We start from the raw sequence: 56,660 nt of genomic DNA on the forward strand, positions 1-56,660 counted from the left end.
CATAGCGGTGTCAACGCACGGGAGCCGGGTTTCCGGGAGGGGCCGGGCCCGTGTCCGGGCCCGGCCGTTCAGACGAGTGCGGGCACCTGGGTGGTGAGGGTGCACCGGCCGCCGTCCGCCGGGGCGTCGAGCACCGCCGGCACGCCGAGCGGCAGGGTCAGCGCCGACGGGCAGTGCCCGAAGCCCAGTTCCTCGACGACCGGGACCCCGAGCCCGCCGAGCCGGTCCGCCAGGACCGCCCGGACCTGCTCGTACGGTCCGCAGCCGTCCCAGGAGCCGCACACCACACCGGATATCCCGTCCAGGGCACCGATCCGCGCCAGCCGCGTGAGGATCGCGTCGAGCCGGTACGGCTCTTCGCCGATGTCCTCGACGACCAGCAGGCCGCCCCTGCCCGAGGTCCTGGCCCCGGGAGTGCCGGCGTCGGCGGCGAGGAGACTCACGCAGCCGCCGAAGGTGACGCCCCGGGCGGTGCCGGGAACGAGCGCGGTGGCAGTCTCCAGGCCGAGGCACTGGACCGACTCGGGCTCGAACAGGGTGGAGCGCAGGGACTGCCGGGTGGCCTCGTCCTCCAGGAAGACCTGCGCGGCGATCATCGGGCCGTGGACGGTCGAGAAGCCGGCCCGCAGGGCGAAGGCCTCGTGCAGCACCGTGATGTCGCTGTATCCGACGAACACCTTGGGACCCGCCGCCCGCAGGGCGGGCCAGTCCAGCAGATCGACCATCCGGTGGGCGCCGTACCCTCCCCTGGCGCAGATGACCGCCTCCACGGAGGGGTCGCACCAGGCATCCTGGAGGTCCCGGGCCCGGTCGGCGTCCGTACCGGCGAGGTAGTCCAGCTCGGGGTGGGTGTCCAGGACATGGGGAGCGACCACGGGGTCGAGGCCCCACTGGCGCAGGAAGTCGACTCCGCGCGCGAGCCGTTCGGGAGGGACGGGTCCGCTGGGAGCGACGACCGCCACCCGGGACCCGGGCCGCAGCCGGGCCGCGCGGGCGAGAGGTTCCAGGGTCACGGCTTCAGCTCCAGCCGGGGGACGTCCGGACGGTCGAATCCGAACGTCTGCGCGTAGAGGGAGAGTTCGGCCTCCAGCGCGCGGCGGACGGTGCCGGCGCGGCGGAAGCCGTGGCCCTCCCCCTCGAAGGCGAGATAGGCGTGCGGCACGCCCCTCCCCTCGATCGCGGCGAGGAAGCGCTCGCACTGGACCGGCGGGCAGATCGGGTCGTCGAGCCCCTGGAGCAGCACGAACGGGGCGGTGAGCCCGTCGGTGTGATGGACCGGCGAGCGCTCCCGGTAGCGCTCGGGCACCTCGGCGTACGGGCCCACGAGCGACTCCAGGTACTGCGACTCGAAGTCGTGGGTCTCGCCGGTCGCCCAGCCCTCCAGGTCCAGGATCGGGTAGCTGATCGCCCCGCAGGCGTACACGTCGGTCCGGGTGAGGGAGGCCGCGGCGGTCCACCCCCCGGCGCTCCCGCCCCGGACGGCCAGCCGGGCGCGGTCGGCCGAACCCTCGTCGGCCAGTGCGAGCGCGACGGCCGCGCAGTCCTCGACGTCCACCACGCCCCACTGCCCGCGCAGCCGCTCACGGTAGGCGCGGCCGTAGCCGGTGGACCCGCCGTAGTTGACCTCCGCGACCCCGATGCCGCGCGAGGTGAAGTAGGCGACCTCCAGGTCGAGTACGAGCGGGGAGCGGCCGGTGGGGCCGCCGTGCGCCCAGATCACGTACGGGGGTGCCTCCCCCTCGGGCCCGGTACGCTCGGGGTGGCGCGGCGGGTACACGTGGGCGTGGATCTCCCGGCCGCCGGGCCCGCTGAAGGTGCGGACGAGCGGCTCGGGGTAGTACGCGGGGTCGACCGCGTCCTGGTGCGGTACACCGATGACCCGGGTGTGGCCCGTGGCCGTGTCCAGCTCCACCACCTCGGCGGCGGACGCGGGGCTCGCCGCGATGCCGATGACCCGGGTGTCCTGGACGGCGAGGGTCTCGGCCCAGGAGGTCCAGGGGCCCACCACGTCGACGAGTTCACCGGTCTCCGGGTCGAGCACACCGAGCGTGGTGGTGCCCCGGCCGTGGATGACCGCGATCAGCCCGTTGTCCAGGAGCTGGAACCAGCGCAGGCCGATCTTCCACAGCGGTCCGCCGAACTCCTCGCCGCGCCCGGAGCAGAGGCGGCTGCTCGGCACGACCGCCCCCGCGACCGCGTCGGGCCTGAGCCGCTGGAGTTCCCACCAGCCGCCAACGTCCGACACGAAGAGCAGCGTGCCGTCCCGGTCCCACTCCACCTGGACGACGGACTCGTCGATGTCGCCGACCACCGGCCGGGCCCCCGTGAAGGCTCCGTCCCCGGTGACCTCGGCCATCATCACGACGGTGCCGTCCCAGGGCATGGCGGGATGGTCCCATGCGATCCAGGCGGCCCTCGATCCGTCGTACGACACCTTGGGACCGGTCACGAACCGGTGCCGGTCGTCGCTGAGTTCGCGTACGGCTCCCCGGTCGGCACGGGCCGATCCGTCCAGCGGGACGGCGGCGATCACCCGCCGGACCTCGGTCGGGGACTCGCCGGTGAACTCCTCCAGCACGCACCACACTTCGCCGCGTTCGAGCCGCAGCTGCGGATCCACCCAGCGCAGTCCGCCGCCGACGCCCGACACGGGGGTGAGCGGCCACGGCTCGTCCGGGCCGTCCGGCGCGTACGCGTACAGCCGCTGGTCGGGGAAGTGGACGAAGACGACGAGCGGCCCGCCCTCCTCACGGGCCGCGCCGGCCCACGGCACTCCGCCGTACTCGATGACCCTGCTGCGCGGGTTCCACGGTTCGGGGAGCACGGACCCGGTCGTGCCGTCCGCCAGCCGGCGTACGAGGGCGCGCCGGCCGCCCTCGGCGGGGCGCGGCTCCGTCCACCACACCTCGTCGCCGACCGTACCGACGTGTTCCGGCCGGCCGTCGTGGGAGGCGGCGAGTGCCGCGTCGATCGGTGACGGCCAGGTGCCGTACGCCGCTGTGGACGCCATGGTCTGTTCCCCCTGCTTCTCGGTCGGGCGGTGCGGGTGCGTCGGGAGGCGCGGCGCGTCAGGCGCCGCGCAGGAAGTGGTCCAGGACCCGGACGCCGAAGTGCAGCGCGTCCACCGGGACCCGTTCGTCGACGCCGTGGAAGAGCGCCTGGTAGTCGAAACCGACGGGCAGCTTCAGCGGGGAGTAGCCGTAGCCGGTGATGCCGAGACGGGAGAACTGCTTGGCGTCCGTGCCGCCCGACATGGAGTAGGGGATGACACGGGCGTCGGGGTCGAACATCTCCACGGCGGCACGCATCTTCGCGTACGTCGGCGAGTCGACCGGGGACTCGAGCGCCACCTCCCGGTGGTGGAACTCCCAGGCGACCCCCGGCCCGGTCAGCCGGTCCATCGTCTCGTGGAACTCCTCCTCGCCACCGGGCACGATGCGTCCGTCGATGTGGGCGGTGGCCCGGCCCGGGATCACGTTGACCTTGTACCCCGCGTCCAGCATCGTCGGGTTCGCGCTGTTGCGGAGGGTGGGCTCGACCAGAGCGGCGGCCGGGCCGAGCTTGTCGAGGAGTTCGTCCACGTCGAATCCGGGGGCGCCCACATCGACACGGATGTGGTGCAGTGCGGCGATCTCCTCGATCGCCGCCCGTACGGTCGGGGTCAGGCGCACCGGCCACTCGTACGCACCGATCCTGGCGACGGCTGCGGCCAGGGCGCTGACGGCGTTGGCCTTGTTGACCTTGGAGCCGTGCCCCGCCTTGCCCTCGGCGGTCAGCTTCAGCCAGCCCGTTCCGCGCTCGCCCGCGGCGATGGGGTAGAGCGGCATCCCGGGGCCGGCGTGGTAGGTGAAGGCGCCGGACTCGCTGATGCCCTCCGTGCAGCCCTCGAAGAGCTCGGGGTGCCGGTCGGCGAGGAATCCCGCGCCGTCGCGCGCGCTCGCCTCCTCGTCGGCCGTGTAGGCGATCACGATGTCGCGGCGCGGGCGGACGCCCGCGCGTGCCCAGGCGCGGACCACGGCGAGCACCATCGCGTCCATGTTCTTCATGTCGATGGCCCCGCGGCCCCACACCACGCCGTCGCGTACCTCTCCGGAGAAGGGGTGCACGGTCCAGTCGGCGGCCTCCGCGGGCACCACGTCCAGGTGCCCGTGCACGAGGAGGGCGTCGGCGGAGGGATCGGTGCCCGGGATCCGGGCGACCACGTTCGTACGCCCCGGTGTGCGCTCCAGGAGGGCGGGCTCCAGCCCGGCACCGGCGAGGCGCTCGGCGACGTACTCGGCGGCCGGGCGTTCCCGGCAACTGCCGTCGCCCCCGTTGGTCGTGTCGATCCGGATCAGCTCGGAGGTGAACGTCACCGATTCCGCGAGCGCCCGCTCGTCCACCGGTCCGGTCGGCCTGCCCGCCTCAGCCATACTGCTCCTCCACGGCGGCCGACACGATCGTCGTCACCGCCTTGAACGTGCGGATACCTTCGTACATCGTCGCGCTGGTGTAGGCGACACGCCGTTCGCCGCTCGGCGCCACGCCGGGCACCACGGTCGCCGCCGCCGCCAGGTGCGCGGCGTCGAACTCCACCTCCACGGTGAAGGAGCCTGCCGTCACGGGGGTGCTGCGGACCGCGAGCGAGGTCGCCTCCGCCGCTGCCGCCCGGATGTCGGCGGCGGTGCGTGCGGGGGTGCGGCACACGGCCGCGTACCGCGAGACGTGGTCCTTCACCGCGACCTTGCGGGCCGAGGGGGCGTAGCCGGCGGCGTCCTCGCAGGTCAGGTCGTCGCCCGTGACGAGGATGACGGGGACGCCGTACTCCGCCGCGACATGGGCGTTGAGCAGGCCCTCGCTCGCGCGGACGCCGTTGAGCCAGACCCCGGTGATGGAGTTGGCGAGGTAGGTGTGGGCGAGCACGCCCTCGGCGCCGGCGCCGGTGTGATAGCCGACGAAGGCGACCCCGTCGACGTCGTCGTGCTGGATGCCCTCGACCATGGAGAGGGACTTGTGCCGGCCGGTGAGCATCTGGACGCGCTCGTCCATCCGCTCGAGGAGCAGGTTGCGCATGGTCCAGTGGGCCTCGTTGACGAGCACCTCGTCGGCGCCCCCGTCGTAGAAGCCGAGCGCGGCGGCGTTCACGTCGGAGGTGAACAGGGCCCGGCAACGCTCCCACTGCGGGGTCCCGGGCAGCACGTCGGCCGGCCAGGTCACTCCGGTGGCGCCCTCCATGTCGGCGCTGACGAGGATCTTCACGGCGCGGTCCCGTCCCTGGTCGGTTCGCTCCCCCGCCCGCCCGGCGGGAAGAGGATCTTCGTGCCGCATCACGGTACGCGCCGGGACAGCACGGGGCCAGAGCCTTCGTGATCTGTCACTGGTCCAGTCCGGTGAAGCCGTCCGCCGCCCGGGTGCCGGGCGGCGGACGGTGCCGGGAGAGGTGCTGCGGGTCAGGGGCGGACGGTTCCCTCGACCAGCTCGTCGATCCGGGCCAGTTCGTCCTCGCCGAACTCCAGGTTCGCGGCTGCCGCGACGCTGTTCTCCAGCTGCGCGACGCTGCTTGCTCCGACGACGGCGGAGGTGACCCGGCCACCGCGCAGCACCCAGGCGAGTGCCATCTGCGCGAGGGACTGACCGCGGTCCCGCGCCAGTTCGTTCAGTGCGGTCAGCCGGCCCACGAGGTCCGGGGTGACGGCCTCGGCCGACAGGAAGGGGCTGCTGCCCGCCGCCCGCGACCCCTCCGGGACACCGTGCAGATAGCGGTCGGAGAGGATGCCCTGCTCCAGCGGCGAGTAGGCGATGGAGCCGGTGCCGAGCTCGTCCAGCGCGTCCAGCAGCCCGTCCTCCACCCAGCGGTCCAGCATGGAGTAGCGCGGCTGGTGGATGAGGAGCGGGGTGCCGAGCTCGTTGAGGATGCGCGCGGCCTCGCGGGTCTGTTCGGCGGAGTAGTTGGAGACCCCGGCGTAGAGGGCCTTGCCCTGGCGCACCGCCGTGTCGAGGGCGCCCATCGTCTCCTCGAGCGGGGTGTCGGGGTCGAAGCGGTGCGAGTAGAAGATGTCGACGTAGTCGAGGCCGAGCCGGGTCAGGCTCTGGTCGAGCGAGGAGCGCAGACTCTTGCGCGAGCCCCACTCGCCGTACGGGCCCTCCCACATGTGGTAGCCCGCCTTGGTGGAGATGACGATCTCGTCCCGGAGTCCGGCGAAGTCCGTCCGCAGGGCCCGGCCCATGGCGACCTCGGCGGACCCGGGGGGCGGGCCGTAGTTGTTCGCCAGGTCGAAGTGCGTGATGCCCAGGTCGAAGGCCCTGCGCAGGATCGCGCCCTGGCTCTCGGGGGTCCGGTCGCCCCCGAAGTTGTGCCAGAGGCCGAGCGACAGCGCGGGGAGCAGGAGACCGCTGCGCCCGGTGCGCCGGTAGGGCATGGCGGTGTAGCGGTCGGCGGACGGAAGGTACATACGGGCACTCCACGGGGCACGGTCCTGCGCGCCGGATCCGGTGCGCAGGCTCAAGACTGGCGGAGATCGATCCAGCGGTCCAACAGGAGATTCCGCTCGGATTCATCGCTTAGATTGCTCAATCATGGAATTGCGTCAGCTGGAACACTTCGTCGCCGTCGCCGAGGAGCAGCACTTCACCCGGGCGGCCGAACGTCTCGCCGTCTCCCAGTCCGGACTTTCCGCCTCCGTCCGGGCACTGGAGCACGAGCTGCGGACTCCGCTGTTCAGCCGCACGACCCGCACGGTCCGGCTCACCGAGGCCGGGCAGGCCCTGCTGGTGGAGGCGGAGCGGACGCTGGCGGGGGCCAGGGCGGCACGGGACGCCGTCGACGCCGTACGGGGGCTCCTGCGCGGCACGCTGACGCTGGGGGTGGAGCAGTGCGTGGCCGGGGTCAGCCCGGCCCGGCTGCTCGCGGCCTTCCACCGGGACCACCCGCAGATGGAGATCCGGCTCCGCCAGGAGGGTACGTCCAGCCTGCTGGAGGGGGTGGCCGGCGGCCGGCTCGACCTCGCGTTCGCCGCGACCGTCAGTCCGCCCGAGTGGCGCGGCGAGCTCGTGCCGCTGGCGAGGGAGCCGATGGTTGTGCTGTGCGCACCCGGCCACCGGCTCGCGCGGGAGGGGGCGCGGGTGGCGTGGAGCGGGCTCCGGGGTGAGTCGTTCATCGACTTCCACCCGGACTGGGGGCCCCGCCGCGCGGCGGACGAGGCCTTCGCCGCCGCCGGGACGCGCCGCACCGTGGCGCTGGAGGTGAGCGACGTGCACAGCCTGCTGGAGCTGGTGCACGAGGGACTCGGGATCGCGGTGGTACCGCATCACTTCGCCCGCAAGCCGGAGGCGCGGGGGCTGGTGGCGGTGGAGCTCGGCGGCGCGGCCCCCGCGGTGTACGAGAGTGTCGTGGTGCTGCCGCCCGCCGGGGCCATGAGCCCCGGCGCGAGGGCGCTGATGGCCCTGGTGCGGGAGGACCCCCTGCGCTGATCCCTGGGGCACCGCGGGTTCAGCCGCTCAGGACCTCCGCGAACTCCCCCGCTTCCTGGCCGACTCCGCTACAGGTGTCGGAGGCCGTCGTGGTGTCCTCGCCCGCAGGGCACTCCTGGTCGCGGAAGGACGCCCAGAGCGAGAGCGCGCCGGCCCCCTGCCGGGTGGCGAAGGCGCGCAGGGAGGCGGCGTCGTCGAGGGTGAACGTCTCCCCCTCGACGTCGTTGACCCCGATCATCACCGTGATGTGCAGCGCCTGCCAGGCCGCGTCCCGGGAGAGTCCGAGCACGTCCACGAGCTGGTCGTGCGCGGCCTGCGCCGCCTGCTCCGCGTAGTCGCCCATGTCGCCGGTGTCGGACGCGCCGTAGTTCATCGCCATGATGTTGACCGCCGAGATGTCGACGCCCCGGTCCACCGCGTCCTCCAGGACGGCGGTCGCGCTGTCCTCCAGCCCGTCGGGCATGACGGGCAGCGTGTACGTGACGTCGAGGTCGCGGTCCTCCTGGAGCAGGGCGAGGGCCTCGTTGCGGCGGGTCACCGAGGCGGTGTCGGTGAGCGCGTCGCCCTCGATGTCGAAGTCGGCCTTCGCGGCGCCGACGGCGTCGAGGACCTCGGCGTAGGCGTCCGCCAGTTCCTCCGCGCTCGCGCAGGCGAGCGCCGCTTCGGTACCGGCTGCACCACCGAAGGAGACCCGGATGTCCGCCCCGGTGCCGGTGAGCGCCTCGGCGCGGGCGGCGACCGCCTCGCTGCCGGCCGCCGCTGTGCCGCCCCAGAGCGGGGTGCAGCCCGACGGGCCGGAGGTGACGAAGGCCAGGTTGTACGTGTCGGGCGATCCGGCCCCGTCGGTACCGGACGCGGTCGTGGCGCTCACGTACGGGGTGTAGGCGGTCTGCCGCGCCGGCGGGGGCGGGGCGGAGCCGCTCGCCTGATCGGCGACGCCGCCCGTCGCGCAGGCCGAGCACGCGAGGCCGAGCGCGATCAGCCCGGCGACGGCCGAGGATATCCGTGTGCGCCTTTGCATGACGATGTGCACCTGCTTTCGAGGAGTCGCCCGGGGCGGCGGCCGGCGCGCTGCCGGGACACCTCGAACCTCTCACACGACGGGCCCGGACGAAGACACAGGCAACACACGGAAAGGGCCGGGAAGTGGCCACCCGGCGCGGTCAACTCCCTTGCGGGAGAGGGTTCCAGGGGTAGGGAGGGGCCGGTGCCCGCCCCGCGCGTTCTCAGCGTTCCCACAGCTTCGCGGCCGTTTCACAGCGCACGGCCAGGAAAGCTCCAGACGTCGCACATCGGGGTCGGTCACCATGCGCAGATGCAATCCCACCCCGTCATCGAGAAAGCCCCGGCGTCGCGCGGCCGACGCCGGGCCCACGCCGGACCGGCCCGTTCGGCGGAGCGGCGCCGTGCTGCCGCGCGGCCCCAGGAGGGGCCCGTCTTCGTGGACAGCTCCGGGCGCCGGGCCAGGCTGCTGCGCCGCGCGGGCACGCTGCTGGGCCTCGTCTGCGTCGGTTACGCGGCCGTTCTGGGACTCGCCTTCATGGGCGGCATCTCCCTGACCCCTTCCCAGCTGCTCCCCTTCGCCGGCGGTCCGGCCGCCGAAGCCGGACCGGGCGGGCGGACCCAGCCCGGCTACGGCATGCCGCCGAACGGAGCCCCGAGCGGCCTGCCGGCGCCGCCCGCGTCCGGCGGGGCGACGCCGTCCGCCCCGGCCACGGCGTCCGGCGGGGCGAGCTGATGGCCGCCTCCCGCCGCCGGCACGCCACGCCCGGCGTGATCGGACGCGTCCGGCGCCAGGCGGTCCCCGAGCCCCGCGTGGTCATGGCCCTGCTGCTGTTGCTGGCGCTCGTCTCCGTGATGCTGCTGGACGGATATCTGCGGGCCGAGGTCGGCGACGACCAGCGGGTGCGCACCGGTGCCTCCGCGGACACGGTTCCCGCCGAGGTCCTGGAGGGCGGACCGCTCCTCAGCTTCCCGGGCGGCACCGCGCGTACGCAGTCGGTACCGGACAGGACCATCGTGCTGACCTTCGACGACGGCCCCGATCCCGAGTGGAGCGCCAAGGTCCTGGACATCCTGGAGGAGAACGACGTCCCGGGCACGTTCTTCCTCGTCGGGTCGATGATCTCGCGCTACCCGGACGTCGTCCGCAGGATGGTCGACGAGGGCGACGAGGTGGGGGTCCACACCTTCACGCACGTCGACCTCTCGTACCAGAGCGAGGCCCGGGTGAAGCGGGAGATCGCGCAGACCCAGCTCGCCCTGGCAGGCGCGGCGGGCATCACGACGACGCTGTTCCGTGCTCCCTACTCCTCGAGGACCGACGCGATCGACGACTACAGCTGGCCCGTCTACGAGCGCCTCGGCGCGATGGGATACACCAGCGTGTTCATCGACACCGACAGCGAGGACTGGCAGCGGCCCGGGGTCGACAAGATCGTCGAGTGGGCGACCCCCGAGGACGGGAAGGGCGCCTCCGTCCTCTTCCACGACGCCGGCGGTGACCGCTCCCAGACACTGGCCGCCCTGCCGGCGTACATCAAGAAGATGAAGGCGAAGGGCTACACGTTCACCACGGTGAGCGGCGCGCAGCAGCAGGATGCCGCGTCCTCCGCACAGGCCGGCACCGCACCGGCCGGCGGTCCGGCGCAGTCCGGAACCGCACAGGGCGAGGCGGAGCAGGCCGCCCACCGGAAGGCCGACACCGCGTCCGTGTGGGAGGGCCGCGCCCTGCTGGCCGCGGTCGCGGTCGCGGAATGGACCGTGCCGGGACTGGCCACGGTGCTGGGTGTCGTGGGGGTGGCCGTCCTCGGCCGCTTCGGCATGATGCTCCTGCTCGCCCGGCGCCACTACCGGCAGCGCAACAGACGCCGGTTCACCTGGGGCCCCGAGGTGACGGAGCCGGTGACCGTGATCGTGCCCGCCTACAACGAGAAGGAGTGCATCGCCGGTACACTCAATTCCCTCGCCACCAGCACCCACCCGATCGAGATCCTGGTCGTCGACGACGGCTCGACCGACGGCACGGCGGAGATCGCGGAGTCCCTGGGCCTGCCGGATGTCCGGGTGATCAGGCAGGAGAACGCGGGCAAGTCGGCCGCCCTCAACAACGGTGTGCGGCAGGCGCGTCACGACATCGTCGTGATGATGGACGGCGACACCGTCTTCGAACCGGAGACGGTGGGACGGCTCGTGCAGCCCTTCGCCGACCCGGGGGTCGGCGCGGTCGCGGGCAACGCGAAGGTCGGCAACCGGTCCACGATGATCGGCGCCTGGCAGCACATCGAGTACGTGATGGGCTTCAACCTCGACCGCAGGATGTACGACCTGCTGGGCTGCATGCCCACCATCCCCGGAGCCGTCGGGGCGTTCCGCCGGGAGGCGGTCCTGGAGGTCGGCGGCATGAGCGAGGACACGCTGGCCGAGGACACCGACATCACCATCGCCCTCCATCGCGCGGGCCGACGGGTCGTGTACGCCGAGCACGCCCGCGCCTGGACCGAGGCACCCGCCTCCCTGGGGCAGTTGTGGCGTCAGCGCTACCGGTGGAGCTACGGCACCATGCAGGCGCTGTGGAAGCACCGCCGGTCGGTCACCGACAGGGGACCGTCCGGGCGCTTCGGCCGGGTCGGCATGCCGCTGGTCGTCCTCTTCCAGATCGTCACGCCGGTCTTCGCGCCGCTCATCGACGTGTTCACCCTGTACGCGATGGTCTTCGTGGACTTCCGTGCCTCGTTGCTCGCGTGGCTGGCTGTGCTGGCGGTGCAGCTGTTCTGTGCGGCGTACGCCTTCCGGCTCGACGGGGAGAAGTACAGGTATCTGCTGATGCTTCCGCTCCAGCAGCTCGCCTACCGGCAGTTGATGTATCTGGTGCTGATCCACTCCTGTGTCACCGCGGCGACCGGGGGCCGGCTGCGGTGGCAGAAGCTGAAGCGCACCGGCGAGGTGGGTACGCCTCGCTCGGGGGCGTCGTAGTGGGGGGCGCGCACCGCAGGACGGCCCTCGCGCCGTCTCCCACCGCCGGCACGGGGACCGGCCGGGACCGGTCCTTCGACGTGCTGCGTGCCGTCGCCCTCGTGCGGGTGGTGACCTACCACACCTTCGAGTGGCCCTGGCTGGGCTTCGTCTTCCCCTCCATGGGCGTGATGTTCGCGCTCGCCGGCTCCCTGATGGCCCGCTCCCTGGAGCGGCCCGCCCTCACGGTGCTCCGCGGCCGGCTGCGGAGGCTGCTGATCCCGGTGTGGCTCTTCGGGCTGCTGCTCGGAGTGGCGATGTTGCTGCACGGCTGGGTGCCGGGGCCCGACGTCCTGTACTGGGTGCTGCCGATCGGCGATCCGCCCGGCGGCGCGTGGGGCGAGCAGGCGTGGGCGGTGCTCTGGTACCTGCGCGCGTACCTGTGGTTCGTGCTGCTCTCGCCGGTGCTCCTGCGGCTGTTCCGGCTCGCCCCCCTCCCGGTGCTCGCGCTGTCGCTGGTGCCGGTCGTGGTGCTGGAGACGGTCTCGGGCCTGCCGGACGGGCGGCTGGGGAGCGCGCTCGGCGACGGGGCGGTCTTCCTGTTCTGCTGGCTGCTGGGATTCGCGCACCGCGACGGGGTGCTCGAGCGGCTGCGCGCGACGGGAACCCTGGCCGCCGCGGCGCCGCTGATGGCGGTGGGCGCCTGGTGGGCGCTGGGCCACCCGGTCGACGGCCGGGCCGACCTGGACGACATCTCCCTCGCCCAGGCGCTGTGGTCGGCGGGCTTCGTGCTGCTCCTGCTGCGCTTCCGGCCCCGCTTCGACGGGCTCGTACGCCGTCCGGTGGCCGACCGGCTCGTCACCGTCTTCAACGCCAGGGCGGTGACGGTCTACCTCTGGCACGAGGTGGCGCTGATGGCGGCCGTACCGCTGATCGACCTGATGTGGGAGGTTCCGGCGATGGAGCGCCGTCTGCCGCTGGACAGCCTGTGGTGGCAGTTCGGCGTCGCGTGGGTGCTGATCGCCGCGGCCGTGGCGTGCTTCGGCTGGGTCGAGGACGTCGCGGCGGGACGCGGACCCCGCCTGCTGCCGTGACGCCGCGCTCCTGCCTGCCGGCGCGGTGGGTGTGCGGACAGCTCGCACACCCGCCGCGCGGCACGGGCGCTCAGTCCTCGTGGCCCAGCTGGAGGTCGCGCTCGGTCCGCCCCCCACCGGGGAGCTGGAGCACGGTGGCGACCGGCGGATAGCCGGCGGCGATCACGGTGTACTCACCCGTCGACAGGTCCACGAACCGGAAGGCGCCGTCGGCGCCGGTGGTCAGGGTGTCGACCACGTTGCCCGCCGCGTCCAGGAGGGTGACCCTGGCGTCCTCGACGGCCCGTCCGCCGGGCGCCCGCACGATCCCGCGCAGCACGGCTCCGCCCGCCAGTTCGATGTCCTGCCGGGTCTCCCGGGCGGCCTGCACACTGACCGGGAGGGCGGCGGGCCGGTAGGCCGGGGCGCTGGCCGCGAGCGTGTACTCCCCGGCCACGAGCTCGGTGATCACGTAGGCCCCTTCGCGCCCGGTGCGAGTGCTCGCGACCACCTCGCCCCGTACGTCGGTGAGGGTGACCGCGGCGTCGCGCACGGGCGCGCCGTCCGGGGTGAGAACCGCTCCGGCCAGCCGGCCTGCCCCGCCGAGCACCACGTCGAGCTCCACCGGGCGTTCGCCCACAGTGACGCTGACGGCCTGCGGCTGGTGGCCGCCCGCCGCGGCGATCAGCACGTAGGCTCCCGCACCGGGCGCGCTCAGCGCGTACCGCCCGTCGTCACCGCTGGCGCTCCGTCCGACCTGCTGTCCCTGGACGTCGATGAGGGTGAGCGCGGCCCGCCCCACCGTCGTGCCGTCGGGGTGCTGGACGCCTCCACGCACCGGGATCCCGGCGGTCGCGGCCGGCCGGGGCGGACCCGGGTCGATCCGGGCGGAGGGGATCGTGGACTGCGTCACGGCCGGATCGGCCGCCGTCTGCGGGGTGTGGTGGGACACCAGCGGTTTCTCCTTGAGGAAGAAGGCGAGGAGCAGGCCGAGCAGGAGCACCGGCACGAGGTAGAGGAAGATCCGGGGCATCGCGTCGGCGTAGGCCTGGATGTACGCGTCCCGGAGCGCGGGCTCCATGGTGTGGACCAGCTGCGGAGTGATCGACTCGGCGTCGGGCAGGTCGGCGCCGGACGGGAGGCGCACCCCGAGCGCGTCCGTGAGCCGCCCCGCGAACAGGGTCCCGAAGATCGCCGCACCGACACTGCCCCCGATCTGCCGGAAGTAGTTGTGGGCGCTGGTGGCGGTGCCGAGGTCGCCGGGGCGTACGGAGTTCTGCACGGCCAGCACCAGGATCGACATCACGAGGCCGATCCCGATGCCCAGGACGGCCTGCCAGATGCCGTACTCCAGGGCCGAGGTGCCGGTGTCGAGCAGGGAGAGCAGCCACATCCCGACGGCCGAGACCGCTCCGCCGACCAGTGGATAGACGCGGTAGCGGCCGGTGCGTGACACCAGCTGCCCGGAGACCACGGAGGCGATGACGATGCCGCCCATCATCGGCAGCATCAGCAGCCCCGACTCGGTGGCGGACACCCCCTCGACCATCTGGAGGTAGGTGGGCAGATAGCTGGCTGCGCCGAACAGCGCGACTCCGACGACCGCGCCGACCAGGGAGGTGACGTTGAAGACCGAGTCGCGGAACAGCCGCAACGGGATGACGGGTTCGGCCGCGCGGTGCTCGACGACGACGAAGAGCAGCGTCGTGCCCACGGCTCCGGCGGCCAGCCCCAGAATGGTCCGCGAGCCCCAGGCGTACTCGGTCCCGCCCCAGCTGGTGAGAAGCACCAGACAGGTCGAGGCGGCGGCGAGCAGCAGCGCCCCCAGGACGTCGAGGCGGGGACGGACGGCCGGCTTGGGCAGTTTCAGGACGAGCGCGATGACGGCGAGGGTGACGATGCCGAACGGCACGTTGATGTAGAAGCACCAGCGCCAGGAGGCGTGGTCGGTGAAGAAGCCGCCGAGGAGCGGACCCGCGACGGACGCGAGGCCGAAGACCGCCCCGATGAGGCCCATGTAGCGCCCGCGCTCCCTGGGCGGGACGATGTCGGCGATGATCGCCTGGACGCCGATCATGAGCCCGCCGCCACCGATGCCCTGGACGGCGCGGAACGCGATGAGTTCGTCCATCGTGCGCGACCAGCCGGCGAGGGCGGAGCCGATGACGAAGACGACGATCGCGAACTGGAAGACGCCCTTGCGGCCGAAGAGGTCGCCGAGCTTGCCGTAGATCGGGAGGCCGATCGTGGAGGCGAGCAGATACGCGGTGACGGCCCAGGACATCTTGTCGAGGCCGTGCAGCTCGCCGACGATCTTCGGCAGGGCGGTGGCGACGATCATCTGGTCGAGCGCCGCGAGCAGCAGGGTGAGCATCAGCCCGAAGAAGACCAGCCTGACCCGGCGGGGGCTGATGTCGTCGGGCGGCGGAGCGGCGCCGACGGCAGGGGGCGGAGGCGGGGCGTGCTCGGCCGCCCGACCGGGCGGCCCGTACTCGGTGCCTCCCGGTTCGTCCTTCACCAGAGTGATCCCACCCACGTGACGCTCCCCTCGTCGCAGCTGCGCCGCCCATTTCTCGCATCAGGCGGCAAGGCGGGGCAAACGCGACCGGGCGCACGTACGGCGCACTTCGAGGGCTTATGCGCCGGTGGGAGGCGCTGCGGCGCGCAACCGGCCACCCCGGAAAACCACCCGTTCCGGTGAGGCCGGCCGCGCCGTCAACAGTGAGGAGAGCAGGCCTACTTCTCGACCTCGGCGGCGAGATTCCCCAGCAGCTCGTCGTAGATCCGGCCGAGCCCCTTGGGCGCGAAGGTCTTCTCGAAGAACCCGCCGATGCCCCCGGCGCCGTTCCAGACGGTCGAGACGACGGCCTTGGACTTCCCCTCGCCCGCCGGGGTGACGGTCCAGGTGGTGACCATCGAGGAGTTGCGGTCCTTCTCGACCAGCCGGCCGTCGCTGGGTTCGGTGACCTCGAGCAGGCAGTCACGGACCCGCTTGCTGGTGGCCTGGAGCTTCCAGTGGACGAGAGTGCCCTCGCCGTCTCCACCCTCGCGCACCTCGTACTCGCTGAAGTGCCCGGTCAGTACCTTGCCCCGGACCTCCTTGTAGTCGGCCAGCGCATCGAACACCGTCTCTGCGTCCGCCGCGATGATCCGCTCTGTCGTGGCCTCGACCTGCGCCATGCCTGCTCCTCCAGCACTCGGTTGTTCCGGGTGCTGCTGAGCCAACCACCTCGGGTACGGCCCCTCAAAATCGGGCCCCGCGCACCGCCCCGCACGATCAAGGGAACATATGTTCTATTCTCTGCGCAGTGCTACCAAGGAGGCGTCCATGCGCTGGGACAATCTGGCAGAGAACACCGCAAAGGCGGGTAACGGCGCGCTCTTCGCCGCGGACGCGGTCACCACGCGCACGTTCGACACGCCTGAGTTCCGGGGAATCACCTTCCACGAGATCCGGGCCCGCTCGATCGTCAACCGGGTGCCCGGGGCCTCCCGCATGCCGTTCGAATGGACCGTGAACCCGTACCGGGGCTGTTCCCACGCCTGCGTCTACTGCTTCGCCCGCAAGACCCACAGCTATCTGGACCTGGACACAGGCCTCGGCTTCGACTCCCAGATCGTCGTGAAGACCAACGCCGCCGAACTGCTGAGCAGGCACCTGGCCTCCCGCCAGTGGCAGGGCCAGCACATCGCGATGGGCACGAACGTCGACTGCTACCAGCGCGCGGAGGGCCGTTACCGGCTGATGCCCGGCATCCTCGCGGCCCTGCGCGACCACGCCAACCCGTTCTCCGTCCTCACGAAGGGCACACTGATCCTGCGCGACCTCGATCTGCTGCGGCAGGCCGCCGAGGTGACCGAGGTCGGCGTGTCCGTCTCCGTCGGCTTCACCGACCAGGAGCTGTGGCGCACGGTCGAGCCGGGCACCCCCTCCCCCCAGCGGCGCCTGGACGCCGTACGCGCCCTGGCCGACAACGGGATCGGCTGCGGGGTCCTGATGGCCCCGGTCATCCCCTTCCTCGGCGACCACCCCGACCAGCTGCGCGCCACGGTCCGCGCCGTCGCCGCCGCCGGAGCGACCTCGGTGACGCCCCTCGTCCTCCATCTGCGGCCCGGCGCCCGCGAGTGGTTCATGCAGTGGCTCGCCCGGCACCACCCCCACCTGGTGCCGCGGTACGAGCGGATGTACGCGGACGGGGCGTACGCCCCCACCTGGTACCAGCGCGGCATCACCCGCCGGGTGCACGAACTGGCGGCCGAGTACGGCATCGGGCCCGCCGACCGGGGCGGCGTCCGCCGCGTCCCCCGCGAGACCCCGGAACCGCTCACCGAAGGGCCCACCCAGCTGAGCCTGCTCTGACCGCGCGGGCCGGGCCCGTCAAACGGGTCAACTCTCGGCGGAACGTGTCCTCCCTTCCCCGAATCCGGGGAGCATGCCGCGGGGGCTGTGCCATCCACAGCCGTGTTCCCCCACCACGGGAGGCCGTATGACGAAACGTGCAGGAATCCTGGTCGCCGTCGGCGCCACGGTCGCGGGCCTGGTGACCGCCGCGCCGTCCACCGCGTCCGCACCCGCCACCACCCCCGCCACCGCACCACTCGCGTGGACCGGCTGCGGGACGAAGTCCTACCCGACGCTCCAGTGCGCAACGGTCACCGCACCACTGGACCATGACAACCCGTCGGGACAGCCGGTCACCCTCGCACTCTCCCGGATCCCGCACACCGCGAAGACCTCGCAGGGGCCACTGCTGGTCAACCCCGGCGGTCCCGGCGGCAGCGGGCTCTCCATGGCCGGCTTCGTGGCGTCCTCGCTGCCGAAGAAGCTCGCGGCGCAGTACGACGTGATCGGGTTCGACCCACGCGGGGTCGGGAAGAGCCGGCCCGCCCTGAACTGCCTGCCGAAGTACTTCGCGCCGGTACGCCCCGACACCGTGCCGGACTCCTACGAGGCCGAGAGGACCGGCCGGAACCGGGCCGCCTCCTTCGCCGCCGCGTGCGGCGAGAAGCACGGCGAGCTGCTGCCGTACATGGACACCGTCAGCGCCGCGAAGGACCTCGACGTCATCCGGAAGGCCCTCGGCGCCCGGCGGATCAACTACTTCGGATACTCCTACGGCACCTACCTCGGCGCGGTCTACGCCAAGCTGTTCCCCGAGCACGTACGCCGCCTGGTGCTGGACTCGGTCGTCGACCCCGACGGCGTCTGGTACGAGGACAACCTCGGCCAGGACCACGCGTTCGACGCCCGCCACAAGGCCTTCGCCGCGTGGGTGGCCAAGAACGACGCCACGTACAACCTCGGCAGTGATCCCGCCGCGGTCGAAGCCGCGTGGTACCGGATGCGCGACGCCGTGAAGAAGCGGCCCGCGGGCGGCAAGGTCGGACCCGCCGAGCTCGAGGACACCTTCATGCCGGGCGGGTACTACAACGGCTACTGGCCGCGCCTCGCGGAGACGTTCGCGGCGTACGTGAACGACGGGGACCAGGAGGCCCTCGCCACCGCGTACGAGGACTTCGCGGCCGTCGACAAGGCCGGCGAGAACGGGTACTCCGTCTACGCGGCGGTGCAGTGCCGCGACGCCGGCTGGCCCCGCACCTGGAGCACCTGGCGCAACGACACCTGGCAGGCGCACCGCAAGTCGCCGTTCATGACGTGGAACAACACCTGGTACAACGCGCCGTGCGCCACCTGGCCGGTGGAGCCGCTGGAGCCCGTGCGGGTCACCAACGACGCCATCCCGCCCTCGCTGATCCTCCAGGCCACCGACGACGCGGCCACCCCCTACGAGGGCGGCGTCACCATGAGCCGCCGTCTCAAGGGCTCCGCCCTGGTCGTCGAGCAGGGCGGCGGCAACCATGGCATCTCGCTGAGCGGCAACGGGTGCCTGGACAAGCACCTGGTGGCCTACCTCACCGACGGCACTCTCCCGAGCGGTGGCAGCGGCGCGGAGGCGGACGCGGTCTGCGGCGCCCTGCCGGAGCCGAAGCCGGCCCCGGCCGCGAAGGCGGGCACGAACACCGAGGGGCGCGTGCTGCACGGGCTGCTCGGCTTCCGCGGCTGATCGGCGGCGGGGAAGCACCGGGCCCCGCGCCGGGGGCGTACGCCAGGACGGTCCGCGTGATCACACGGACCGTCCCCGCGTACGCCCCCGCGCGCGGTCCGGACGCGGGGGACGTCCCGCGGGACGAGCACCGTGGCAGGGCCGAGCCGTACGCGGTCCGCGTCCATCCGGACCGGGCGGGCGCGGGCATCGGGCGTGCACTCCTGGCCGGGACAACCGCCCGGGCCACGGCGGACGGGTTCCGGGACAGGGCGCTCCGGGCGCTGAGGGAGAACACACCGGCCCGGCGCTTCTGCGAGCGCGCGGGCTTCCGTCCGGACCGGGCGGAGGACTCCTTCGAGGCGGGCGGCGCCCCGGTGCCCGAGGTCAGGTACGTGGGCCCCCTCGGTCCGCCGGCAGCCGGCTGAGGGCGTGGGCCGCCGCATCGCCCAGGCGTGGGTGCGGCAGAGCGGCCTCCAGGACGGGGCGGGCCCTGCCGTCCCCGAGGCTCCCCAGCCCCTCGACGCAGGCCAGCGCCACGCGCCAGTGCGCCTCGTCCGGGGCCAGCAGCCGGTGCAGGGTGCTGACCAGCGCCGGCACCGACTCGGGGGCGCGCAGGGCGGTGAGCAGCCGCACCGGGTGCAGGGCGTACGCCGTCCGCAGACTGTTGGTGGCGAGCGCCGCAGCGGCCCGGGGCGTCCTGGGGTCACCGAGGAGCCGCAGGGCGTGCGCGGCCGAGACGCAGCGCTCGGGATCACGGTGGTTGAGGAGGAGGACCAGCGCCTCGAAGGCCCGCGGGTCACCTCCGCAGCCGAGCCGGAACGCCGCCACCTCGCGGGCCCAGAGCGGGCGTTCGCGTTCGACGAGGACGGCGGCCAGCTCCTCGTCGTCCTCGGTGGTGAGCAGCCGGTGGAATTCCTCGGTATCACCCGCCTCCCCGCCGAGCCGGTCCGTCAGCGAGCGGAACTCCTCATCCATGACGTTGAGTGTAGCGACGCGCACGCTGAGTGTTCACGGAACTGTGTGCCAGCGCACAGACGGCCAGGGCTGGCGCGCTCGTTACTCGCCGGTTAATCTCAGGTGAGCGGGACACACACCCGCCGGCTCGGGTGGCCTGGTGACGCAGCCACCTGGAGTGCTTGTCGGTTCGGCAGTTCGTGAGACGCGGCTCGGGACAGAGCCCGTCACCCTCCCCCCGGTGTGCCGAGTGCCCCGGGACCGTGCACCACGACACGCAATTCCCGCACACCGTGCGCCCGTTGATCCCTGACTCGTGCGCCGCCGTGCTCCTCACAGTCGTCACTCACCCTGGAGTCCCGTGATGGACACCCCGCTCAGCACCATTGCCGTCGTCGGCCTCGGCACGATGGGAACCGGCATCGCCGAGGTCCTGACCCGTGCGGGCCGCGAGGTCATCGGCATCGACGTCAGCGAAGCCGCCGCCCGCAAGGCCGTCGCCTCCCTCGAGGCCTCCACCGCCCGTGCCGTGCTCCGTGAGCGGATCACGGAGCAGGAGCGGCACGACATCCTGGCCCGGTTCCGTACGTTCTCCGATCTCCAGGCCGCCGCGGACGCGGAGCTGGTCATCGAGGTCGTGCCGGAGAACTACGAGATCAAGCAGCAGGTCTTCCGCGAGCTGGACGCCGTCGTCTCGCCCACCACGATCCTCGCCACGGGTACCAACGCCCTGTCCGTGACCCGGCTGGCCGCCGAGTCGCAGCGCCCCGAGCGGGTCCTGGGCCTGCACTTCTTCAACCCGGCGCCGGCGATGAAGCTGGTCGAGGTGGTCTCCTCCGTCCTGACGGCCCCGCCCGCGGTGGAGAGCGTCACCCGGCTCGCACGTGAGCTGGGCAAGGAGCCGGTCGCGGTGGGTGACCGGCCCGGTTTCGTCGCGGACGGGCTGCTCTTCGGATACCTCAACCAGGCCGCAGCGATGTACGAGGCCAACTACGCCTCCCGCGAGGACATCGACGCCGCCATGAAGCTGGGCTGCGGGTTGCCGATGGGCCCCTTGGCGCTGCTCGACCTGATCGGCATCGACACGGCCCGCACGGTCCTCGAGGCCATGTACACGGCGTCTCACGACCGGCTGCACGCCCCCGCTCCGGTGCTGGGCCAGCTCAGCGAGGCGGGGCTGACCGGCCGCAAGGCGGGCCGCGGCTTCTACACGTACGACGCACCCGGCAGCCAGAACACGGTGCCGGACGCGCTGACGCCGGCGGAGAGCACGGGCGCAGTGGCCGGGCGGGACGTCTCCTCGGTCGGGGTGGCCGGGTCGGGCACCATGGCCTCGGGGATCGCCGAGGTCTTCGCGAAGGCCGGGTACGCGGTGGTGCTGGCCGCGCGCAGCCAGGAGAAGGCGGACACGGCCAAGGCGCGGATCGCCAAGTCCCTGGGGCGTTCGGTCTCCAAGGGGCGGCTGACGGAGGAGGCGCGGGACGAGACGCTCGCCCGGATCACGGCGGCGGGCTCGCTGGACTCCTTCGCCGACGTCGACCTGGCGGTCGAGGCGGTGGCCGAGGACCTGGAGATCAAGCGGGAGCTCTTCGCCACCCTGGACAAGGTCTGCAAGCCGGGCGCGGTGCTCGCCACCACCACCTCGTCGCTGCCGGTCGTGGCCGTCGCCCGGGTCACCTCGCGCCCCGAGGACGTCATCGGGATGCACTTCTTCAACCCGGCGCCTGCGATGAAGCTGGTCGAGGTGGTCCGTACGGTGCTGACCGCCGACGACGTGCACGCCACCGTCCGCGAGGTCTGCCTGAAGGTGCGCAAGCACCCGGTGGACTGCGGTGACCGGGCCGGGTTCATCGTGAACGCGTTGCTGTTCCCGTACCTCAACAACGCGATCAAGATGGTCGAGGAGCACTACGCCACGCTCGACGACATCGACGCGGCGATGAAGCTGGGCGGCGGCTACCCCATGGGCCCGTTCGAACTCCTGGACGTGGTCGGCCTGGACGTCTCGCTCGCCATCGAGAAGGTTCTGCACAGCGAGTTCCGCGACCCGGGCCTGGCCCCGGCGCCGCTGCTCGAACACCTGGTGGCCGCGGGCTGCCTCGGCCGTAAGACGGGGCGCGGCTTCCGCGAATATGCCCGCCGCTGATCCGGGGGCCGGGTGGGGCGGGTTGCTGGGACCCTCGGGCGACCCGCCCCCACAGGCGCACTCCCCTGCACCGATGGGTTACGTTCACCTCATGTCCCAACCCGCCAAGTCCCCTCGTTCCTCCGCCGCGACGGACGCCCCGGAGAGTGCCGCGGGCACCCGGGCCGCCGCCCAGCGGCTCAAGATGCGCCGCGAGCTGGCGGCCGCGGCGATGGAACTCTTCGCCACCAAGGGGTACGAGGCGACGACGGTCGACGAGATCGCGGTGGCCGCGGGGGTCGCCCGCCGCACCTTCTTCCGCCACTTCCGCTCCAAGGAAGAGGCCATCTTCCCGGACCACGACGACACCCTCGTCAGGGCCGAGGCCGTCCTGAACGCCGCCCCCGCGCACGAGCACCCGCTCGACACCGTGTGCCGCGGCATCAAGGAGGTCATGAAGATGTACGCGGCGAAGCCCGCGGTGTCCGTGGCGCGCTACAAGCTGACCCGCGAGGTGCCGACGCTCCGGGAGGCCGAGATCGCCTCGGTGGCCCGCTACGAACGGCTCTTCACCCGCTATCTGCTGGGCCATTTCGACGAGCGTGACCACCATGTGGGCAACGACGACCCGCTGCTCGCGGAGGTCGCCGCGTCCGCCGTGGTGACCGCGCACAACCATGTGCTGCGGCGCTGGCTGCGGGCGGACGGGCACGGCGACGTGGAGGCCCAGCTCGACCACGCCTTCGCGATCGTCCGGGAGACCTTCGGCACGGGGATCGGGGCGGGCCGGACCGCGGGAACGGAGCCGGCGAAGCCCCCCGCGGCGGTGTCCACCGAGGGCGAGGTGCTGGTCGCCGTGGCCCGTACGGACGCGCCGCTCGACGAGGTCATGCGCACGATCCAGCGGGCGCTGCAGGAGCACTGAGCGGCGCCCCGCCGTTCACGCCCCGGCGGCGGGCTCCACGGGAGCGGTCGCGTACCAGGGCGGCGGAGCGGCGCCCTCGCTCCACGCGCCGAGTTCGTCGAGACCGACACAGACGATGCCGCACTGCTCGGCATACTCCAGGGCCGGTTCGGTGAAGTCGCTCGTGGTCACCACGACGGCGGTGTCGGCGCCGTGGACCGCGTAACAGGTGCCGCCGAAGCGCTGGAGATCCTGCGATCCCACCTTGTTGCCATCCGTGTACCTCTTGCACTGCACGACGAGGCGCTGTCCGTCGGGCGTCGTGGCGAGCACGTCCGCGCCCAGGTCACCGGCGCCTCCGACGACCTCGGCGTCCGTGCAGCCGTCGCGGCGGCAGAGGGCCGCCACGGCCTCCTCGAAGTCGTACGGATCCATGGCCGCGTAGTCGACCGGCCGCACCGGGTCGAGGTCGTCCGCCACGTGATCGGCGCCCTCGGCGCCGGGCAGGCCGGCGCTTTCGGCGACGGCCGGCTCCTCCAGGGCGGCGTCCACCACCTCGTACGCCGCCTCGACCGCCGCGACCGCCGCGCGGGCCGCCGCCCTGCGCCCTCGCCGCACGCGCAGGAACACCACCACGCCGGCCGCCAGGGCGAGGAGGCAGATCCCGGCGAGCACCGGGTGCCGTTCGGCGGTCGCCGCCGCGCTCCGGACGGCCAGCCCGGCGCCGCAGACCAGGAGGGCGAGGAAGACGAAGCCCACGGCCGTGCGCCGCAGGTCGAACGCGCGCCCGCGGCCTCCGGAGCCGCCCCCGCGTATCCGTGCACCCATCCCGCACCCACCCCTTTTCCGTCGGACGTTCACCTCAAGATCACTTACGTGTGCCCCGCGCCGGGCCGCCGAAGCACCCGCCGCACCCCGCGTGGCCAGGAAACCCGGTGGCCGGGACGGGACCGGCGTGCTCGTATGCGCGCATGGACCCTGACGAGACACTGGCCCTCTTCGACCACGAGATGCGCGAGGGGGCACGCCCCGAAGGCCCCGGCACACGCGTCGAACGCGCCGGGGCGGTCGTTCGGCGTACGGGCGGCCCCGAGGACTGGAACGGGGTGGTCTGGACGGCCCCGGACCTCTCCCCCGACCGCGCGCGTGCGGAGATCGTGGCGCAGGTGGAGCACTACACCGCCCTGGGGATCGGCGCGTTCGAGTGGAAGCTGTACGCCCATGACGTCCCGGAGGCTCTGGGCGACCTCCTCCTCGCCGCGGGCTTCGAGCCCGAGCCACCGGAGGCGCTGATGGTCGCGGCGGTCGCGGACCTGTCCGTGTCGGTGGAGCTGCCCGAGGGCGTCCGGCTGCGGGCCGTGACGGACGAGGCCGGGGTGGAGCTGATGGTCCGGGCCCATGAGGCGGCCTTCGGCACCGACGGCTCGCGACTGCGCCATCAGACCCTGGCCGCCCTCGAAGGGGCCCCGGGCACCTTCGCCGCGGTGGTGGCGACGGTGGGGGACGAGCCGGTGAGCTCGGCACGGATGGAGATGTGCCCGGGGACGAGCTTCGCCGGGCTGTGGGGAGGCGGCACCGCGGCGCCCTGGCGGGGCAGGGGCATCTACCGGGCGCTGATCGCCCACCGGGCCCGCCTCGCGGCCGGGCTCGGCTACCGCTTCCTCCAGGTGGACGCGACGGACCTGTCGGCACCGATCCTGCGGCGGCTCGGCTTCACCACCCTGAGCACGACGACGCCGTACGTGTATCGCACCGCGCCGTAGCCCGCACAGAAGTGGGATCAACGCGGCATACCACCCATGATGTCGCTCATGCGTGCCTACGAGATGACAACTGAGAGAAATTGTTGGCACTGGGTGCCTTGCCACCTGTCACGCAGTGCCATACGTTGAAGGTGTCCGGGCGGCCGGCGTGCAGAGATCTCTCGTACGCCGGCTGTCCCCGCGAACCACGTGTCCGCGCGCCCGGGCGCCTGCGTCACAGGCAAACCCTTCTGCTCCACCGAGCAGGCCCCGCACCACCCGCCGAACCGACGGCACACCTCCACACCGCACCGCTCCCCTGCCCACAGGGGTCCTCCGAGCGTTCCCTCGACGCCGGAAACCCGATCTGCCGGAGGCATCACCGTGAAGGAAATCCTGGACGCGATCCAATCGCAGGACAGCACGGCCGCGGACTTCGCCGCCCTGTCCATCCCCGAGTCGTACCGCGCGGTGACCGTGCACAAGGACGAGGCCGAGATGTTCTCCGGGCTCGCCAGCCGCGACAAGGACCCGCGCAAGTCGCTGCACCTGGACGAGGTGCCCGTTCCCGAACTCGGGCCCGGCGAGGCGCTCGTGGCCGTGATGGCCAGCTCGGTGAACTACAACTCCGTCTGGACCTCGATCTTCGAGCCGGTCTCGACCTTCGGCTTCCTGGAGCGCTACGGCAGGCTCAGCGAGCTCACCAAGCGCCACGACCTGCCGTACCACGTCATCGGCTCCGACCTGGCGGGTGTCGTCCTGCGCACCGGCCCCGGCGTCAACGCCTGGGCCCCGGGCGACGAGGTCGTCGCGCACTGCCTCTCGGTCGAGCTGGAGTCCTCGGACGGCCATAACGACACCATGCTCGACCCCGAGCAGCGGATCTGGGGCTTCGAGACCAACTTCGGCGGCCTCGCCGAGATCGCCCTCGTCAAGTCCAACCAGCTGATGCCGAAGCCCAAGCACCTCAGCTGGGAGGAGGCCGCCTCCCCGGGCCTGGTCAACTCCACCGCGTACCGCCAGCTCGTCTCCCGCAACGGCGCCGGCATGAAGCAGGGCGACAACGTCCTGATCTGGGGCGCCAGCGGAGGACTCGGCTCCTACGCCACCCAGTTCGCACTGGCCGGTGGGGCCAACCCGATCTGTGTCGTCTCCAGCCCCGAGAAGGCCGACATCTGCCGGGCGATGGGCGCCGAGGCGGTCATCGACCGCAACGCGGAAGGCTACAAGTTCTGGAAGGACGAGCGCACCCAGGACCCGAAGGAGTGGAAGCGCTTCGGCAAGCGCATCCGCGAGTTCACCGGCGGCGAGGACATCGACATCGTCTTCGAGCACCCGGGTCGCGAGACCTTCGGCGCGAGCGTCTACGTCACCCGCAAGGGCGGCACCATCACCACCTGCGCCTCGACCTCGGGCTACATGCACGAGTACGACAACCGCTACCTGTGGATGTCGCTCAAGCGCATCATCGGCTCCCACTTCGCCAACTACCGCGAGGCCTGGGAGGCCAACCGCCTCATCGCCAAGGGCAAGATCCACCCGACGCTCTCCAAGGTCTACGCCCTGGAGGACACCGGCCAGGCGGCCTACGACGTCCACCGCAACCTCCACCAGGGCAAGGTCGGCGTCCTCGCGCTCGCCCCCCGCGAGGGCCTGGGCGTGCGTGACACGGAGCTCCGCGAACAGCACATCGACGCCATCAACCGCTTCCGCAACGTCTGAGGTCCACCATGACCGAACGTCAGAAGGACCGTCCGTGGCTCATGCGGACGTACGCCGGTCACTCGACGGCGGAGGCCTCCAACGAGCTGTACCGGCGCAACCTCGCCAAGGGCCAGACCGGTCTGTCGGTCGCCTTCGATCTGCCCACGCAGACCGGCTACGACCCCGATCACGTCCTCGCCCGCGGTGAGGTGGGCCGCGTCGGCGTACCCGTCTCGCACCTCGGCGACATGCGGCGGCTGTTCCAGGACATCCCCCTGGAGCAGATGAACACGTCGATGACGATCAACGCGACCGCGATGTGGCTTCTGGCGCTCTACCAGGTGGTCGCGGAGGAGCAGGGCGCGGACCCCGGCAAGCTCCAGGGCACGACGCAGAACGACATCGTGAAGGAGTACCTGTCGCGGGGGACGCACGTCTTCCCGCCGGGGCCGTCGCTGCGCCTGACGACCGACATGATCACGTACACGGTCAACCACATCCCGAAGTGGAACCCGATCAACATCTGCAGCTACCACCTGCAGGAGGCGGGGGCCACGCCGGTCCAGGAGATCGCGTACGCCATGTCGACGGCCGTCGCCGTGCTCGACGCGGTGCGCGACTCCGGACAGGTGCCCGAAGAGAAGTTCGGTGATGTCGTCGCCCGTATCTCGTTCTTCGTGAACGCCGGGGTCCGCTTCGTCGAGGAGATGTGCAAGATGCGCGCCTTCGGCCGCATCTGGGATCAGGTGACGCGTGAGCGGTACGGCGTCACCGACCCCAAGCGGCGCCGCTTCCGCTACGGCGTGCAGGTCAACTCCCTCGGGCTGACCGAGGCGCAGCCGGAGAACAACGTCCAGCGCATCGTGCTGGAGATGCTGGCCGTCACCCTCTCCAAGGACGCCCGCGCCCGCGCCGTGCAGCTGCCCGCCTGGAACGAGGCACTGGGTCTGCCGCGCCCGTGGGACCAGCAGTGGTCGCTGCGCATCCAGCAGGTACTGGCGCACGAGAGCGACCTGCTGGAGTACGAGGACATCTTCGCCGGCTCGCACGTCATCGAGGCCAAGGTCGACGAGCTGGTCACCGACTCGCTCGCCGAGATCGACCGGATCCAGCAGATGGGCGGCGCGATGGCCGCCGTCGAGTCGGGCTACCTCAAGTCGGAGCTCGTCTCCTCGCACGCGGCACGGCGGGCCAGGATCGAGGCGGGCGAGGAGAAGATCGTCGGTGTCAACATCTACGAGACGACCGAGCCCAGCCCGCTGACCGCCGACCTGGACGCGGCGATCATGACGGTGGACCCGGAGAACGAGGCCCGGGTCGTCGCCGCGCTGCACGAGTGGCGCGACAACCGTGACGAGGCGCGGGCGACCGAGGCGCTGGCGGCCCTGAAGAAGGCCGCCGCCGGCACCCGGAACATGATGGAGGCGACCGTCGAGTGCGCTCGGGCGGGCGTCACCACCGGGGAGTGGGCCTGGGCCCTGCGCGACGTGTTCGGCGAGTTCCGGGCCCCGACGGGCGTCTCGTCCGCGCCGGTGGCGGTCAACGCCGAGCCGGGCACCCCCCTCGCCCTGGTCCGCGAGAAGGTCTCCCGCACCGCGGATGATCTGGGCGCCGGACGGTTGCGCCTGCTGGTCGGCAAGCCCGGTCTGGACGGGCACTCCAACGGCGCCGAACAGATCGCCGTGCGCGCGCGTGACGCCGGATTCGAGGTGGTCTACCAGGGGATCAGGCTGACTCCCGAGCAGATCACCGACGCCGCGCTGGCCGAGGACGTGCACTGCGTCGGCCTGTCCATCCTGTCCGGCTCGCACGCCGAGCTGGTACCGGACGTGCTGAACCGGCTGCGTGAGGCCGGGGCGGCGGACATCCCGGTGATCGCGGGCGGCATCATCCCCCCGGCCGACGCGACCGCCCTCGTCGCGGCCGGCGTCGCCGCCGTCTTCACCCCGAAGGACTTCGGCATCACGGAGATCATCGGCCGTATCGTCGACGAGATCCGGAAAGCGAACAAGCTCGACCCTCTGGAGGTCCCCGCATGACCACGCCCAGCCCGTCGCCCGCCGCCGCGCAGACCGCGGCCCCCGTGAACCGTCTGCGCCCGCGCCGTTCCTGTCTGGCCGTGCCGGGCTCGAACCCCCGGTTCCTGGAGAAGGCCCAGGGGCTCCCGGCCGACCAGGTCTTCCTGGACCTGGAGGACGCCTGCGCGCCGCTCGCCAAGGAGGGCGCCCGGCACCACATCGTCGACGCGCTCAACAAGGGCGACTGGACGGGGAAGACCCGGGTCGTGCGGGTCAACGACTGGACGACGCACTGGACGTACCGGGACGTCATCACGGTCGTCGAGGGTGCGGGCCCCAACCTCGACTGCATCATGCTGCCGAAGGTCCAGGACGCTCAGCAGGTCGTCGCGCTGGACCTGCTGCTCACCCAGATCGAGAAGACGATGGGCTTCGAGGTCGGCCGGATCGGCATCGAGGCGCAGATCGAGAACGCCAAGGGCCTGGTGAACATCGACGACATCGCCGCCGCCTCGCCCCGCCTGGAGACCCTGATCTTCGGCCCGGCCGACTTCATGGCCTCGATCAACATGAAGACCCTGGTCGTCGGCCAGCAGCCGCCCGGCTACCCGGCGGACGCGTACCACTACATCCTGATGCGCATCCTGATGGCGGCCCGCACCCACGACCTCCAGGCGATCGACGGCCCGTTCCTCCAGATCCGCGACGTGGACGCCTACCGCGAGGTCGCGGGCCGGGCGGCGGCGCTGGGCTTCGACGGCAAGTGGGTCCTGCACCCCGGCCAGGTGGACGCCGCGAACGAGGTGTTCTCGCCCTCCCAGGAGGACTACGACCACGCCGAGCTCATCCTCGACGCCTACGACTGGTGCACCTCGGAGGAGGGCGGCAAGAAGGGTTCGGCGATGCTCGGCGACGAGATGATCGACGAGGCCAGCCGCAAGATGGCCCTGGTCATCGCGGGCAAGGGCCGCGCGGCCGGGATGCGGCGCACCTCCAAGTTCGAAGCTCCGGAGGCCTGACATGCAGTTCGGACGTACCTATGAGGAATTCGAGGTCGGTGCCGTCTACAAGCACTGGCCCGGAAAGACGGTCACCGAATACGACGACCACCTCTTCTGCCTGCTGACCATGAATCACCACCCGCTGCACATGGACAGCAACTACGCGGAGAGCACGACCGATTTCGGCAAGAACGTCGTCGTCGGCAACTACATCTATTCACTGCTGCTCGGCATGTCCGTGCCGGACGTCTCCGGGAAGGCGATCGCCAATCTGGAGGTGGAGTCGCTGAAGCACGTGGCGCCGACCTTCCACGGCGACACGATCTACGGCGAGACGACCGTGCTCGACAAGACGCCGTCGAGGTCGAAGAACGACCGCGGCATCGTCCACGTGGAGACAAAGGGCTACAAGCAGGACGGCACGCTGGTCTGCGTGTTCCGCCGCAAGGTGATGGTCCCCACCGAGACGTACATCAAGGAGCGCGGCGGTGAGCAGCCCGGCCGCCCGGAGCTGAAGCAGCCGTCGAGCAAGAACGGGGAGAAGTAGCCATGAGCCGACTCGCGCAGACCGCCGGCCTGACGGATGTCCAGCAGGAAATCCTCTCCACGGTCCGGGATTTCGTCGACAAGGAGATCATTCCTGTCGCGACCCAGCTGGAGCACCGCGACGAATACCCGACGGAGATCGTCGAAGGGCTCAAGGAACTCGGCCTGTTCGGGCTGATGATTCCCGAGGAGTACGGCGGTCTGGGCGAGTCGCTCCTGACCTACGCGCTCTGCGTCGAGGAGATCGCCCGGGGCTGGATGAGCGTGTCGGGCATCATCAACACGCACTTCATCGTGGCGTACATGCTCAAGCAGCACGGCACCCAGGAGCAGAAGGACACGTTCCTGCCGAGGATGGCCCTGGGCGAGGTGCGGGGCGCTTTCTCGATGTCCGAGCCGGCGCTGGGCTCCGACGTCTCCGCGATCTCGTCGAAGGGTGTCAGGGACGGCGACGAGTACGTCCTCGACGGCCAGAAGATGTGGCTGACGAACGGCGGCACGTCCACGCTGGTGGCCGTTCTGTGCCGGAGTGACGAAGGACACCCGCAGGGGACGGCCCCGCACAAGTCGATGACGACCTTCCTGGTGGAGAAGGAGGCGGGATTCGGCGAGGTCCGCCCCGGCCTCACCATTCCGGGGAAGATCGACAAGATGGGCTACAAGGGCGTCGACACGACCGAGCTCATCATGGACGGACTGCGCATTCCGGCCAATCGCGTCCTGGGCGGCACGACCGGCCGAGGTTTTTACCAAATGATGGACGGTGTCGAGGTAGGACGCGTGAATGTCGCCGCGCGTGGCTGCGGTGTCGCACAGCGTGCGTTCGAACTGGGCGTTTCGTACGCCCAGCAGCGCCAGACCTTCGGAAAGCCGATCGCCCAGCACCAGGCGATCCAGTTCAAACTGGCTGAAATGGCCACCAAGGTCGAAGCCGCCCATGCGATGATGGTGAACGCAGCACGCAAAAAGGACTCCGGGGAGCGGAACGACCTGGAGGCAGGGATGGCGAAGTACCTCGCCTCCGAGTACTGCAAGGAAGTCGTCGAGGACGCCTTCCGTATCCACGGCGGCTACGGCTTCTCCAAGGAGTACGAGATCGAGCGCCTCTACCGCGAGGCCCCGATGCTGCTGATCGGTGAAGGTACCGCCGAGATCCAGAAAATGATCATCGGTCGCCGGCTCCTCGAGGAGTACCGGCTCCAGGGCTGAATGTCCCCTTCGAGGTGATTTGGTGGCGAAGAACATCACACCAGGTCAACCCCGGCCGGAGCCTTTCAGCTGTCCGACTCGGCTGCTGGCTTGCCCAGTTGCCGCACTCACCCGATAGCATCGCCGGAAAGCCGCCGTCCCCCCGTTGCCAGCGCGGCATCATCCGCTACGAAGGTCATCCATGCCCGACAGCCAAATCCCTGCAACGCGCGGCGGGGTCCGCCTCGCCCGCGGAGCATCGCCGTGGCTCCTCCCGACCGTCGCCACCGCGGCTCTCAGCCTCGCCCGGGCCCGCAAGTCCGGACGCTGGGCCGCCGCGGCCGTGCCCACCACCGCGCTCGCGGCGGGCATGCTGTGGTTCTTCCGTGACCCCGAGCGCGAGATCACCCAGGGTCGTGTCATCTCGCCGGCCGACGGCGTGGTGCAGAGCATCATGCCGTGGAAGGACGGGCGCACCCGCGTCGCGATCTTCATGAGCCCGCTGAACGTGCACGTCAACCGGGCTCCGCTGTCCGGCACCGTGACCTCGGTCGAGCACGTGCCCGGCGGGTTCGTCCCGGCGTTCAACAAGGAGAGCGAGAACAACGAACGCGTTGTCTGGCACTTCGACACCGAGCTCGGCGACATCGAGATGGTGCAGATCGCGGGAGCGGTCGCCCGTCGTATCGTCCCCTACATCCCGCAGGGGACGAAGGTGGAGCAGGGCGAACGCATCGGTCTGATCCGCTTCGGCTCGCGCGTGGACATCTACCTTCCTGAAGGTGTCGACGTCGCGGTCGAGGTCGGCCAGGCCACCACCGCGGGGGTGACTCGAATTGACCGTGATTGATCCGGATACCCAGGCGGGCTGGGTGCCCGAGGCGTCCGACGACGACGCCGACGGCACGGAGGACATGCCGCTGTCCATGCGGCTGTCGATAGCGGACACCCTCACTCTGGGTAACGCCACGTGCGGCTTCATGGCGGTGTACTTCACCACCACGGGCATCCTCATCCCGCATCTCACCGGCAGCGACGAGTCGGGCATGGCCCGCCACTCCGCCGCCACCGCGGTGATCCTCATGCTCATGGCCGCCGTGTTCGACCTCTTCGACGGCCTCGTCGCGCGCAAGCTGCGGTCCTCGCCGATGGGTGCGGAGCTGGACAACCTCTCCGACCTCATCAGCTTCGGTCTCGCTCCGGCGTACTTCGTCCTGGTCTACGGGATGGTCGCGGACGACGCCCACCAGCGGGTCTCCGCGCTCGCGGCGATCGTGGTGCTGCTGGCGGTGGTGCTCAGGCTTGCGCGGTTCTCGTGCGTGACCTTGAAGGACGGCATGTTCCAGGGCATGCCGAGCCCCTTCGGAGCGCTCACGGTCGTCTCGATCGTGCTCCTGGAGCTGCCCTTCGTGCCGACGCTGCTCGCCATCATCGGCGTGGCGTGGCTCATGGTCAGCCGCGTCGAGTACCCGAAGCCGCGGGGTGTCCTCGCGGTGGCGATGCTCAGCTGGATCGTGGCCGCCATGGGGCTCCTCGCCGCCTGGGCGTTCGACGCCCCCGGCGGTCAGCTGCTCCTGCAGACCGGCTGTGCGCTCCAGGTCGTCCTGGGGGCGGTGATCCCGCTCTTCGCCACGGCGCGGCGGGTGAACACCTTCCGTGACAACCGGCGCGAGGCGCGGGCGGCGCAGCTCCCGTAACCACGCGGAACACGACGACGAGGGCCCGGATGCTCCCCAGCATCCGGGCCCTCTCGCGTGCGGTGAGGGCTGCTACGCGTGGCTGAGGTGGCGGTCCGCGCCGACGCGGCGCAGGGGTCCTGTGAGCTCGATGCCGGTGCTCAGCCGGATGTCCCCGCTGGAGGAACCGATCATGAGGCGCAGGGTGCCGGGCTCGACGATGCGCTGCCCGTCGCCGGAGGCGTCCTGGGTGTAGGAGGTCTGGTCGGCGTGCACCCGGAAGGCGACCCGGGCCGCTGCTCCGGGTTCGAGGCCGACGGAGCCGAAGGCGACCAGCTGCTGGGTGGGCCGGGCCACCTGAGCGACCGGGTCGTCGTAGTACAGCTGGACGGTCTCGCGGCCGGGGCGGTCGCCGGTGTTGCGCACGAGGCAGGAGATCTCGATGAACCCGTCCGTGGGGACCCTGCCGGAGGCGACGCGCAGGTCCTCGTAGCCGAAGGTGGTGTAGGAGATGCCGTGGCCGAAGGGGTACAGCGGCGTGTTGTCGAGGACGCTGATGCCGTCGCTGTGCCGGCCCAGGGGCGGGTTGAGGTAGGTCCCGGGGCCGCTGCCCGGCGTGGCCGGGATCTGGACGGGCAGCTTGCCGCTCGGGGTGGCCCGGCCCGACAGGACGCGGGCCAGCGCCGGGCCGCCCTCCTCACCGGGCATGAAGGACTGGACGACGGCGGCGCAGCGGTCGGCGAACCCGCCGAGCGCGTAGGGCCGCCCGGAGACGACGAGCAGGACGACCGGCACACCGGTGGCGAGCACCTCCTCGACGAGGTCGCGCTGCACGCCCGGGAGCGCGAGGTCGGGTGCGTCGCACCCCTCCCCCGACGTGCCGTTGCCGAACATCCCGGAGCGGTCGCCCACGACGACCAGGGCCAGGTCGGCCGAGCGGGCCGTTCGGACAGCCGCGGGCAGGCCGGTGCGGTCGTCGCCGCTGACGGCGCAGCCCCGCTCGTAGGTGAGGGTGACGTCCGCCAGTTCGGCGGTGAGTGCCTCGCGCAGGGTGGGCAGGGCGAGGCCCGCCGGGTGGCCTGGGTGCTTGGGCAGGACGTGGTTGGGGAAGGAGTAGGAGCCCAGAAAGGTGCCGGAGTCGTCCGCGCCGGGGCCGACGAGCGCGATACGGGGCGTTCGGGCCGGGTCCAGGGGCAGCGCGGCGCCCTCGTTGGCCAGCAGGACGACGGAGCGTTCGGCGACGGTGCGGGCCAGCGTGCGGTTGGCCGGGGAGTCGAGGTCGACGGGCCGGCCGGTCCCGGCGTCGTCCTCCGGGCTGTAGCCGGCGTCCAGCAGCCCGAGCAGGAGCTTCTGGCGCAGGACGCGTTCGACGGCGCGGTCCAGCAGTTCCGGCGCGACGTGCCCGGCGTCGAGCTGCCGGGCGAGGGGTTCCCCGTAGCAGCGGGTGTTGGGGAGCTCGACGTCCATGCCCGCGCCCAGGGCGACGCGGGCGGCATCGGCCTCGTCGGCGGCGACCCGGTGCATGGTGTGGAGGAACGCGATCGACCCGTAGTCGGAGACCACGGTGCCCTCGAAGCCCCACTGCTCGCGGAGCACGGTGGTCAGCAGGTGCTCGTCGCCGCAGGCGGGGACGCCGTCCTGGTCGGTGTAGGTGTTCATCACCGAGCCCGCCGCCCCCTCGCGCACCGCCATCTCGAACGGGGGCAGGATGACGTCGGCCATCTCACGGGCGCCGATGGAGACGGGCGCGTGGTTGCGGGCACCCCGGGAGGCGGCGTGCCCGGCGAAGTGCTTCAGCGTGGCGACGACACCCACGGACTGCACGCCGCGCACGTAGGCGGTCCCGATGAGCCCGGTCAGGTAAGGGTCCTCGCCGAGGGTCTCCTCGACGCGGCCCCAGCGGTAGTCGCGTACGACGTCCAGGACCGGGGCGAGCCCCTGGTGGACGCCGACGGAGGCCATGTCCCGGCCGATCGCGGCGCCCATCCGCTCGACGAGCGCGGTGTCGAAGGTCGCCGCCCAGGCCAGCGGTGTGGGGTAGACGGTAGCGCCGTACGCGGCGAACCCGGTCAGGCACTCCTCGTGGGCGAGGGCGGGGATGCCGAGGCGGGTGGTGCCGGTCAGCAGCCGTTGCACGCGTACGAGTTCGGCGCGGCCTTCTTCCGGGGTGAGCGGGCGGGTGCCGTAGGGACGGGTGAGGTGGCCGATGCCGTGCGCGAGCGCCTCGGCCTCGCCGGACCGGGCGGCGAGGGCCTCCTCGATCGGCGCGACCCGGGCGTCTCCGCTGCCGACGTTCGCCTTGGACCAGTAGCTGCCCAGCTGGGCGAGCTTCTCGTCCCGTGTCATCTCGGCCATCAGGGCCCCGATGCGCTCGTCGTCTCCGAGCGAAGGGTCGTTCCACGGGTTCATGGGTCTCCTGCTCCTGGCCTGTGGAGTGCCGTGCACCGCCTGGGACGAGGGCAGCCGGCCGGATAAGTTCACATCATTGACAAAAGGGTGCGTGCAGCATGCCCAGCAGGAAAGTGACAGGTCAAGGGGTTGTACGCGGCTTTCTCGGTGATGCGCCACGCATGATTCCGTGGATGCCGAAGAGCGGCTGCGACCTCGCCCGGGGCGGTGGGTGCAGCCGCTCCGGCCCCTCGGCCGGCCGAGGGGGATCGATCCACGCGCGGGGAGGGCCGACGTCAGTGGCCGAAGGCCCGGTGCGCCACACCTTCCAGATGGGCGCGCATCGTGGACTCGCAGCGCTCCGCGTCCCCCGCCTCGAGGACCGCGGCGTGTTCGGCGAGCGCCTCCTGCGTGTCACTCACCCGGCCACCGGTGAAGCGGCGGAAGCGCTGGATGTGCGCGCCCAGCGGGTCGATGACGGCGCTGAGGAAGCGGTTGCCGGCGGCACGGGCGATCGTGGCGGGGAAGGCCGAGTCCGCCTGGAGGTGGGCGCGGAAGTCGTCGGCGACGCGCTGCACGGCCGCGGCCTCCATCAGCCGGTGGCTCTCCGCCGGCTCGGCCGCCGTCCCCGCCGCATCCCGCTCGCACGCCCGGCGGGCGCTGTACGGCTCGATCAGCAGCCGGGCACCCCGCAGCGGGTGCGCAGCCGCCTGTCACGGGAGAGGCTGGAAGGCGTGCAGGACTACGCCGCCTCTGCTGCCGCCGCAGGTGCGGGCACGGAGCTGCTGGACAGCGCCGTCGCCCACCTCATGCACGAGACGGGCGCGTCGGTGGTGATGCTCTACCTGCTGCCGAGGCACGACACGACGCTGCGGCTGGCCGTGCTCGCCGGGGTCCCGGGGCAGCTGGCCGACCCGTGGACGCGGGTCCCGTTGTCCGCCCCGATGCCGGTGGCGGACGCCGTACGTCTGGGCTGCCTGATCTGGCTCGGCAGTCAGGAGGAGCTGGCGCGCCGCTATCCGCGTCCCGCGCTCGTGCTGCCGTACCAGTTCGCACTGGCCGCGGCCCCCCTCCACATCGGCGCCGCCGACCAGGGCGGCCTGGTCCTGTTGTGGCCGGGGTCGCACTCCCCGCAGCTGAGGCCCGACGAGCGCGCGGCCGTGCTCAGGGGCTGCAACGGCATCGGGACGCTCCTCCGGCAGGCCGAGAGCAACGGTTACCCGGTGGTCGCGGGGAGCCAGCCCCGGGTGCTGCCGCCGCCGGAGCCGCCCGCTCCCGATCCGGCGGAGGGCGCCGCCGTCATGGAGTTCGTCCAGCGGCTGCCCGGCGGAAGCTGCGCGCTGGCACTGGACGGGACCGTCACCTATCTGAACGACGCCGCCGCGGAGCTGCTCGGCACACCGGCGGACGAGGTGCGCGGCACCCTGCCCTGGGTGTCACTTCCCTGGCTGCACGACCCCTCCGTGGAGGACCACTACCGGGCCGCCGTCATCAGCCGTCAGAACACCTCCTTCACCGTACTGAGACCACCGGACCGGTGGCTATCCTTCCGGCTCTTCCCGAACGCCACCGGCATCAGCGTGCGCATCATGCCCACCTCGGAACCCGGTCCGGCCGACGCCCCGGCCCCTACGCTGCCGCCCTCCGCCGCCGTACCCAGCCGTGCGAACGCCCTGTACCACCTGATGCACCTGGCGGCCACGCTCACCGAGGCGGTCGGCACGCAGGAAGTGATCGAACTGGCCGGTGACCAGCTGATGCCCGCGTTCCGGATCCACACCCTCGTGGTGATGACCTCGACGGACGGACGGCTGCGGGTGGAGGGCCGCAGGGGCGGCCGGCCCACCCTCATGGACCGCTTCGACGGGGCCCCGCTGAGCTCGGGCACGCCGGCCGCGCACGTGCTGACGACGGGCATTCCGGACTTCTTCCCGACCTTCGCGGACCTGGAACGCGCCTATCCGCAGGCGGGACTGCGCGACGTGGTCGCCGCGTGCGCCTTCCTGCCACTGATCGTCTCCGGGCATCCGGTGGGTTCCCTGGTCCTCGCCTACGACCGGCCGCAGACCTTCGAGCCCGAGGAGCGTGCCCTGCTCACCTCGATCGCGGGACTGCTGGCGCAGGCACTGGACCGGGCGCGCCTGTACGACACGAAGAACCGGCTCGCGCACAGCCTGCAGGCGCACCTCCTGCCCCAGACCCTCCCCTCGATCGACGGCCTGGACGTCGCGGCACGCTACCTCCCGTCGACCCGGGGCATGGGCATCGGCGGGGACTTCTACGACCTCATCCGGCTCGACGAGACCACGGCCGCCGCCGCCATCGGCGACGTGCAGGGCCACAACGTGAACGCCGCCGCACTCATGGGCCAGGTCCGTACCGCCGTGCACGCCTCCGCCGGCGCGCCGCCCGACGAGGTCCTGGCACGTACCAACCGGCTGCTCACCGACCTCGATCCGGGGCTGTTCACCAGCTGTCTGTACGTCCATCTCGACCTTGCCGGGAACACCGCCTGCCTGGCCACCGCCGGCCATCCCGCACCGCTGCTGAGGCAGCCGGACGGTCAGACCGAGGCGCTCGACCTGCCCCCCGGCCTGCTGCTCGGCATCGATCCCGCGTCGCGCTATCCGACGACGCACGTCCCCCTGCCTCCCGGCGCGACACTGGCCCTGTTCACCGACGGGCTGGTGGAGGCGCCAGGGGTGGATTTCGACGACGCCACCGCCGATCTGGCCGAGCACTTCGCCCTGGCCCTCGACCAGGACATGGACTCCGTCGCCGAGACGCTCGTGCGCTACGCGAGGCGCTACACGCCCGGCAACGACGACATCGCCCTGCTGCTCATCAACGCCCTCCGGCAGGACGGCTGACGCGCCGTCCTGCCGGAACGGGGTGGAGAGCCCTGAGGTGCCGAGGCGGTGGGGTTTCATCGGCACCCCAGGGCGGTCAGCGGGGGTGGTGCGGCGGGCGGGATCAGCCGCCGTAGAGGTCACCCAGGGAGATGCCCGTGGTGGCGGCAGGCCCGCCGAGCCTGACCTCGTGGTCGAGCCCGACGAACTTCCCGCCCGACTGCCACAGGGCGGGCTTGAGCAGCGCGTACTTCGCCTCGTCCCAGGTGGCCCAGTCGTAGCCCAGGAGCCCGCCCGTGTCACCGGAGTTGGGGTTGAGGCACCAGAAGGTGTGGTGGATGCCGTTGTCCACCATCAGGTCGCGCAGAGCGGTCATCCACTTCTGGTTCGGGCCGTTGTCGAGGTGGCCGCCCCACTCCCCGATGAGAAGCGGCGCTGTGCCGTCCTTGTGCAGGTAGAGCCAGTTGGGGTCCCACACGTCGCGCTCCAGGGTGGTGCGGTCCCACGTTCCCTGGAACCAGGGCTGCTGATACACCGACGGCCCGTAGTCGTGCGGGGAGTAGACCAGTTGGTCCTGCTGCGCACCGAGGTCGACCGGATGCTCCTTCGCCCCGCGCAGGTTCCCGCCCCACCACATGCCGTGGTAGTCGGTCGCCGAGGTGGAGGACCAGTTCTTCCCGTCCTTGGGGTAGATCTCGATGCCCTCGCAGAGGACGAGGACGTGCGGGTTGATCGCGAGGATGCGCCTGCCGGCGGTCTGGCAGGTGTGCTTGAAGTTGTCCTGGTCGGTGGAGCCGTCCCACTTGGCCCGGGGGCTGTCGGACTGCTTGCCGTGGGGTTCGTTCTTGACGTCCATCGCGACCAGGGTGTCGTTGGACTTGTAGCGGTCGGTCACCCACTCCCAGGCGGAGTAGAACTGCTCGGTGGTGATCGCGCCCTTCCACCACACGGGGTACACGTGGCCGGAGTTGTCGGCCTCCGCGCTGTGGACGTCGAGCATCACCTTGATGCCGTACTTCTCCGCCACACCGAGGAACGCGTCGAAGACCCCCAGGGTGGTCTTGCCCGCGAGTTCGGGGTTGGCCCACGTGTTGACGGCGCTGGAGGCCGCCGCCCGGCCCTCCTTCCACTCCAGCAGGAGCTGCGTGGAGATCGGCACACGGATGATGTTGATGCCCCGCTCCGCCATCTGCCGTGTGACGGTGTCCAGGTTGGCGGACCACAGACCGTGGAAGACGCGCTCCGTGGCGTTGAAGCCGAACCAGTTCGCCCCGGTCAGCCAGACCCGGTTGCCCCGCTCGTCGACGATCCGGTTGCCCTCGGTGTGCAGCCAGTCCGTGCCGGAGCCGGCCGCAGCAGCCGGGGTCGCCGCGCTCGACGCCGGCGTCCGCGTCGCGCCGCTCGCCGCCTGTGCGGAGACCGGGCCGGACAGCGTCATCAGCAGGGCGGTCGCGGTGACGGCGGCGGCCGTCGCCCTGGCCAGCCGTTTTCTCATCCGTGGCTTCATCCGTTGTCGCCTTTCATGGGGGTGAGGCGGGCAGCGGGGATGGGAGCGCTCCCATTCCGTTGGTCACATGAAGCCAGGACGGCGGATCCGCTGTCAATGGGCATGACAACGTTCATTTCCCGAAACCACCCGCCCTCCGGCACCGCTCACTATTCACACCTCGCAGTCATTAATTTGAGCAATGACGATGAAATCTTGCGCAGCACGATGGACTTCTTTACGAAGGAGCTTCTAGCCTGTGGGCGTCCGCAGAGCCCTTCGAGCCGCAAGGACGACCCACGTGACCCCACCCCTCCCTGGCCCACGTCTGCTCAGACGGTCCCTCTCCGCCTCCCTCTCCGTGGCACTCGCCGCTGCCGGCACCGCGGCGGCGATGCTGCTGGCCGGCGCTCCCCCCGCACAGGCCGCCGCCGTTCCCGCGCCGTCCCCCGTCGGGGTGTCCGGCCGGGGCGCCACCGTTCCGTTCAAGGAACAGGAGGCCGAGTACGCCGCCACCAACGGCTCGCTGATCGGCCCCGACCGCCTCTACGGCTCGCTGCCCTCCGAGGCTTCGGGCCGGCAGGCCGTCACGCTCGACGCCGCGGGCGAGTACGTCGAGTTCACACTCACGGCCCCCGCGAACGCGATGACCTTCCGCTACTCGCTGCCGGACAACGCGGCAGGGACGGGCCGGGACGCCTCGCTCGATCTGCGGGTCAACGGCAACTCGCTCAAGAGCGTGCCGGTGACATCGAAGTACGGTTGGTACTACGGGGGTTACCCCTTCAACAACAACCCGGGGGACACCGACCCGCACCACTTCTACGACGAGACGCGGACCATGTTCGGGTCCACGCTGGCGGCCGGGACGAAGGTCCGGCTCCAGGTGACCTCCACCGCCGCCTCACCGTCGTTCACCATCGACCTCGCGGACTTCGAGCAGGTCGGCGCGCCTGTCGGCAAGCCGTCCGGGGCACTGGACGTGGTGAGCGACTTCGGCGCGGACCCGACCGGAGCGGCCGACGCCACGGCGAAGATCCAGGCCGCGGTCGACGCGGGCCGCGCGCAGGGCAGGGAGGTGTACATCCCCCAGGGCACCTTCAAGGTCCAGGACCACATCGTCGTCGACAAGGTCACCCTGCGCGGCGCGGGCCCCTGGTACAGCGTGCTGACCGGGCGTCACCCCACGGACCGGTCCAAGGCGGTCGGGGTCTACGGGAAGTACGCGGCGCAGGGCGGCAGCAGCAATGTCACCCTCAAGGACTTCGCCATCATCGGCGACATCCGCGAGCGGGTGGACAACGACCAGGTCAACGCCATCGGCGGGGCCATGTCCCACTCGGTCGTCGACAACGTCTGGATGCAGCACACCAAGTGCGGCGCCTGGATGGACGGCCCCATGGACGACTTCACCGTCAAGAACAGCCGCATCCTGGACCAGACCGCCGACGGGGTGAACTTCCACTACGGGGTCACCGATTCCACCGTCACCAACACCTTCGTCCGCAACACCGGCGACGACGGACTGGCGATGTGGGCGGAGAACGTCCCGAACGTGAGGAACACGTTCACCTTCAACACGGTGATCCTGCCGATCCTCGCCAACAACATCGTCACGTACGGCGGCAAGGACATCACCATCTCCGACAACGTCATGTCGGACACCGTCACCAACGGCGGCGGGCTGCACATCGCCAACCGCTACCCGGGCGTCAACTCGGGTCAGGGGACGGCCGTCTCGGGCACGCACACCGCTGCCCGCAACACCCTGATCCGGACCGGGAACAACGACTTCAACTGGCGCTTCGGCGTCGGCGCGATCTGGTTCAGCGGTCTCAACGAGCCGATCAGCAACGCCACGATCAACATCACGGACAGCGAGATCCTGGACAGCTCCTACGCCGCGATCCATCTCATCGAGGGCGCGAGCAACGGACTGCACTTCGACAACATCAAGATCGACGGAGCGGGCACGTACGCCCTCCAGATCCAGGCTCCGGGCACGGCCTCCTTCAACAAGGTCGTCGCCACGCACATCGCCCAGTCCAACCCGATCCACAACTGTGTCGGCAGCGGCTTCCAGATCACCCAGGGCACCGGGAACTCGGGCTGGTACGCGAACCCGCCCGCCTGCACCGGTGTCTGGCCCGACCCGGTGTGGACCAACGGCGGGGTGCCGGGCGGCGGCGGCCCGACCGACCCGACGGACCCGCCCGAGGAGACGGGCAACCTCGCCCAGGGGCGTCCGGTCACCGAGACGAGCCACGCCGACGTGTACGGCGCCGGCAACGCGGTGGACGGCAACGCCGGCAGCTACTGGGAGAGCCGCAACAACGCCTTCCCGCAGTCCGTCACCGTGGATCTCGGTGCCGCCAAGGCCGTCGGGCGTCTGGTGCTGAAGCTGCCCCCGGCCGCCGCCTGGGCGACGCGCACGCAGACGATCGGCGTCACGGGCAGCACCGACAACTCCACGTACACCTCCCTCAAGGCGCCGGCGGGCTACACGTTCGCCCCGTCCAGCGGCAACACGGCGACGGTGACGCTGACGGGGACGCCGGTCCGCTATCTGCGGCTGACGTTCACCGCCAACACCGGCTGGCCGGCGGGGCAGCTGTCCGAGCTGGAGGCCTACACCGGCTGACCGCGCGCACGACGACGGGCCCGGCCTCCACGGCCGGGCCCGTCTCTGTACGGGGAGGGCTCAGCCCTTCGGCGTGAACGACTCCGCGGCCGGGGCCACCTCCGCCGGCCTGACGACCTTGAGGCCACCGGGGGACTTGGCGTCGGGCTTCATGATGACGGTCTGCCGGGTCGAGGGCGCCGACGGGTCGGTGAAGTCGTGCGCGATCCCGAAGTCACCGCCGAAGTCCTTGATGGTGAGCAGGGCCTTGTCGACGCCCTCACGGGTGAGGTCCTTCGACTCACAGGCCTTCTTCAGTGCCTCGCCGAAGACGGACGCCGCGTTGTATCCGGCGATGACGCCGTTGTCGAGGCCGTCCTTCGGGTACGTGGCCGCGTACGCCTTGGCGAGCTTCGCCGGGCCCTCGGCGGAGTCTCCGATGGGCAGGGTGGAGGCGCCGATGTAGTAGTCCTTCTGCAGGGCCGCACCCGCCTGGGTGGCGAGCAGCTGCGGGGCGTACGCCGAGTTGTTGCCGACGACGGGGACGGCGAAGCCGGTGGCCGCGGCGACGCCGACCAGGGAGGCCGCCTGGCGCGGTCCGGCGCTGACGATGACGGCCTTCACGCCGGCCTGCTTGAGCGCGGAGACCTGGGCGGTCATGTCGTTGTCGGTCGGCTTGATCTTCTGCTCGACGACGGTGAGGCCCGCTTCCGCCGCCGCGTGCTTCGAGCCGGCCAGGGCGTTCTCGCCGTAGTCGCCCTCGAAGTAGACGTGGCCGATCTTGTCGCCCTTGGCGATGCGCTTCTCGTCCAGCAGGAAGTCGATCAGGTTGATCGTCTCGACGTCGTACGTGGCGCCGATGACACGGACGTACTTGGAGCCGACCAGGTTCGCCGACCAGGCCTGGGGCAGGACGATGCCCTTGTCCTGGCCGTCGATGCGCGACTCCACGGCGGAGACGAACGGCGAGCCGATGAACTGCGTGAAGCCCAGGACGTTCGGTTCGAGTTCGGTGTAGGCGCCGATCGCCTTCTGCGGGTCGTATCCGTGGTCGCGGACGGTCAGTTCGATCTGCCGGTCGCAGATGCCCCCCGCCTTGTTCGTCTCCTCGACCCAGAGCTGCTGGGCCTGGGTGACGCTCTTGCCCAGCGAGGCGTACACGCCGGTCATGTCGGTGAGGGCGCCGAGGGTGATCTTGGAGTCGGTGACTCCTTCGCCGGCCTTCACCCCGTTCTTGTCCGCGCCGCCGTCGTCCGACGACTTCGCCTTCTCGCTGCATCCCGCGAGGGTGAGGGTGAGAGCCGCGACGACGGCTCCGACAACACGTAGCTTCATTTCTTCTTCTCCCCTGGAGTCTTCAGACGCGCAATGCCGCCGGGCAGGAACAGGACGACCGCGACGACCGCGGCGCCGTACAGATAGCGGGACGCCTCGCCCGGTGCGATGCCGCCCGTACCGGGGGCGGACACCAGGGGCAGGGAGTCGCTGTAGTGGGTGAGCACCTGCGGGAGCAGCGAGACGAACGCGGCGCCGATGACGGCTCCCGCCACGCTGCCCAGCCCGCCGATGACGATCATGGCGAGGTATTCGAGGGACAGGATCATGCCGAAGTACTCGGGCACGGTCCGCTGGAAGACCAGCGCGAGCAGGACGCCCGCGAGGCCCGCGTACATCGAGGACAGGACGAAGACGCCGGCCCGGTACCGGGCGACGGGCACGCCCATCACCCCGGCGGCGATCCGGTGGTCCCGGATGGCGTTGAGGGCCCGGCCGGGCCTGCCGCGCAGCACCCCGCGGGCGAAGAGCCCGCTGACCAGGAGCGCTGCCAGTGCCAGGTACCAGAGCTTCTCGGACGACTGGAAGGGCACGGCGGCCACGACCACCTCGGCGTCGTCGAAGGTGAACCCGAACAGTGAGAGGGGCGGCACCGGACGGCCGTTGAAGCCGCCCGTGAGCGAGCCCGCGTTGAACAGGACGTGCTGGCCGATGAAGATCAGCGCGAGCGTGGCGATACCGAGGTACGCGCCGCTCAGCCGCCCCGCGATGGGGCTGAACAGCCCGCCGGCGGCCCCCGCCAGGAGCACGGCCAGGACGGCCGCGAGCCAGGTGGGCAGGCCGAGCCCGGTCAGGGCGTGCCCGTTCTCCGTGCTGCTCTCCCCGCCCAGGATGCAGTAGCCGTACGCGCCCACCGCGAGGAAGAAGGCATGTCCCATGGAGAGCTGGCCGGTGGACCCGGTCAGCAGGTTGAGCCCGATGGCCCCGATCGCGGCGGCCATCGCGAACAGCCCTGCCTGGAGCCAGAACCGGTCGAGGTAGAACGGGAGCAGGAGCAGCAGGACCGACCCGGCCAGCCAGAGGTACGGGGCGGGGCGGCGCAGCCGGTCGGTGAACGACTCCCCGGCGGCAGTGACGGTGGCCCCGGCAGGGGCGGGCGCGACGGCGTCCTTGGTGGCTTCAGACACGGGACAGCTCCTTCGTACCGAAGAGTCCCGCCGGCCGGACGAGCAGGACGGCCACCATCACCAGGTACGGCGCGAGATCGCCGATGCCGCGTCCGAGGAAGGAGAGATCGCTCTGGTAGCCGGTGGCGAGTGACTCGGTGACTCCCACGAGGAGCCCTCCGACAAGTGCGCCGGTCGTCGAGTCGAGCCCGCCGAGGATCGCGGCGGGGAACGCCTTGAGCGCGGCGAGCGAGGTGGCCCGTTCTAGGCCGGGGGTCGGGAACACCGTCAGGAAGAGAGCGGCGACGGCGGCGAGCGCCCCGGCGACCGCCCAGGCGGACAGGGAGACCCGGCCGAGCCGGATGCCCATCAGCGCGGCGGTCTGCGGATTCTCGGCGGCGGCCCGCATGGACACGCCCCAGGAGGTGAAGCGGAAGGCGAGCAGGAACACCGTGATGAGCAGTCCCGCGACGAGGAAGGCCGCGATGCGGGTCTCGGCGAGGGTGACGCCCCCGATGGTGACGACGTCGTCGCCCCACGGGTCGCCCAGCGACATGACGTCCGTCCCCATGCGCCGGACGAGTTCGGTGGTCAGGAGGATGTCGACGCCGATGGTGACGATGGCGAGGACACTCTGGTCGCTCCCCCGGTAGCGGCGCATGACGAAGAACTCGACCGCCGAACCGACGACAGCCGCGCCGGCGATGCCCACGCCGAGCGCCGGCCAGAAGCCGATGTCGTCGTGGAGCACGGCGGTCACGTAACCGCCGGCCAGCAGCAGCGAGGCGTGGGCGAAGTTGACGACCTCGGTCGCCTTGAAGATGACGACGAAGCCCAGCGCGATCAATGCGTAGACCGAGCCGATGGACAGGCCACCGAGGAGGAGTTCGATGAAGGTGGTCATTCCTGCGCCCCCAAGTAGGCCTGGACCACGGCCGGGTCGTTCTGGACCTCGGCGGGTGTACCGCCGGCGATCCTGCGTCCGAAGTCGAGGACGGTCACGGCGTCCGCGAGCCGCATCACCACCCCCATGTCGTGTTCGACCATGACGATCGAGATGCCGAGGCTGTCGCGCACACCGGCGACGACGGCCGCGGTCCGGCGGCGCTCGTCGGCGGTCATGCCCGCGATGGGTTCGTCCAGGAGCAGGACCTGGGGCTCCATGCACAGCGCGCGACCGAGCTCGACGAGCTTCTGCTTCCCGTACGGCAGGGCCCCGGCGGGGAAGTCGAGTTCCTTGTCCAGACCGATGAACCCGGCGATCTCGCGGACCCGTTCGAGGTGCCGGTGCGCCTCGCGGGTCGCGGAGGGCAGCCGCAGGCCGGAGGCGACGAAGCCGGCGCGGGTGAGCCGGTGCCGGCCGAGCATCAGGCTTTCGGCGACGGTGGCGTGCGGGGGCAGGGCCAGGTTCTGGAAGGTTCGGGCGACGCCGAGGTCGGCGATCCTGTGCGGGGCGAGTCGGGTGAGTTCGGTGGAGCCGAGGTGCACGGTGCCCGAGGTGGCGCGGTAGACGCCGGAGAGCACGTTGAAGGTGGTGGACTTGCCGGCGCCGTTGGGCCCGATGACGGCGTGCACACTGCCCGGCTCGACGGTGAAGGAGACCGCGTCGAGGGCGGTGAGCCCGGCGAAGCGCACGGTCACGTCGCGCACGGTGAGCGCGGCGGGGGCGGTCGTCACGCGGACCACCTGCTCAGGCCGCGGGTGAGGCTCTCCCCCTGGGCCGCGTCCTCCGCGGCCGTCTCGTCGACGACGCCGAGATAGCGGCGGCGTACCTCGTCCGAGGCTGCCAGCTCGTCCGCCGGGCCGTGGAGGGCGACCTCGCCGACGTCCAGGACGTACGCGGTGGAGGCGAGCCGCAGCGCGATGGCCGCGTTCTGCTCGACGAGCATGACGGAGGTGCCGCCCGCGTTGATCTCCTGGATCGTCTCGGCGATCCTCGCCGCCATCAGCGGGGCGAGACCGAGGGACGGCTCGTCGAGCAGCAGCAGCCGGGGGGCGGCCATCAGGGCCCGGCCCATCGCCAGCATCTGCTGCTCCCCGCCGGACAGCAGGCCGGCCCGCTGGTGCGCGCGCTGGGCGAGCACGGGGAACAGCTCGTGTACGCGCCGGAGGGCGGCGGCGGTTTCCTTGCGCCCGCCGCGTGCCCCGAGGGCGCCCGCCCGGAGATTGTCCGCCACCGTCATGCGGGCGAACACCTGCCGCCCTTCCGGCACCTGGATCACTCCCGCCGCCACCACCTGGGCGGGGCGGAGCCCGTCCAGGGGGCGGCCGTCGAAGCGGATGGTGCCCGTGCCCGTCCCGCGGTGGAAGCCGAGGGTCCGCGATACGGCCCGCAGCAGCGTGGTCTTGCCGGCGCCGTTGCCACCGAGTACAGCGGTGATCGCGCCGGCCGGCACGTCGACGGAGACGTCGCGCAGTGCCCGTACCGGGCCGTAGCCCACGGACAGTTCGCGGATCTCGAGCGTTGCCATGCGTCCTCCTCCTTCCGACTGGTCGTTGTGGTGCCACAGACCAGCAGCGGGCGCGGCGCGCGTCCACGGTCCGGGGCGCACTCGCTGCGGCTGACCAGTGTTCGAACGGCCCGGTTGTGCGCGCGCACAGAGGCGGGGGATGCGCCGTCACTCCCGACGGGGCCGGTGGCATCCTCACCAGCCAGAGCGGCTCGGCCGCGGGACGGAGCGAAAAGATGCGGGGGCGCAGTGACGAGCGGGGCCGGGTGCTGCTCGACGCCCTGCTGGAGGGCCGCCAGGAGCCGGACCTAGCGGCGCGCGCGGCGAGCGGTCTCGGCCTCCCCGAGCAGGGCCGTTACGCGGTGGCGGTGCTGCGCGAGGGCGGGGGCGGGCCTCCGGGCACGGCGGTCGAGTCGGACGGCCTGCGGTTCGTGCGGCGCAGGCGGGGCGACCGCGAGATCGTGGTCGTCGCCCTGGGTGACCGGGATCCGGCCGTGCTGACCGGCCTGCTGGCGCGGTGGTGCCGGGGGCCGGGCGGTATCGGCCCGGTGGTGGACGGGCTGGCCGGGCTGGGTGCCGCGCGCCGGCTGGCCGAGGTGGCGCTGCTGACGTGCCCGCCGGGCACGACGGGGATCGTACGGCTGGAGGAGCGGCTGCCCACGGCCCTGGTCGTGAGCCAGCCGGAGCTGTCGGCCCTGCTGGTCGCGGAGGTTCTGGGTCCGCTGCTGGCGCTGGACCCGGCCGACCGGGCGCTGCTGGTGCGGACGCTGGACGCGTGGCTGGAGTGCGGAGGCTCGGCGGGGCGGGCGGCCGGGCGGCTGTACTGCCACCGCAACACCGTGCTCAACCGGCTGCGACGGCTGGAGCGGCTGACCTCACGCTCGCTGTCACGGCCGCGTGAGATGGCCGAGATGACGCTGGCACTCGACGCCTTCAGGCTGACCACGGCACCGCCCTGAGGGGGAAGTCCACACGGACCACCCCCTCATGACGGCACGCCCCCGGCCGCGCGCTCCAGCAGGGGTCCGGCCTGCGAAACCTGGAGGTGCTGACCCCACACCCGCCGTCACGGCCGCACGAGCCGGCAGGGACGACGCCGGCACTCGACGCCTTCACGCTGACCACGGCACCGCCCTGAGGGGGAAGTCCCCACGGACCACCCCCTCATGACGGTACGTCAGGCCAGGAAGTCGCGGGCGATCGCCTCGGCCGCGCGCTCCAGCAGCGGACCGGCCTGCGCCATGCAGACGGCGGGGTCCGGTTCCAGCGCGGTCAGGGCGTAGGCCCGGCGGACGCCGGCTTTCTCCAGCGCCTCCGGCGGCAGGGCGAGGCGTCCGCAGACGGCGACCACCTCCACGCCCGCCGCGCGGGCCGCGGCGGCGACCCCCGCCGGGGCCTTGCCGTGGAGGGTCTGCTCGTCGAGGGAGCCCTCGCCGGTGACCACGAGCGTGGCCCGGGCGAGCGCGGGTGCGAAGCCCAGGACGTCGAGCATGACCTCGATGCCCGGCCGGAACCGGGCCCCGAGGGCGACCAGCGCTCCGTAGCCGATGCCTCCGGCGGCACCGGCTCCCGGCAGCTCCGCCTGCTCGGGCCCCAGCACGGACGCGTAGTGGGCGAGTGCCGCGTCGAGGACCGCGATGTCGTCCTCGGTGGCGCCCTTCTGCCGTCCGTAGACCTCGGGGGCGCCCTTCGGGCCGGTCAGCGGGTTGTCCACGTCGCTGGCGAGGATCAGGTCGATGTCCGCGATCCGGGGGTCGAGCCCCGAGAGGTCGGCGTCGGCCAGATCCGCGAGGGCACCGCCGCCGGGGCCGAGGGGCTTGCCGTCCCGGTCCAGGAAGCGCGCGCCGAGGGCGGCGAGCATGCCCGCGCCGCCGTCCGTCGTGGCGCTGCCGCCGACGCCGAACACGATCGTCCGGGCGCCCGCGTCCAGGGCGGCTGCCAGCAGTTCGCCGGAGCCGTAGGTGGTCGCCGTGAGCGGGGCGAACTCCCCTGCCGGCAGGTGCTGGAGCCCCGAGGCCTCGGCCATCTCCACCACCGCGGTGGTGTCACGCACCGCGTAGGCAGCCGTGACCTCCGTGCCCAGCGGGCCGGTCACACGGGCCTCGCGGCGCTCGAATCCGGCGGCCACCGCCGCCGCGACCGTGCCGTCGCCGCCGTCCGCCACGGGCAGGGTCTCGACCCGCACCCCGGGGACCACGCGCCGCAGCCCGGCCGTCACACGCTCCGCGACCTGCACCGCGGTGAGCGATCCTTTGAACTTGTCCGCCGCCACGAGCACGTGGGCGGTCTTCATCGCTGCTCCGTCCGTCACCTTGCATCCCTTTGCTTTCGAACAGGCAGTCGCGCCGCCCCGACCCTATCCGCACCACCCCTGATCTGCCCATGGCTGTCCGGAACCACATGGCCCACCCCTGAGCTGCCTCTACGCTGCCTCCATGACCACCGCTGACTACGCCACGTACATCGCAGGCCTTCCCCGGGTGCTGGCCGGCGCCGCCACGCTCTTCAGGGACGAGCGGGGGCGGGTCCTGCTCGTCGAACCGAACTACCGGGAGGGGTGGACGCTGCCGGGCGGCACGGTCGAGTCGGACCAGGGCGAGAGCCCGCGGCAGGCCGCGCGCCGGGAGACGGCGGAGGAGATCGGTCTCGACCTCCCGCCCGGCCGGTTGCTCGCGGTCGACTGGATGCGCGGCGCGGAGCGCCCGCCGATCGTCGCGTACGTCTACGACGGCGGCGTGCTCCCCCGGGAACGCTTCGACGCGATCCGGCTCCAGGAGGAGGAACTCCTGTCCTGGCGGCTGGTGGACCGCGCCGACCTCGCCGGCCATCTGCGGGGCGCTCTCGCGGCACGCGTCCTCGCGGCGCTGGAGGTTCTGGACTCCGGGGCGGGGGCGGCGGAGCTCGAGGACGGCGCCCCGGTCACGGGGTGAGGGATCAGCCCGGGGACCACGGGGCCCGGCGCCGGGGTCAGCCCTGCGGGTCCTGGGGCCTGGCGTCCGCCTCCCGACGCGCCTCGTCCTGCCCGGCCACCCGTGCCTCGGTGCGGTGGCCGCGCGCGATGTAGTCCCGTACGACCAGTTCGACGGCGTCCTGCGGATTACCGACGCCCGCGAGCACCATGACCTCGACCACGAGTTCCGCGTCGAGCCTGATGTCGATTTTCGCCATGGGGCCACCCTACGGGGGGCCGGCGGATATGCCGTCGCGGCGGGGCCAGGCCGTCCGTAGGCTCGGACCATGACTCTCGTCGCGATCCTCAGCGGCGCCGGCATCTCCACGGACTCCGGCATCCCCGACTACCGCGGGCCACAGGGCCTCTGGCGGAAGGACCCGGAGGCGGAGAAGCTCGTCACGTACGACTTCTACATGTCCGATCCGGAGATCCGGCGCCGCTCCTGGCAGATGCGCAGGACCAGTGCCACCTGGGCCGCCGAGCCGAACGCCGCCCATCGAGCGGTGGCCGCCCTCGAACGGTCCGGCACTCCGGTGCGTGTGATCACCCAGAACGTCGACGGACTCCACCAGTTGGCCGGGCTTCCCGCCCGCAAGGTCGTCGAACTCCACGGCACGGCCCGCGAGGTGACGTGCACCCGGTGCCACGCACGGTCGGCCATGGCCGATGCGCTGGCCCGTGTCGAAGCCGGCGAGACGGACCCGCCGTGCACGGTGTGCGGCGGGATCCTGAAGCCGGCGACGGTGATGTTCGGGGAGCGGCTGGACTCGCGGGTGCTCGCCGAGGCCGTGGCGATCACCAAGGCGGCCGAGGTGTTCATCGCGGTGGGCACGACGCTGCAGGTGCAGCCGGCCGCCTCGCTGGCAGGCATCGCCGTGGAGCACGGGGCCCGGCTCCTCGTGGTGAACGCCGAGCCGACCCCCTACGACGAGCTGGCCGAACAGACCGTCCGGGAGCCCATCGGGAGCGCGCTGCCCGCGCTGCTGGAGCGGCTGGCCGCGGGCTCCGCCCAGACAGCTGTCCGGGACGGTCGCCCGCGGGCCCGCCCCGGCACTCCCGCGGACCGTCGAGCGGTCCCCCGCCCGGCCGACCCTCAGGCTTGGCCCTCGCCGTAGAACCGCACGTAGTCGACCGTCATCGTCGCGGGGGACGGTGTCGAGGCGTCGGGAGGGCCGGGCCAGTCGCCTCCGACGGCGACGTCGAGCAACAGGTGCATGTCCTGTTCGAAGACCCAGTCGCGTGGTGCGGGCAGCTTCGAAGGGGTCAGCGTGAAGTAGGGCTTCCCGTCCACGGACCAGGTGACGCGGTTCGGCCGCTTCTCGACGGCGTAGGTGTGGAACGCCTGCGAGGCGTCGGCGGCGAGCGTGGTCTCGCCGCCGATTCCGTCCTCGTCGAAGTAGGTCGGTCCGTGCGCGGTGCCGTACACCGTCCGGGGTTCCGTGCCCACCACCTCGCAGATGTCGATCTCCCCCTGGGCGGGCCATTCGGCTCCGTTCTCGCCCAGCATCCAGATGGCCGGCAGCAGTCCCGTGCCGGTGGGCAGCTTCGCCCGGACCTCCACGCGACCGCTGGTCAGCGCGACCTTCCCCTCGGTGGTCAGGCGGGCCGATGTCCAGGGACAGAACCGCTGGGTGTGGCACGGCAGCTCCGACCCGTCGGGGGCCGGCCGCGCGGAGAGCACCAGGTGTCCCTCGCCGTCGAGGGAGGAGTTGGCCGCGTCGTCCGTGTAGTACTGCAGTTCGTCGTTGCCCCACCCCTCGGCCTCCCGGTTTCCCGTCTCGGTGTTCCAGAACGCCGCCGAGGGACGGGTGGCCGCCGCTCCGTCGAACTCGGCGCTCCATAAGGGCTCGTCTGCGGCGCGGGGGGAGTCCGTGGGCGCCGAAGGCCCCGCGCACGCGCTCAGCAGCCCGCCCAGGACCACCAGAAGTGCCAGTGCCCGGGTGCGCCGGGTGGCAGCGCCGCCCCTGCGCGGCGCGCGCCGCGTCATCCCTCGCCGTCCAGTCCGGCCCTGATCCGGCGTGAAGGACTGAACGCGTACAGGTCCAGGATGTCCGGCGCGTCGGCGAGGCCCGGGCCGCCCTGCTTCGCCCAGGTGGCGATGTCGGCGACGGCGTGCGGGTCGTTGACCAGGCCGAGCCACACGGGCCGGCCGCCCGCGCGCCGGCCCTCGGCCGAGGGCTGCACCACGATGACGTTGCCGTGCTCGCACGCGTCGAGACACTCCACGGCGCGCACGGTGGCGGCGCCGTCCAGGGACTGCCGCAGCTGCGCGAGCTGACCGGCGTGGTCGACGCCGGGGATCTTCGGGGTTCCGCAGCAGCAGCCCCGGCAGACACTCACCGTGGGCCGGGAGGGCCCTGGCCCGGCGGCCTTGCGGGGACGACGGCTCATACGGGTGCACTCCCGGGGGTGGCGCGGATGATCACCGTAGGACTCTACCCAGCCACTCCCCCGCAGGTCCGATGGGGTAGAGTTGACGGCTGCGAAGGGGAGTAGCCCCGCAAACCGGTCGTCGACACACTGGAGCCCTCGGGTTCCCGGTGGCCGGGCTCGTAGATCCTTACGGGTGGGCGAGACCTTCGGTCAGGTATGACACGCCCGCGCCCTGCGGGCGCTGCGGTCATGCCGGGCCGAGTGGTCCTCCGAAAGGCCCGAGTGGCACTTCGCGGAAGGCCCGGGGCCCGGCTCACACAGAAAGCCACCCGGAATGCATCTCGACCCCCTGGCGATCCTCACCGCTTTCGGGCTGATCTTCCTCGCGGAGCTCCCCGACAAGACGATGTTCGCCTCGCTTGCCATGGGCACCCGCATGCGCCCCCTCTACGTGTGGTTCGGCACGTCCTCCGCCTTCATCGTGCACGTCGCCATCGCGGTCGGGGCGGGAGGCCTGATCGGTCTGCTGCCCGACTGGATCGTCAAGCTGGTCTCGGCTGCCCTCTTCGCGTTCGGCGCGTTCATGCTGCTGCGCAACGGCGGCGGTGACGACGACGAGGACCAGGAGATCAAGACGGTCACCGGCTTCTGGCCGGTCTACTCGACGGCCTTCATGGCGGTGTTCATCAGCGAGTGGGGCGACCTGACCCAGATCACCACCGCGAACCTCGCCGCGAGCAACGGGGCGTGGTCCACGGCCGTCGGGTCCGCCGTCGCCCTGATGTCGGTGTCCGCCCTGGCGCTGCTGGCCGGGCGGTTCATCGCCAAGCGGGTGCCGCTGAAGACGGTGCAGCGCATCGGTGGCCTGTGCATGCTGGGCCTGGCGATCTGGTCCCTGATCGAGATCTTCACGGGCTGAGGCGGGAGCCGGTCCCGGCCCGACACCACACCCACCCGGACGCCCAGCTCCGCAGGGGAAGCACCTGCCCGGCCGGGCTCGCCGGGGGCCGGGCTTCGGGGCACCGCTCGGGCAGGCCGGCGCTCAGAAGAGGGCCGGCACCTCGGCCTCCGCCCCCCTCTCGAAGCTGAGCAGCCGCTGCTTGCGGTCGAGTCCGCCGCCGTAGCCCGTCAGGCCTCCCGAGGCTCCGACGACACGGTGGCACGGGACGATGATCCCGACGGGGTTCCTGCCGTTGGCGAGGCCCACCGCGCGGGAGGCGCCCGGCTTGCCGAGGTTTTCCGCGAGCTCCCCGTAGGAGCGCGTCTCCCCGTACGGAATCCGCACGAGCTCGGCCCACACGCTGCGCTGGAACGGGGTGCCGTCCAGTCGCAGCGGCAGCTCGAACCGCGTCAGCTCACCCGCGAAGTAGGCGTCGAGCTGGTGCACGGCCTCGGCGAAGGGCCGGTGGTCCGGTGCCCCGAAGGTCTCCTCGGCCGGCCGGTGTCGTTGCTCCGTCATGTACAGGCCGGAGAGGACCCCGTCGGTCGCGACCAGGGTGAGCGCCCCGTACGGGCTGTCGACGACCGTGTGCCGCCTGTTCGTCGTGGATCCGATGGTCATGGGTGCGTCCTCGTGCGTTCAGGCGGGGAGATGGTTGATGGGGTGGTCGTCGACGGTCCACAGATACTGCACGGCGTATGCGCGCCAGGGGCGCCACCGGGCCGCGCGTGCGGTCAGGGCCGCCGGGGTCGCGGGGAGACCGATCTGTTCGGCCGCCTTGCGGATCCCGAGGTCGGTGGGAAGGAAGGCGTCCGGGTCCCCGAGGGCGCGCATGGCGATCACCTCGACGGTCCAGGGGCCGAAGCCGGGCAGGGCTCTCAGGTCGGCGCGGGCCCGGTCCCAGTCGGTCCCCTCCCCCAGGTGCAGGGAACCGTCCGCGAGGGCGTTCACGAGGGTGGTGAGTGTGACGCGCCTGCTGCGGGGCAGGGCCAGCGCCTCGGGGTCGAGTCCGGCCAGCTCCTCGGGGGCCGGGAAGAGATGGGTCAGGCCACCCTCGGGGTCCTCCACCGGCACCCCGTGCGCGCGCACCAGCCGGGCGGCGTGGGTACGGGCCGCCGCCGTGGAGACCTGCTGGCCGAGCACCGCGCGTACGGCGAACTCCGCCGCGTCGACCGTACGAGGCACGCGGCGGCCCGGGGCGGCATCGACCAGTGGGGCGAGCAGGGGGTCCGCGCGCAGTTGGTCGTCCACGGCGACCGGGTCGGCGTCCAGGTCCAGAAGTCTGCGGCAGCGGCTGATGGCCTGAGTGAGGTCGCGTGGGTCGGTGAGCGAGAGCCGGCAGTCGATGTGGCCGGACCGGGGCGAGAGCGCCACGATGCCGTGCCCGTGCGGAAGGGTGAGCGTGCGCCGGTAGGCGCCGTCACGCCATTCCTCGACGCCGGGGACGGCGGTCGCGGCGAGGTGCCCGAAGAGGTTGCCCGGGGTGAGCGGCGCCCGGTAGGGCAGCCGGAGAGCGATGACGCCCGGGGTGCCCGGTGTGCTGTTCCCGCGTGCCGCGCGGGTGCGCAGTTCGTTCGGGGCGAGGGCGAACACCTCGCGCACGGTGTCGTTGAAGGTGCGGATGGACGAGAAGCCTGCCGCGAACGCCACCTCGGCCATGGGGAGCGCGGTCGTCTCGATGAGCACGCGGGCGGTCTGCGCGCGCTGGGACCGCGCCAGGGCCAGCGGGCCCGCGCCGAGTTCCGCGAGGAGCTGTCGCTCGACCTGACGGGCGGAGTATCCGAGCCGGGCGGCGAGCCCCGGCACGCCTTCCCGGTCGACGACGCCGTCCTGGATCAGGCGCATCGCCCGGGCGACCGAGTCGGCCCGGACATTCCACTCCGGGGATCCGGGGCTGGTGTCGGGACGGCATCGCTTGCACGCCCTGAACCCTGCTTGCTGACAGGCTGCGGCACTGGGGTAGAAGGTCATGTTCCGGACCTTCGGCGGCACGACCGGGCAACTGGGGCGGCAGTAGATCCGGGTCGTCAGGACCGCGGTGAAGAACCATCCGTCGAAGCGGGCGTCCTTCGACCGTACGGCCCTCACGCAGCGCTCGGTGTCGGTGTGCATGGTCCAAGCATCGGGCACGGACCGACCGGGAGGCTGGCGGAAATCCGACATCGGCCTCCCGCGGACCCGTCTCGGACTCGCGAGGATCCGACAGGGGCGCCCGGCCCGCGGGCCGTTTTTCTCCAGCCAGGAGCACCCTCACTCGTTCAGGTCAGTGAACAGTAATCACGTACACATCTATTGACGCGCTCACGACACAAGCCTACGGTCCCAGAAAGCGCTTGCTACCCCGCAAGTGCGGTTTCGGTCGCATCAGCTGTTCAGTACCCCGGACAGATGCTGCGGCCGTACCGGGAGGCGCGTTCCCGCGCCCCCGCGCGGCCCCGTCGCTCCGTGCAGCGCCGAGCCGTGGTGCCGAGGAGTTTCCGGATTCGCCGCCCGACCCCGTCCGGGCGGAGCCCGGCCCCCCACGGGCCGGAGTTCACCCCCGCCGACCGGACGAAAACCCCCGACCTGGAGACGAACGATGCAGAAGAAGAAGGCCGTCATCGCGTGCGTCAGCCTGCTGGCAGGATCACTCGTCGCCCTGTCCGGGACCGTGGCGCAGGCCACCCCCGACAGCGCCCCCACCCGCACGAGCACGCTCGGCACCCCGGCGGCGGTGGCCGCCGGCGCCCTGTACGTGGCACCGGGGGGCACCGCCGACGCGGCCGGCACGGAGTCCGACCCCACGACGCTCGCCTCGGCCGTCAGCCGCGTCACCTCCGGCGGGACGATCTACCTGCGCGGCGGGACGTACGCGCACTCCGGGACGGTCACGATCCCGCCGGGCAACAACGGCTCGGCGAGCGCCCGTACGACGCTCGCCGCGTATCCGGGCGAGACCCCGGTCCTGAACTTCTCGGCCATGTCCGAGGACCCGGCCCACCGCGGTCTCGCCCTCAACGGTGACTACTGGCACGTCGACGGCATCGTCGTCGAGCACGCCGGCGACAACGGGATCTTCATCGGCGGCAGCCACAACGTCGTGGAGCACGTGGTGACGCGCTTCAACCACGACTCCGGTCTGCAGATCTCGCGGATCGCCTCCGACACACCCGACGACCGGTGGCCGTCGGACAACCTCGTCCTGAGCTCCGAGTCGCACGACAACGCCGACTCCGACGGCGAGGACGCGGACGGCTTCGCGTCGAAGCTCACCTCGGGTCCCGGAAACGTCTTCCGCTACACCGTGTCCCACAACAACATCGACGACGGCTGGGACCTGTACACGAAGTCGGAGACCGGCCCCATCGGCCCGGTGACCATCGAGGACTCCCTCGCGTACGACAACGGGACGCTCTCCGACGGAACCGTCAACTCCGACGGCGACCGCAACGGCTACAAGCTGGGCGGGGACGGCATCGAGGTCGATCACGTCGTCCGGCGCAACATCGCCTACGGCAACGGTCACCACGGATTCACCTACAACAGCAACCCCGGCTCGATGACGGTGTCGGACAACGTCAGCATCGACAACGCCGAGCGCAACTTCTCCTTCGACAAGGGCACTTCGGTGTTCCGGGGCAACGTGTCGTGCCGCGGCGACGACGGCTCCAACGACAAGACCGTGGGTGACGCCGACGGATCCAACCAGTTCTGGACCGGCTCGAACGGCTCGGCCTGCTCCGCGTACTCGGGGGCGATGGGCTGGTCCTTCGCCGAGGACGGTTCCCTCGTCGTGACCT

General features: G+C 71.6%; 48 protein-coding genes (1 of these 48 running past the window's edge). 24 read left to right on the top strand and 24 right to left on the bottom strand.

What is annotated here, in order from left to right:
* Nucleotides 1-68: 68 nt before the first annotated feature.
* The 5 genes from ACFY8O_RS24415 to ACFY8O_RS24435 form a co-directional block, all read right to left on the bottom strand.
* Nucleotides 69-1,013, bottom strand: a complete 945-nt coding sequence (locus ACFY8O_RS24415; protein ID WP_387905693.1) for a S66 peptidase family protein — start codon at nucleotides 1,011-1,013, stop codon at nucleotides 69-71.
* Nucleotides 1,010-3,010 carry a S9 family peptidase gene (locus ACFY8O_RS24420; RefSeq protein WP_387905696.1) on the bottom strand — a complete coding sequence of 667 codons (2,001 nt, stop codon included), beginning with the start codon at nucleotides 3,008-3,010 and terminating at the stop codon, nucleotides 1,010-1,012. Before ACFY8O_RS24420 ends, ACFY8O_RS24415 begins: the two co-directional genes overlap by 4 nt.
* Before the next feature lie 58 nt (nucleotides 3,011-3,068).
* On the bottom strand, nucleotides 3,069-4,412 hold the full coding sequence (locus ACFY8O_RS24425) for a M20/M25/M40 family metallo-hydrolase (protein WP_387905698.1): 1,344 nt from the start codon (nucleotides 4,410-4,412) through the stop codon (nucleotides 3,069-3,071).
* Complete coding sequence (locus ACFY8O_RS24430; RefSeq protein WP_387905700.1) at nucleotides 4,405-5,238, bottom strand: M55 family metallopeptidase; 834 nt, start codon at nucleotides 5,236-5,238, stop codon at nucleotides 4,405-4,407. Before ACFY8O_RS24430 ends, ACFY8O_RS24425 begins: the two co-directional genes overlap by 8 nt.
* Nucleotides 5,239-5,429: 191 nt before the next feature.
* Nucleotides 5,430-6,431: an aldo/keto reductase gene (locus ACFY8O_RS24435; protein ID WP_387905703.1), complete on the bottom strand. Its 1,002-nt coding sequence runs from the start codon at nucleotides 6,429-6,431 to the stop codon at nucleotides 5,430-5,432.
* Nucleotides 6,432-6,555: 124 nt separating this feature from the next.
* On the opposite strand from ACFY8O_RS24435, the gene ACFY8O_RS24440 reads away from it, so the two are divergent.
* Complete coding sequence (locus tag ACFY8O_RS24440; RefSeq protein ID WP_145810528.1) at nucleotides 6,556-7,449, top strand: LysR family transcriptional regulator; 894 nt, start codon at nucleotides 6,556-6,558, stop codon at nucleotides 7,447-7,449.
* 19 nt (nucleotides 7,450-7,468) lie between these two features.
* Here ACFY8O_RS24440 and ACFY8O_RS24445 read toward each other — a convergent pair whose 3' ends face one another.
* Nucleotides 7,469-8,470, bottom strand: a complete 1,002-nt coding sequence (locus ACFY8O_RS24445) for a chitinase (RefSeq protein WP_387905705.1) — start codon at nucleotides 8,468-8,470, stop codon at nucleotides 7,469-7,471.
* 294 nt (nucleotides 8,471-8,764) lie between these two features.
* Between ACFY8O_RS24445 and ACFY8O_RS24450 the strand changes: the two genes are divergently transcribed.
* Genes ACFY8O_RS24450 through ACFY8O_RS24460 form a run of 3 tightly spaced genes read left to right on the top strand, consistent with a single transcriptional unit; the run spans nucleotide 8,765 to nucleotide 12,497 of the window.
* On the top strand, nucleotides 8,765-9,187 hold the full coding sequence (locus tag ACFY8O_RS24450; protein WP_387905708.1) for a hypothetical protein: 423 nt from the start codon (nucleotides 8,765-8,767) through the stop codon (nucleotides 9,185-9,187).
* Nucleotides 9,187-11,424 (top strand): bifunctional polysaccharide deacetylase/glycosyltransferase family 2 protein, encoded by a 2,238-nt coding sequence (locus ACFY8O_RS24455; protein WP_387905710.1) that lies wholly within the window; start codon nucleotides 9,187-9,189, stop codon nucleotides 11,422-11,424. Before ACFY8O_RS24450 ends, ACFY8O_RS24455 begins: the two co-directional genes overlap by 1 nt.
* Nucleotides 11,424-12,497, top strand: a complete 1,074-nt coding sequence (locus ACFY8O_RS24460) for an acyltransferase family protein (RefSeq protein ID WP_387906097.1) — start codon at nucleotides 11,424-11,426, stop codon at nucleotides 12,495-12,497. Before ACFY8O_RS24455 ends, ACFY8O_RS24460 begins: the two co-directional genes overlap by 1 nt.
* Nucleotides 12,498-12,567: 70 nt before the next feature.
* Here ACFY8O_RS24460 and ACFY8O_RS24465 read toward each other — a convergent pair whose 3' ends face one another.
* Both ACFY8O_RS24465 and ACFY8O_RS24470 read right to left on the bottom strand, forming a co-directional pair.
* Nucleotides 12,568-15,012, bottom strand: a complete 2,445-nt coding sequence (locus ACFY8O_RS24465) for an MFS transporter (RefSeq protein ID WP_387905712.1) — start codon at nucleotides 15,010-15,012, stop codon at nucleotides 12,568-12,570.
* A 200-nt stretch (nucleotides 15,013-15,212) separates the two neighbouring features.
* Complete coding sequence (locus ACFY8O_RS24470; RefSeq protein WP_145810523.1) at nucleotides 15,213-15,656, bottom strand: SRPBCC family protein; 444 nt, start codon at nucleotides 15,654-15,656, stop codon at nucleotides 15,213-15,215.
* 148 nt (nucleotides 15,657-15,804) lie between these two features.
* Here ACFY8O_RS24470 and ACFY8O_RS24475 point away from each other — a divergent pair, with 148 nt between their 5' ends.
* The 3 genes from ACFY8O_RS24475 (at nucleotide 15,805) to ACFY8O_RS24485 (ending at nucleotide 18,948) form a co-directional block, all read left to right on the top strand.
* Complete coding sequence (locus ACFY8O_RS24475) at nucleotides 15,805-16,836, top strand: Rv2578c family radical SAM protein (protein WP_387905714.1); 1,032 nt, start codon at nucleotides 15,805-15,807, stop codon at nucleotides 16,834-16,836.
* 127 nt (nucleotides 16,837-16,963) lie between these two features.
* The gene (locus ACFY8O_RS24480; RefSeq protein WP_387905716.1) at nucleotides 16,964-18,541 is read left to right on the top strand and encodes an alpha/beta hydrolase; all 1,578 of its coding nucleotides are present in this window, start codon (nucleotides 16,964-16,966) and stop codon (nucleotides 18,539-18,541) included.
* 56 nt (nucleotides 18,542-18,597) lie between these two features.
* Nucleotides 18,598-18,948, top strand: coding sequence for a GNAT family N-acetyltransferase (locus tag ACFY8O_RS24485; RefSeq protein WP_387905718.1), 351 nt, complete (start codon nucleotides 18,598-18,600; stop codon nucleotides 18,946-18,948).
* On the opposite strand, the gene ACFY8O_RS24490 is transcribed toward ACFY8O_RS24485, so the two are convergent.
* A complete protein-coding gene (locus ACFY8O_RS24490) occupies nucleotides 18,908-19,498 on the bottom strand; it encodes an adenylosuccinate lyase (RefSeq protein ID WP_387905721.1) in 591 nt (196 codons plus the stop codon). The genes ACFY8O_RS24485 and ACFY8O_RS24490 overlap by 41 nt on opposite strands.
* 343 nt (nucleotides 19,499-19,841) lie before the next feature.
* On the opposite strand from ACFY8O_RS24490, the gene ACFY8O_RS24495 reads away from it, so the two are divergent.
* Both ACFY8O_RS24495 and ACFY8O_RS24500 read left to right on the top strand, forming a co-directional pair.
* Nucleotides 19,842-21,623, top strand: a complete 1,782-nt coding sequence (locus tag ACFY8O_RS24495; RefSeq protein ID WP_387905723.1) for a 3-hydroxyacyl-CoA dehydrogenase family protein — start codon at nucleotides 19,842-19,844, stop codon at nucleotides 21,621-21,623.
* A 91-nt stretch (nucleotides 21,624-21,714) separates the two neighbouring features.
* Nucleotides 21,715-22,527, top strand: a complete 813-nt coding sequence (locus ACFY8O_RS24500) for a TetR family transcriptional regulator (RefSeq protein WP_145810518.1) — start codon at nucleotides 21,715-21,717, stop codon at nucleotides 22,525-22,527.
* A 15-nt stretch (nucleotides 22,528-22,542) separates the two neighbouring features.
* On the opposite strand, the gene ACFY8O_RS24505 is transcribed toward ACFY8O_RS24500, so the two are convergent.
* Nucleotides 22,543-23,334 (bottom strand): restriction endonuclease, encoded by a 792-nt coding sequence (locus tag ACFY8O_RS24505; protein ID WP_387905726.1) that lies wholly within the window; start codon nucleotides 23,332-23,334, stop codon nucleotides 22,543-22,545.
* 143 nt (nucleotides 23,335-23,477) lie between these two features.
* Between ACFY8O_RS24505 and ACFY8O_RS24510 the strand changes: the two genes are divergently transcribed.
* From ACFY8O_RS24510 to pssA, 8 genes are all read left to right on the top strand, one after another.
* Entirely contained in the window at nucleotides 23,478-24,269 is a 792-nt protein-coding gene (locus tag ACFY8O_RS24510; RefSeq protein ID WP_387905728.1) for a GNAT family N-acetyltransferase, read from the top strand.
* A 363-nt stretch (nucleotides 24,270-24,632) separates the two neighbouring features.
* A complete protein-coding gene (gene ccrA / locus ACFY8O_RS24515; RefSeq protein ID WP_167526251.1) occupies nucleotides 24,633-25,970 on the top strand; it encodes a crotonyl-CoA carboxylase/reductase in 1,338 nt (445 codons plus the stop codon).
* 8 nt (nucleotides 25,971-25,978) lie between these two features.
* Nucleotides 25,979-27,991 (top strand): protein meaA, encoded by a 2,013-nt coding sequence (locus ACFY8O_RS24520; protein WP_387905731.1) that lies wholly within the window; start codon nucleotides 25,979-25,981, stop codon nucleotides 27,989-27,991.
* A complete protein-coding gene (locus ACFY8O_RS24525) occupies nucleotides 27,988-28,989 on the top strand; it encodes an HpcH/HpaI aldolase/citrate lyase family protein (protein WP_145810510.1) in 1,002 nt (333 codons plus the stop codon). Before ACFY8O_RS24520 ends, ACFY8O_RS24525 begins: the two co-directional genes overlap by 4 nt.
* A gap of 1 nt (nucleotide 28,990) precedes the next feature.
* On the top strand, nucleotides 28,991-29,518 hold the full coding sequence (locus ACFY8O_RS24530) for a MaoC family dehydratase (RefSeq protein ID WP_387905733.1): 528 nt from the start codon (nucleotides 28,991-28,993) through the stop codon (nucleotides 29,516-29,518).
* A 2-nt stretch (nucleotides 29,519-29,520) separates the two neighbouring features.
* A complete protein-coding gene (locus tag ACFY8O_RS24535) occupies nucleotides 29,521-30,726 on the top strand; it encodes an acyl-CoA dehydrogenase family protein (RefSeq protein ID WP_145810507.1) in 1,206 nt (401 codons plus the stop codon).
* 181 nt (nucleotides 30,727-30,907) lie between these two features.
* Nucleotides 30,908-31,555: a phosphatidylserine decarboxylase gene (locus tag ACFY8O_RS24540; protein WP_387905736.1), complete on the top strand. Its 648-nt coding sequence runs from the start codon at nucleotides 30,908-30,910 to the stop codon at nucleotides 31,553-31,555.
* 22 nt (nucleotides 31,556-31,577) lie between these two features.
* Nucleotides 31,578-32,402: a CDP-diacylglycerol--serine O-phosphatidyltransferase gene (gene pssA, locus ACFY8O_RS24545; protein WP_208766108.1), complete on the top strand. Its 825-nt coding sequence runs from the start codon at nucleotides 31,578-31,580 to the stop codon at nucleotides 32,400-32,402.
* A 72-nt stretch (nucleotides 32,403-32,474) separates the two neighbouring features.
* Here pssA and ACFY8O_RS24550 read toward each other — a convergent pair whose 3' ends face one another.
* On the bottom strand, nucleotides 32,475-34,790 hold the full coding sequence (locus ACFY8O_RS24550; RefSeq protein WP_387905739.1) for a glycoside hydrolase family 3 N-terminal domain-containing protein: 2,316 nt from the start codon (nucleotides 34,788-34,790) through the stop codon (nucleotides 32,475-32,477).
* Nucleotides 34,791-35,065: 275 nt separating this feature from the next.
* Nucleotides 35,066-35,464, bottom strand: a complete 399-nt coding sequence (locus tag ACFY8O_RS24555) for an FCD domain-containing protein (RefSeq protein ID WP_387906101.1) — start codon at nucleotides 35,462-35,464, stop codon at nucleotides 35,066-35,068.
* Between the two features lie 39 nt (nucleotides 35,465-35,503).
* On the opposite strand from ACFY8O_RS24555, the gene ACFY8O_RS24560 reads away from it, so the two are divergent.
* Nucleotides 35,504-37,639: a SpoIIE family protein phosphatase gene (locus ACFY8O_RS24560; protein WP_387906104.1), complete on the top strand. Its 2,136-nt coding sequence runs from the start codon at nucleotides 35,504-35,506 to the stop codon at nucleotides 37,637-37,639.
* 103 nt (nucleotides 37,640-37,742) lie between these two features.
* Here ACFY8O_RS24560 and ACFY8O_RS24565 read toward each other — a convergent pair whose 3' ends face one another.
* Nucleotides 37,743-39,113 carry a glycoside hydrolase family 5 protein gene (locus ACFY8O_RS24565; protein ID WP_387905742.1) on the bottom strand — a complete coding sequence of 457 codons (1,371 nt, stop codon included), beginning with the start codon at nucleotides 39,111-39,113 and terminating at the stop codon, nucleotides 37,743-37,745.
* A 292-nt stretch (nucleotides 39,114-39,405) separates the two neighbouring features.
* Between ACFY8O_RS24565 and ACFY8O_RS24570 the strand changes: the two genes are divergently transcribed.
* Entirely contained in the window at nucleotides 39,406-41,745 is a 2,340-nt protein-coding gene (locus tag ACFY8O_RS24570) for a galactose-binding domain-containing protein (protein ID WP_387905744.1), read from the top strand.
* Between the two features lie 60 nt (nucleotides 41,746-41,805).
* On the opposite strand, the gene ACFY8O_RS24575 is transcribed toward ACFY8O_RS24570, so the two are convergent.
* From ACFY8O_RS24575 to ACFY8O_RS24595, 5 genes are read right to left on the bottom strand one after another with little or no spacing between them, the layout of a single operon-like run.
* On the bottom strand, nucleotides 41,806-43,059 hold the full coding sequence (locus tag ACFY8O_RS24575) for an ABC transporter substrate-binding protein (protein WP_145810488.1): 1,254 nt from the start codon (nucleotides 43,057-43,059) through the stop codon (nucleotides 41,806-41,808).
* A complete protein-coding gene (locus ACFY8O_RS24580; protein WP_145810486.1) occupies nucleotides 43,056-44,186 on the bottom strand; it encodes a branched-chain amino acid ABC transporter permease in 1,131 nt (376 codons plus the stop codon). Before ACFY8O_RS24580 ends, ACFY8O_RS24575 begins: the two co-directional genes overlap by 4 nt.
* Nucleotides 44,179-45,069, bottom strand: coding sequence for a branched-chain amino acid ABC transporter permease (locus ACFY8O_RS24585; RefSeq protein WP_387905748.1), 891 nt, complete (start codon nucleotides 45,067-45,069; stop codon nucleotides 44,179-44,181). Before ACFY8O_RS24585 ends, ACFY8O_RS24580 begins: the two co-directional genes overlap by 8 nt.
* Nucleotides 45,066-45,851, bottom strand: a complete 786-nt coding sequence (locus ACFY8O_RS24590) for an ABC transporter ATP-binding protein (RefSeq protein ID WP_387905751.1) — start codon at nucleotides 45,849-45,851, stop codon at nucleotides 45,066-45,068. The genes ACFY8O_RS24585 and ACFY8O_RS24590 overlap by 4 nt, the downstream gene beginning before the upstream one ends.
* Nucleotides 45,839-46,636, bottom strand: coding sequence for an ABC transporter ATP-binding protein (locus ACFY8O_RS24595; RefSeq protein WP_387905754.1), 798 nt, complete (start codon nucleotides 46,634-46,636; stop codon nucleotides 45,839-45,841). The genes ACFY8O_RS24590 and ACFY8O_RS24595 overlap by 13 nt, the downstream gene beginning before the upstream one ends.
* 215 nt (nucleotides 46,637-46,851) lie before the next feature.
* Between ACFY8O_RS24595 and ACFY8O_RS24600 the strand changes: the two genes are divergently transcribed.
* Nucleotides 46,852-47,574, top strand: a complete 723-nt coding sequence (locus ACFY8O_RS24600) for a helix-turn-helix domain-containing protein (RefSeq protein ID WP_387905756.1) — start codon at nucleotides 46,852-46,854, stop codon at nucleotides 47,572-47,574.
* A 218-nt stretch (nucleotides 47,575-47,792) separates the two neighbouring features.
* On the opposite strand, the gene ACFY8O_RS24605 is transcribed toward ACFY8O_RS24600, so the two are convergent.
* Complete coding sequence (locus tag ACFY8O_RS24605) at nucleotides 47,793-48,908, bottom strand: glycerate kinase (protein ID WP_387906106.1); 1,116 nt, start codon at nucleotides 48,906-48,908, stop codon at nucleotides 47,793-47,795.
* Between the two features lie 142 nt (nucleotides 48,909-49,050).
* Between ACFY8O_RS24605 and ACFY8O_RS24610 the strand changes: the two genes are divergently transcribed.
* Nucleotides 49,051-49,545 carry an NUDIX domain-containing protein gene (locus ACFY8O_RS24610; RefSeq protein ID WP_387905759.1) on the top strand — a complete coding sequence of 165 codons (495 nt, stop codon included), beginning with the start codon at nucleotides 49,051-49,053 and terminating at the stop codon, nucleotides 49,543-49,545.
* 37 nt (nucleotides 49,546-49,582) lie between these two features.
* On the opposite strand, the gene ACFY8O_RS24615 is transcribed toward ACFY8O_RS24610, so the two are convergent.
* Nucleotides 49,583-49,783 (bottom strand): type II toxin-antitoxin system VapB family antitoxin, encoded by a 201-nt coding sequence (locus tag ACFY8O_RS24615; protein WP_145810475.1) that lies wholly within the window; start codon nucleotides 49,781-49,783, stop codon nucleotides 49,583-49,585.
* Nucleotides 49,784-49,852: 69 nt separating this feature from the next.
* Here ACFY8O_RS24615 and ACFY8O_RS24620 point away from each other — a divergent pair, with 69 nt between their 5' ends.
* Nucleotides 49,853-50,683 carry an SIR2 family NAD-dependent protein deacylase gene (locus ACFY8O_RS24620; RefSeq protein ID WP_387905762.1) on the top strand — a complete coding sequence of 277 codons (831 nt, stop codon included), beginning with the start codon at nucleotides 49,853-49,855 and terminating at the stop codon, nucleotides 50,681-50,683.
* Here ACFY8O_RS24620 and ACFY8O_RS24625 read toward each other — a convergent pair.
* A complete protein-coding gene (locus ACFY8O_RS24625) occupies nucleotides 50,662-51,555 on the bottom strand; it encodes a glycoside hydrolase family 16 protein (protein WP_387905765.1) in 894 nt (297 codons plus the stop codon). The two genes, ACFY8O_RS24620 and ACFY8O_RS24625, sit on opposite strands and share 22 nt — an antisense overlap.
* Nucleotides 51,552-51,959: a (2Fe-2S) ferredoxin domain-containing protein gene (locus tag ACFY8O_RS24630; RefSeq protein ID WP_387905768.1), complete on the bottom strand. Its 408-nt coding sequence runs from the start codon at nucleotides 51,957-51,959 to the stop codon at nucleotides 51,552-51,554. The genes ACFY8O_RS24625 and ACFY8O_RS24630 overlap by 4 nt, the downstream gene beginning before the upstream one ends.
* A gap of 316 nt (nucleotides 51,960-52,275) precedes the next feature.
* Here ACFY8O_RS24630 and ACFY8O_RS24635 point away from each other — a divergent pair, with 316 nt between their 5' ends.
* On the top strand, nucleotides 52,276-52,860 hold the full coding sequence (locus ACFY8O_RS24635; protein WP_387905770.1) for a TMEM165/GDT1 family protein: 585 nt from the start codon (nucleotides 52,276-52,278) through the stop codon (nucleotides 52,858-52,860).
* Nucleotides 52,861-52,983: 123 nt separating this feature from the next.
* Here ACFY8O_RS24635 and ACFY8O_RS24640 read toward each other — a convergent pair whose 3' ends face one another.
* A complete protein-coding gene (locus tag ACFY8O_RS24640; protein WP_145810465.1) occupies nucleotides 52,984-53,502 on the bottom strand; it encodes a methylated-DNA--[protein]-cysteine S-methyltransferase in 519 nt (172 codons plus the stop codon).
* 18 nt (nucleotides 53,503-53,520) lie between these two features.
* On the bottom strand, nucleotides 53,521-54,993 hold the full coding sequence (locus tag ACFY8O_RS24645) for an AlkA N-terminal domain-containing protein (protein WP_387905773.1): 1,473 nt from the start codon (nucleotides 54,991-54,993) through the stop codon (nucleotides 53,521-53,523).
* Between the two features lie 466 nt (nucleotides 54,994-55,459).
* On the opposite strand from ACFY8O_RS24645, the gene ACFY8O_RS24650 reads away from it, so the two are divergent.
* On the top strand, nucleotides 55,460-56,660 hold the 5' portion of the coding sequence (locus tag ACFY8O_RS24650) for a right-handed parallel beta-helix repeat-containing protein (RefSeq protein WP_387905776.1). It continues 26 nt past the right edge of the window; the window shows 1,201 of its 1,227 coding nt (coding positions 1-1,201); the start codon lies at nucleotides 55,460-55,462; the stop codon falls past the right edge of the window.

The organism is Streptomyces argenteolus, from assembly GCF_042902585.1.
In the GTDB taxonomy this organism is placed as follows: domain Bacteria; phylum Actinomycetota; class Actinomycetes; order Streptomycetales; family Streptomycetaceae; genus Streptomyces; species Streptomyces argenteolus.

Bases quoted from the DNA above. Each gene is read 5' to 3' on its own strand.
- ACFY8O_RS24420 (WP_387905696.1), bottom strand. From the start codon at position 3,010: ATGGCGTCCACAGCGGCGTACGGCACCTGGCCGTCACCGATCGACGCG.
- ACFY8O_RS24425 (WP_387905698.1), bottom strand. From the start codon at position 4,412: ATGGCTGAGGCGGGCAGGCCGACCGGACCGGTGGACGAGCGGGCGCTC.
- ACFY8O_RS24435 (WP_387905703.1), bottom strand. From the start codon at position 6,431: ATGTACCTTCCGTCCGCCGACCGCTACACCGCCATGCCCTACCGGCGC.
- ACFY8O_RS24440 (WP_145810528.1), top strand. From the start codon at position 6,556: ATGGAATTGCGTCAGCTGGAACACTTCGTCGCCGTCGCCGAGGAGCAG.
- ACFY8O_RS24445 (WP_387905705.1), bottom strand. From the start codon at position 8,470: ATGCAAAGGCGCACACGGATATCCTCGGCCGTCGCCGGGCTGATCGCG.
- ACFY8O_RS24450 (WP_387905708.1), top strand. From the start codon at position 8,765: ATGCAATCCCACCCCGTCATCGAGAAAGCCCCGGCGTCGCGCGGCCGA.
- ACFY8O_RS24455 (WP_387905710.1), top strand. From the start codon at position 9,187: ATGGCCGCCTCCCGCCGCCGGCACGCCACGCCCGGCGTGATCGGACGC.
- ACFY8O_RS24470 (WP_145810523.1), bottom strand. From the start codon at position 15,656: ATGGCGCAGGTCGAGGCCACGACAGAGCGGATCATCGCGGCGGACGCA.
- ACFY8O_RS24475 (WP_387905714.1), top strand. From the start codon at position 15,805: ATGCGCTGGGACAATCTGGCAGAGAACACCGCAAAGGCGGGTAACGGC.
- ACFY8O_RS24480 (WP_387905716.1), top strand. From the start codon at position 16,964: ATGACGAAACGTGCAGGAATCCTGGTCGCCGTCGGCGCCACGGTCGCG.
- ACFY8O_RS24490 (WP_387905721.1), bottom strand. From the start codon at position 19,498: ATGGATGAGGAGTTCCGCTCGCTGACGGACCGGCTCGGCGGGGAGGCG.
- ACFY8O_RS24495 (WP_387905723.1), top strand. From the start codon at position 19,842: ATGGACACCCCGCTCAGCACCATTGCCGTCGTCGGCCTCGGCACGATG.
- ACFY8O_RS24500 (WP_145810518.1), top strand. From the start codon at position 21,715: ATGTCCCAACCCGCCAAGTCCCCTCGTTCCTCCGCCGCGACGGACGCC.
- ACFY8O_RS24505 (WP_387905726.1), bottom strand. From the start codon at position 23,334: ATGGGTGCACGGATACGCGGGGGCGGCTCCGGAGGCCGCGGGCGCGCG.
- ACFY8O_RS24510 (WP_387905728.1), top strand. From the start codon at position 23,478: ATGGACCCTGACGAGACACTGGCCCTCTTCGACCACGAGATGCGCGAG.
- ACFY8O_RS24520 (WP_387905731.1), top strand. From the start codon at position 25,979: ATGACCGAACGTCAGAAGGACCGTCCGTGGCTCATGCGGACGTACGCC.
- ACFY8O_RS24525 (WP_145810510.1), top strand. From the start codon at position 27,988: ATGACCACGCCCAGCCCGTCGCCCGCCGCCGCGCAGACCGCGGCCCCC.
- ACFY8O_RS24530 (WP_387905733.1), top strand. From the start codon at position 28,991: ATGCAGTTCGGACGTACCTATGAGGAATTCGAGGTCGGTGCCGTCTAC.
- ACFY8O_RS24535 (WP_145810507.1), top strand. From the start codon at position 29,521: ATGAGCCGACTCGCGCAGACCGCCGGCCTGACGGATGTCCAGCAGGAA.
- ACFY8O_RS24540 (WP_387905736.1), top strand. From the start codon at position 30,908: ATGCCCGACAGCCAAATCCCTGCAACGCGCGGCGGGGTCCGCCTCGCC.
- ACFY8O_RS24550 (WP_387905739.1), bottom strand. From the start codon at position 34,790: ATGAACCCGTGGAACGACCCTTCGCTCGGAGACGACGAGCGCATCGGG.
- ACFY8O_RS24565 (WP_387905742.1), bottom strand. From the start codon at position 39,113: ATGAGAAAACGGCTGGCCAGGGCGACGGCCGCCGCCGTCACCGCGACC.
- ACFY8O_RS24575 (WP_145810488.1), bottom strand. From the start codon at position 43,059: ATGAAGCTACGTGTTGTCGGAGCCGTCGTCGCGGCTCTCACCCTCACC.
- ACFY8O_RS24585 (WP_387905748.1), bottom strand. From the start codon at position 45,069: ATGACCACCTTCATCGAACTCCTCCTCGGTGGCCTGTCCATCGGCTCG.
- ACFY8O_RS24595 (WP_387905754.1), bottom strand. From the start codon at position 46,636: ATGGCAACGCTCGAGATCCGCGAACTGTCCGTGGGCTACGGCCCGGTA.
- ACFY8O_RS24600 (WP_387905756.1), top strand. From the start codon at position 46,852: ATGCGGGGGCGCAGTGACGAGCGGGGCCGGGTGCTGCTCGACGCCCTG.
- ACFY8O_RS24605 (WP_387906106.1), bottom strand. From the start codon at position 48,908: ATGAAGACCGCCCACGTGCTCGTGGCGGCGGACAAGTTCAAAGGATCG.
- ACFY8O_RS24610 (WP_387905759.1), top strand. From the start codon at position 49,051: ATGACCACCGCTGACTACGCCACGTACATCGCAGGCCTTCCCCGGGTG.
- ACFY8O_RS24615 (WP_145810475.1), bottom strand. From the start codon at position 49,783: ATGGCGAAAATCGACATCAGGCTCGACGCGGAACTCGTGGTCGAGGTC.
- ACFY8O_RS24620 (WP_387905762.1), top strand. From the start codon at position 49,853: ATGACTCTCGTCGCGATCCTCAGCGGCGCCGGCATCTCCACGGACTCC.
- ACFY8O_RS24625 (WP_387905765.1), bottom strand. From the start codon at position 51,555: ATGACGCGGCGCGCGCCGCGCAGGGGCGGCGCTGCCACCCGGCGCACC.
- ACFY8O_RS24630 (WP_387905768.1), bottom strand. From the start codon at position 51,959: ATGAGCCGTCGTCCCCGCAAGGCCGCCGGGCCAGGGCCCTCCCGGCCC.
- ACFY8O_RS24635 (WP_387905770.1), top strand. From the start codon at position 52,276: ATGCATCTCGACCCCCTGGCGATCCTCACCGCTTTCGGGCTGATCTTC.
- ACFY8O_RS24640 (WP_145810465.1), bottom strand. From the start codon at position 53,502: ATGACCATCGGATCCACGACGAACAGGCGGCACACGGTCGTCGACAGC.
- ACFY8O_RS24645 (WP_387905773.1), bottom strand. From the start codon at position 54,993: ATGCACACCGACACCGAGCGCTGCGTGAGGGCCGTACGGTCGAAGGAC.